Consider the following 56875-nt stretch of genomic DNA (forward strand, 5'->3'; position numbering starts at 1 on the left):
TTAGCAGATACTTGATAAAATGCTATAATCTTGCTTTAAATTTTTTAAAGGTTTTTTTATGGCTGCTGATGATCAAGAGAAAACAGAAGAACCCACATCCAAGAAAATAGAAGATGCGCGACAAGAAGGAAATGTCCCAAAAAGCCAAGATGCATCTGCTGTGGCTGTACTTATTATAGCTGTGGTTGTGGTGTTGTTTATGATGCCTTTTATAGGTGAGAGAATTAGCGGTTTATATCGTTTTTATCAAAGTTTTATAGGCATTGAAATTGATTTAAAGATTTTACAAAAAATCATTATAAAAACTATGATAGAGATGTTTATTATGGTATTGCCCATTACTTTAGTAATTATGGTAGCGGGTGTGCTTGGAAATCTAATGCAGTTTGGTTTTATTTTTACTACTAAGCCCATTACTCCAAATTTTAATAAAATTAATCCTATTAACGGGCTTAAAAATCTTTTTTCTTTAAAAAAGATTATTGAAGCTTTGAAAATTATACTTAAAGTCGGTGTTGTATTTGGTATAGCTTTTGTTTTTTTATTGCAATTTATGAAAGAACTTCCTAGAGTAGAACTTTATACGATTTATCCACAACTTTTATGGCTTAGGGATAAAGCTATTATACTTGCAGCTATTGTTATTATAGCTTTTTTGATTATAGGGCTTTTAGATGTACTTTTGGTAAGGTATCAATACTTTAAAAACTTACGCATGAGTAAGCAAGAGGTTAAAGATGAATTTAAACAAAGCGAGGGAGATCCTTTGGTAAAAGGAAGAATTCGTCGTTTGCAAATGGAAGCAGCAAGGCGTAGAATGGTGCAAGATGTTGCTAGTGCTGATGTTGTGATTACTAACCCTACCCACTATGCGGTTGCTTTGCGTTATGATAGTTCCAAAGAAGCTGCACCAAAAGTTTTAGCTAAAGGAGTGGATTTTTTAGCTTTGCGTATTAAAGATATGGCATATGAATACAATGTTATGATTTACGAAAATCCTCCTTTAGCTAGAGAACTTTATAAAGCTTGCGAGGTAAATGATCTTATTCCACCAGAGCTTTTTAAAGCAGTGGCAGAGGTTTTAAGCTTTGTTTATACTTCCAATAGACAAAAATTTGCCGATAGATTAAAATAAATTTAGCTTTTTAATTAAGCTTATAATGGTCATAGTTATAGAAAGGGTGTAAATACCTAAAAGTGCTATGCGGTGGGATTTAAGATTGATTTTTTCCATGATTTTTATACCAAGATAAACTCCTAGCATAGAGCTAAATCCTACTAAGCTTCCATTTTGTAACACTTCTTTATCAATGATGTCATTATATACAAAAGAACTAATTCCTGAAATTGAAGCAAATATTACAAAAAATAAACTAAGTGGCACTACTTTTTTAGTATCATAGCCTAAAAAATAAGCTAAAATAGGGGTAATTAAAAGCCCACCACCAATTCCTAAAGATATAGCAAAAATTCCTGTAAATACGCCACAAATTAGCAAAATAGAATTTTTTAAGATATTAGAGTGGTTAATGTTTCCAATGGTGCTTTTTTGATTAAAAGCAAATTTTAAGAAGAATACAATACTCACGCATAGAAAAATACTTGTTAAGGTTATATCTGAAAAATACGAGAGTAAAAGCCCGCTAAACATCGCACCTAAAAAGCCTCCAAAGCCTATGATAAGTCCATCTTTTAAGATTAAATTTTTCTTTTTATAGTTTAAATAGGAACCAAAAATAGAAGCAAAAATCATTTGTACAACAGAAATTGCAACAGCATGATGAGAGCTAAGTCCTAAAGTAAGCATGAAAGGAACGATAATCATACCACCACCTATGCCAAAAACCCCTGAAGCCATACCTGAAAAAATTCCTATAATCATATAAGGAAGTAAAGTTAAATCCATAATTTATAAACCTTTAAATAAAAAATATTGTAACAAAATAAAATTTATTTATCTTTAGAAAATATAATCATAGTCGATTTATGATGATTATAAAGATTTTTTGGAGTTAATATGAAATTTTGTAAAAAATGCGTTATGCCAGATACTAAGCCTGATTTGCATTTTAATGATGAGGGAATTTGTGATGCGTGTTGCTCGCAAGAAGCTAAAAATCATGAGATAAATTGGCAAGAGCGTGAAAAAGAATTTCTAGAACTCGTTAAAAAATATAAAAAACATCCTGTGTATGATTGTGTGATAGGAGTAAGTGGTGGTAAGGATTCTACCTTTCAAGTTTTAAAATGTCTTGAACTTGGACTTAATCCTTTGTGTGTTTGTTTTGAACCAAGTATTCCTACTAAAATAGGTAAAAAAAATTTAAAAAATTTAAACAATCTTGGTGTTGATTTAATCCATATCAAAAGAAATCCTTTGGTGTATAAAAAATTGGCCCGCGAAGCTTTTATAAGAACGGGTGATAATGAATGGCAAAACCATTTGGGGATTTTTACATGTGTTCCAAAAGTAGCTGTTGCTTTTGGTATTCCTTTGATTATTTGGGGGGAAAGTCCGCAGATTGAGTATGGTGGGCCAGCTAGCTCTAAAGAAAAAAACACTTTAGGTAGAGAGTGGCTTGAAGAATTTGGCGGACTTTTGGGTAATAGAATTTCTGATATGATTGGTGTTGATGGTATTAGAGAAAAGGATTTATATTTTTATACTTATCCAAGTGATGAAGAGCTTCAAAGAGTAGGAGTTACAGGGTTATTTTTGGGATATTATTTTAAATGGGATTATAAGTATAATTTAAAAATATCTAAAGAAAATGGCTTTAAAGCTAGTACAAAACCAGTTGAAACTACTTATGAGAATTTTGAAAATTTAGATTGTTATTCAAATCATGTGCATGATTATTTAAAATACTGCAAATATGGTTTTGGAAGAGCTACGGATAATGCGTGCTTGGATATAAGACTTGGCTATATTAGCCGTGAAGAGGGCGTGAGACTTGTAAATAAATATGATGGAAAGCCACCTAAAAAGGCTATTAAGAAGTATTTGGAATTTAGTGGTTTTAGTGAAAAAGAATTTGAAAAAATTGTCGATTCTTATACTAATAAAAAGATATTTAAACGCGATGAAAATGGTAAATTCTTAAGAGATAGTGATGGATCATTGATAAAAAAAGATGAGTTTGTTTTGAAATGATTTGTATTGTTGATTATCATCTTGGAAATTTTAAATCTGTTTTGAAAGCTTTTGAAAAACTTAATCAAGAAGTGATTATAAGTTCTAAAAAAGAAGATATAAAAAATGCCTCTAAATTAGTTTTACCAGGCGTTGGATCTTTTAAACAAGGTATGGAAAATTTAAAAAAACTTGCACTAGATGAGCTTTTAAAAGAATGTGTTTTAAAAGATAAAAAGCCTATTTTGGGGATTTGTCTTGGTATGCAACTTTTTGCTAGTAAGGGATATGAGGGCGGAGAGTGCGAAGGGCTTGATTTTATAAAAGCAAAGGTTTTGAAATTTGATTTAAGTAAAGAAAAATTATTGCATAGTGGTTGGGATGATTTACAATTTAGTGATAAAAAAAGCAAGCTATTTGATGGAATTTTAGAAAAAAGTGATTTTTATTTTGTGCATTCTTATTATGTAGAGTGTTTAGAAAGTGTGGAAACTTCTTTTTGTGAGTATGAAAAACCTTTTTGTGCAAGTTTTGAAAAAGATAATATTTTTGCTGTGCAATTTCACCCTGAAAAAAGCCAAAATGTAGGTTTGAAACTTTTGGAAAATTTTGCAAATTTAAAGGCCTAGTATGCTTAAAACAAGAATTATACCTTGCGTGTTATTAAAAGATCATCAGCTTGTAAAAAGTATCAATTTTTCTTCTTTTAGAACTATAGGGCATGTAATAAGCACAGCTAGGATATATAATGCTAGAAATGTTGATGAGCTTATAGTTTTGGATATCAATAAAAATGGTGTTATAGATTTTGAAAGCTTAGAAGATATAGCTAATGAATGCTTTATGCCTTTAACTATTGGAGGTGGGATTAGAACTTTAGAAGATATTAGAAAAGTGTTAGATATAGGTGCTGATAAAATTAGTATTAATTCTATGGCTTTGCAAGATCCAGATTTTGTCAAAAAGGTGGCAAATACTTTTGGAAGCTCTTGTGTAGTATGCTCGATTGATGTAAAAAAAGACAAAAATAAATTTAAAGTTTTTAATAATGAAATTTTAGATATTGATCCGCTAGAACTTGCATTAAAATACGAATCTTTAGGAGCAGGGGAGATACTTTTAACAAGTGTTGATAAAGAAGGAAGTTCTTTGGGGTATGATTGGGAATTACTAGAGTATTTCAAAGGTAAATTAAAAATTCCACTCATTATCAATGGAGGACTTTCTAAGCCTCAAGATGGGGTAAAAGCCATACAACTTGGTGCAAATGCATTGGCTGGTGCTTATATATTTCATTTTAGTCAATATACTCCAAATGATGTTAAAAATGAGCTTTTAAAAAATGATATCCCCGTGAGGATTGTTTAAATTTACAAAATAAAAATTATTATCTTCTTTAATAACTTCAAAACCATGTTTTAAATATAAATTTAAAGCTTTTGTATTTTCTTTGAAAACATATGCGTTTAAAGTTTGAACTTTTAAAACATTGAAAGCATAGTTTTTAACTTCTTGCATTAAAAGCTCACCTACGCCTTTTTTTATACCATAAAGCCCAAATTCACAGGATAATTTTATGATATTATTAAAATATATTACTCCCAGTTTCTCGTTATTTTTTATCAACAAAAAATATTTTTTATTTTTGTTTTTGTTTAGTTCTTTTAAAAATATTAAGTGATTTTTATAATTTATATTTTTTGTTTTCATAAATTTAGAGATATTTGGAGAATTTCTTATATAAAAAATTTCCTTTTTTTCTTCTTTTGTAAGATTAGTAAAATTTTTATAAAAAATCACTTTATAACCTTTACACTTTTAAACACTTCAGCATATTGAAGACCAACTCTCATTCCTTGGTATTGTGCATTTATTTTTATTCCCTCTAAGCTTCTTGGATGGGGATAATTTCTTAGTTCTGATTGATAAAAAGACATAGCTTTTAGCTTCAAATCAAGCGTCTCACTAATATCAAAAAATACATCAGGTTGAAAGCTTAATGGATAGTTCCATTCTGTACTCGAAAGAATTTCAAAACTATAAATTTCTTTAACACTTTCTTCTTGTAGAGATCTTGTAGCAGTAATTGTTGCTTTGTATGTAATTTGATGGTCTATATTGAGATCTTTTTCATAATGTGTGAAAATTATATTTGGTTTAATTTCATTTTTAACTTCTTCTATGCTCTTGACTATTTCTAATAATGGTATTTTATCAAAAGCATTATCAGGAAAAAACTTTCTAAAAACTTTTTTAATGCCTAAAAGATTATTTGCTTTAAATAACTCATCTTCTAAAATTTCTTGTTCATTTTCACTATTTATCTCTCTGCTTGTTTTACCTTCTCCAAGTATTAAAGTATAAGCTTCATATCCTTCTTGAATATATTTTGCTATAGTTCCAAAGCATCCTAAAACTTCATCATCTGGGTGAGCTGCTATAATTAAAATTTTGTTATTTTTCATAAAATATTACCTCTGCTTTTATTTTATTATTGTGTTTTTTTGCGTTTTGAAAAACCATTTTTATATTTTCAAATTCCAAAAAAGCTTTTGGATAATCAATGGCATCAAGCATGCGTATAAAATCATATATTTTTATCAAATTTGGATTTTCGAGTGTATTGATATTGCTTTGTTCTTTTGTTCTTCTTTTGAAAATTACTACTTTCCCTTTTTGTATGCGAGGGTTGATTTTTGTATGTAAAATTCTTGGTATTAGTTTAAAGAATATGATTTTTGAGATTTTTTCATAAATTCGTTGTGCATTTGAAATTTTAAAACTAATATTGTGTTTTAGATATATTTCTCCACCATCTAATGTATCACAAGCTTTTAAAGCACAAATTTTGCTTTTATATACCCCTCTTATGATTAAATTTTGTAAAGGTGAACCTCCTCTTCCAAATGGTAAATTTCCAAGGTGGAAAATAATACATTGATAGTTATTGTAAATTTCTTGAGGTATATAGAAAGACCAATGCGGGAAGAATATATAATCTGGGTTTATTTTTGTTATTTTTTCTAAAGTAAGATCGTCTTTTTTTGTTATGAGGTAAAAAGTATATGTTTTATATAATTCTTTTAGTTTATAAAAATTATTAATATTGTGCTCTCTAAGAGTTGCTATGATTATATTCAAACTGCAACTCCATATATTTGATTAAATATATTTAAGTTGTTACCCCCCCCCATGTATGCAAAAGACAAATTTACAAAATAAAAATTATTATCTTCTTTAATAACTTCAAAACCATGTTTTAAATATAAATTCAAAGCTTTTGTGTTTTCTTTAAAAACACATGCGTTTAAAGTTTGAACTTTTAAAACATTGAAAGTATAGTTTTTAACTTCTTGCATTAAAAGCTCACCTACGCCTTTTTTTATACCATAAAGCCCAAATTCACAAGAAAGTTTAGTAATATTGATAAAATCAATCACGCCTATGATATTTTTATCATCATATACTAAAAAATATTTTTTAGTTGCGTTTGTTTTTAAGCTAGATAAAAAGTTTAAATGTTCTTCTAGGCTAATATTTTGCGTTTTCATAAATTTAGCAATGCTTTTATCGTTACGCCATTTTAAAACAAGTTTGATTTCTTCTTGAGTCAAATGGATAAAATCTTTTAAAATTATCATATAAAATTCTCCACTTCATAGCCTTTTTTAGCAAGCCATGTAGCAAGTTTTTCTTGATTTTTAGTATAAGCTATGGCTTTAAAATTTGCTTTTAAAATTAAAGCTTCATTTACCAATGAGCTTGCGCTAATGATGAGTTTTTTGCTTTCATTCATCAATCTTGCAAGATTAGGTTGGTCAATGAGAATTTGTATATTAGGGTTTTTTTGGCTTAATTTTCGAAGTGAGTTTAGATGAGAATTTGCTTTTGTGGTAGCTATGATGATAGCTTTATTTTTATTTAGTTTATTTGCTATATCAAAGGAAATATTTTTTGGATCACTTCCTCCTATACAGATAAAATAATCATAAATTTTTTCTCTTTTTATCTTGCTTTCTTGGTAAAATTCATCGCGTATTAGAGCATAGGAAAAGCCACATCTTAATTCACAATATTTTGGCACTAAATTCTCATAATCACTTTCTTTAGCATAAGCATTAACATTTAGTAAAATGTCGCAAAAATGTTCTTTTATCTCATCATCAAAACTTAGAATTTTAACCCCTGTTTCTAGCTTGATGAGTTTTTCATCATCTGCAGTAATTTCATAATGATCAATAATCAAAAGATCAAAATTTTCTTTTTTGATGAGATTGATTAGCTCATATACACTAGCACTTGTTAGCTCATATACAGGATAAGGAATTTCATCTATCAAAGAACCTTCTAGAGCTAAACATGCAAAAGATACATCATGATATTGCTTAGCTAACAAAAGATCTCTTTTGATATGTCCGTGTCCTATGGTGCTAGAACTATCACTTCTAAAAAGAACTTTCATTTGATTTTATGTCCATATCCTCTTTGTATAATGGTTTCTTGTAGTGGAAGTATATTTTTATGTAAAATTTGTTCATGAGTATCAATATGGGCTATAATTAATTCAAGCCAATCAATATGTTCTTTTATCCATAGTAGAGATTTATTATATACATCATCTTCATTTGTAGGGTTTAAAACATAAATTTTCGCAAGATTAAGTTCAAACTGCATGAGTAGGGGATATAAAATTTCATATAATTCTTGTATATTACTTTTATTTTCAATGCTTGATTTAATCTCATTGATATATTCTACTATAATATTTAAATCTTCTTTGGTATGAATTTGTTGATAGGATTGTTTTAAACCTACTAGTTGATCTTTAAGATTTTTATTTAAATTTTGGCAGTGTGAAATGCTTTTTTTGACTTTGATATATGCCTTAAGCATTAATTCATTTTGTTTGTTTAAAGTTGGATTTTCTAGTGAGATAAAAGGCTTTTTTAATTCTTTTGTTAATAATTTTTCACATATTTGTTTAAAAGGTTTTTCTATGGTTCCTGCAATTCTAGCACCACCTTCAGTGCAATTATAAACAATAACATTGCATTGATTGAAACGAACAATATCACTTTCGAAATTTTGGCGGAATAAAGTCCAAGCAAAAGAGCTTTGAACTTTACCTTTACCACCATAGGCTTCGCATTCATATTTTCCATAATCTTGTTTATAAATTTTATTGTTTATAGGATAAATATGGCCATTTGAGTGCGAATGTCCAGTATTGCTATAAGCTAGATCTTGTCCAATTAAAATAATATTTTTATGTCCAAGATCAAACGCTAGATTGGATGCCATGTTTGCAACACTCCATCCGGTTGCAAGATAACCATAAGAATGCAATTGTATAAAATAAATAAAATTAGCACCTGTGGAAGAAACTAGTAAGTAATTTCTATTGTTGCTATCAAGATACTTCATTGTATTAGGATGAGCGTATGATTTTATAACAAATGTTACATCTTTATCAAAATTACCAAAATCATTATTAAAAAATTCACTAGTTAAAGCTATTCTTTCTAAAGATAAAACATAATCAGGCTTGATGTTATGTTTAGCTAAGATAGGGTAAGCACTATCTGTGCAAAAAATAGTGGCTTTACTAGTGTATTGTTTTAACAACAGAAGTTGTTTGGAAAGACTTGGTCCGGTTGAAACAATGATTGCTGTATCACTTAGATTTTTTCTTTTTTGTAAAAGCTCTTTATAATTTGGATGGGTTAACATTTTAGGAAGATTATAGGTAAATTGTTCTATACCTTGAAGTGCATCAAAAGGTGAGTTGCCATATGCTAACATAGCTTTTTTAAGGTATTCTGACATATTGTTATTAATTTTTAATATATCATCATGATATCTTTCATAATAATCAGAATGTAGTTCTAAAAAATATGTTCTTGCAAAATTAAGCATAGGTTGTTGTTTGCACATTAGCTCATAATCAATTGTATTTAAAGTATTTGTATCAGCTATTACCAATTTAGCTTCTTGCAATTCTTTGCTAAAATCCATCACGCTAAAAGCACTATGGATAATTTCTAAGTCTTTTTCAAAAACAATAATAATCTTATGATGGGGATTTTGCAAAAGAGCTTTATATAAAATTCCATTTCCAAACCCATAAAAATATAATACAGGGTATAGACGATATTTTTCATTATAAATTTTTAACATAGCATTTAATTCATCTAAAGGGTTTTTATAAATTAGAGTATTATCTTGAGTATTTAAAAAATTTATATCTAAGCTATCATTACCTTGAATAATCTTGTATTTTGATTTTTTAATAGCTGATAAAGTTTCACTTAATTTTGTTTTTATGCTTTTGATGTTTTTTTGTAGCATAATATTTCCTCATTATATAACTAAAATTACTTTATTATACTTTAAATTTAAAAAGAAAAAACTTATATTATATAAAATAGAAATTAAAAATCAAGAAACTATAGAATTTATAGTTTCTATTGTTGAAATCTATATAGTATTTTAGCAAATTCTAAGTCTTCAAAAGTGTCAATATCGCAAATTTTATTTCTTGGAAGTAAAAAAGCTTTAGAATGAGATTTAAACATAAAATCTTCTTCTAGCCACGCTTCTTTTTTGCCAAAATAAAATGCACCACCATCATGGTAAGCTTTAGTAAGATCTTGTGAGCGTTTATCATAATTTGACTCATTAAACATGTAAACTTTATTTTGATCATCAAGGTAAAAACCTCTTTGTATAGGGTATTCAAATTCACAAGCTGAAAATAAAAATTTACATTCTTCTTGACTAAATTGTTCAAAAGCTTCTTTTAAGATAAACTCATCTATAAGTGGAGCAGTTGCGTATAAGCAACACACATTTTCATAGATTTTACCTTGTTTTTCTAGAGTGATGATGGCATCTTGTATTACAGCGGTTGAACTTGCATAATCATCACTTAGTTCTTTTTTACGCACAAAAGGAGCCTTAGCACCATACTTTAAAGCCACTTCTATGATCTCATAATCATCACTTGAAATAATTACATCATCAAAAATACCTGAATTTAAAGCACTTTCTATGCTATAAGCAATCAATGGTTTTCCCAAAAAATCAATAATATTTTTTCTAGGAATACGCTTAGAACCACCGCGTGCAGGGATAATACAAAGATTTTTCATGATTTCTCTTTAAATTTATAAAAAAGTAAGTATAATTGAATTTTTATTTTAAAAGGCTTAATATGCTCATAAATCAAACTTATTTCATAGACTCTTGTGATGATGTAGAATTAAATATAAAAAGAGAAAGTAAATTAGAATTTCAACTTATATATGATGATACAAAAGAAATTCAAGCTATAATGTGTATCATTCAAGGACTTGGTGCTGATATAAGAGATCCTGTTTTAAAATTTAATATGGAGTATTTTGCATCAAAATATAATGTAGCAGTTTTGAGTGTAAATTATCATGGTATAGGTAATCGTCCTCAAACTGGAGCACAATGGTATTTAGATGATATTGATAAACTTATTTTTGATGCAAGCTTAAAAGCTATTGACATAGAAATTCCTTATGATATATCAAAACTTAATACTTTTGAAGAATTTCATCCTGCTATGGAATATCTTAATAAAGAAATTCAAAAAAAGAAAGACGCTTGGGATTTTGATAGAGATTATTATTTAGATTTAAGTGTGAGCTTAAAACTTACAAATGATGAATATCAAAATTATGGTATTATGCAAACAATTGATATGATAAATACTTTGCTTTATGTAAAAGCGAATATTTTTAAAAATAAAGATTTAAAAACCATTGTAGTAGGGGTTTCACATGGTGCTTATATGGGTATATTATCTGCAAAGATAGCTCCGTGGACTATAGATGCAATTATTGATAATTCTTCCCATGTGACGCTTGATGGAGATGCTTGGAGATATATAGGTTTTGGAAAAGAAGTTGATTATACTGAGTATTTTTGCTTTGGAACCTTTCACTATTTTAATAATATTAGACTTTGTGCTTCTGAAAAAACACTATGGACTACAAACAAACAATCCCCTTATTATTTTTCGCCTGCTAGAAAACTTATTAGAGAAACACTAAATAAAGATCATATAAATATACAAGCAAAATATCCAAATCCAAAATATATTGCTTATCATTCTAAATTTGATGAATATATTCCTTTAGAAGAAAAAGAAGAATATGTTAATATCTTAAAAGAACATGGACTTGATGTTGAATTTATAAAAATTATAGATGAAAAACAAATAGATGGTAAGTTTATTAAAAATCTAACTCACGGTATGGGTATACCTATGAAATTACTTATTAAAAAACACTTACCACAAATTTTACAAGAACCTTTAAAAGATAAAACTTGTAAAAAAGAAATCTCATATAAGTGTGATGATTTAATATATACTTTTAAAGAGGAAAATGAGCAGATATTACTTGATGTGCAAAAATTAAACTAAAAGATGCAAGAAAGGAAAGAAATGAAAAATTTTTTTAACTCATTACAAGATAAAGAATTTATTTTTGCGCCACAATGCTATAAAACATGCAATGGTGGATGCTGTCATAATATTCACGCACAATATTTTAAATTTAATAAATCTAGTGCGGTGATATTACCTATGCTTGAAGTTGAATATCTTTCGCTAAAGCAAGCCGGTAATACATATTTAGAAAATGGAAAAGTCAATACCTTTACTTTAAAAAATGGAAAAAAAATCAATGCTTATTTTGCAAAATGTGATTTAAATGGACTTTGTAATCCTCATAGTCTTAGACCTTTGATATGCAAGCTTTATCCTTATTATCCTCAGGTTGATTATGATGGAAATTTTTTAGGGGTTAAACCTTGCGCGTTATTTGATATTTTTTATAAAGATGCCCAAAAGCATTATTGTACTATAACCCATAGAAAAAATGATGAGTTTTTAAAGGAATTTGAGCAAAGCACACAGGTATTAAGAAAGGAACCTATAATGATATTTGTGTTTAAGGTGCTTGAAGTAGTAGAAGAAACTCTTAAGCAGTATACTTATGATCATTATGGAAAAGTAATTTATCTTGAAGAATTAACACATGAAGAAAAATTTGATTTTTTTGCTTTTCAAGAGATTAATTCTATGACTATGCAAGCATATAGAAATGAAAAATTTATTGACAAAATTCAAGATATATATGATAATTTAGAAATGCGATATCAAGAGCATTTTACAAAGTATTTTAATGATTAGAGAAAATTATGCTTAAAAATGAAACTTATTTTATAGACTCTTGTGATGATGTAGAGTTAAATATAAAAAGAGAAAGTAAATTAGAATATAGAATTACTTATGATGATAGTAAGCAAATGAAAGCTATCGTTTTTATCATAGGAGCGTATGGTTCTAATGTTGATTTATCAATCATTGATTTTGACAGGCAATTTATAGCTAAAAAATTTGATGTAGTGGCTGTAAGTGTTTTATATCATTGTTTTAGCTGTAGAATAAATAGCAAGGATAAAAAATACAGTGCTACTTTTTCGTATGATGAAAGAGATGTAGCTTATTTCAAGGAGCAATTAAATAAACATGGTATTGCTTTTTCTGGCGAAATTAATCAAGAAAACATACAAAAACAAATTGTTTCTTTAGAATCTATGCTTGATTTTTATAGATTAAAAAATATGATAGGTGATGATTATGAGTTTCATTTAACTTCAACTTTGCTACCATCAAATAACGAATATCAAAATTATGGAATTATGGCAGCTATCGATCATATCAATGCTTTAAAAGATATAATGAAAAATTATCCTCAATTTAAATCTTTACCTAAAATTTATGGAGGAGGATCATACGGAGGTTATTTAGCGCTAATGTGTGCTAAAATAGCTCCTTGGTATGTTGATGGAGTTATAGATAATTCAGGCGAAGCAACATTAATTTTAGGTTGTATTATAGGAAAAGATTTAAATTTTCACGATATATATTATAACTATAAGAGTTTTCTTATAGGATGTTTTATAAAAACATATTGGAATTCTGATAAAAATTCTCCTTATTGTTTTAAAGATGAGTATTTTCTTGTTAGAACTTTATTGAATAAAGAACATTTAATTTTACAAGTGCAAAAAAATAAAAATATAGTTTATATAAGCTATCATAGCTCTAATGATTTATTAACTTCTTATAAAAATAAAATTTGTTTGATAGAGTTGTTAAAAGCCTTAAATTATGAAGTAGATTTTCATCTAATAGATGAAAAAGATATAGATGGTAAATTTATTAAAAATTTAGATCATGGGGGTGGAATAACAGTCAAAGCTTTATTTGGTAGGGAATTACCAAAAATGCTTGAAAAATTTAAGGATAAAAATTTTACCCTAAGAGAAGATAGTATAAGTTATCCTTGCAAGGATAAGGTTTTTACTTTTAAAGATAAAGGTAATAAATTTGTGCTTGAGATTATATAACTTCCTCAAGCATATTTTTAATCGTAGAAAAATCCTCAAAATTATCCGGAGTGATATATTTAGCATCTAAATTTTTTCCTATAAATTTTTCGATTTCAAGTATTAATTTCATCATATCAATACTATCAATAATATCATCATCCACTAAATTACGACTATTTTCATTTATATCACTTCTGTTGATTGCATTAAACATTTTTTGAATATCTTCAAAGTTAATATTCACATCTAGCTCCTTATTTTTTAGTTATAATAATACTTAAAAAATGCAAATATAAGGCTTAACATGCTCATAAATCAAACTTATTTTATAGACTCTTGTGATGATGTAGAATTAAATATAAAAAGAGAAAGTAAATTAGAATATAGAATTACTTATGATGATAGTAAGCAAATGAAAGCTATTGTTTTTATCATAGGTGGATTTGGGGCAAATGCTAATATATCTTTTTTAGATTTTGATAGAGAATATCTTGCTAAAAAATTTAATATTATTGTTGTAAATGTTTTTTATCATTGCTTTAGTGCTAGGCCTTCTATAGATGAGAAATATAATCCGATTTTTATGCCAAATGAAAAAGATTGGGAAAGTTTTTGTGAAATAGCAAAAATTTGCGATATGGAAATTTATGACCATGAAAAAAGCAATTTTAAAAATTGTATAAGAAAACTTGATGAAAGATCTAAACAAATAAAACATGAAGGAAGACTGAAAAAAGATTTTTTGATAAATCTTTCTTGTGATTTTGTATTGCCAAATAACGAATATCAAAATTATGGAATTATGGCAGCTATTGATCATATCAATGCTTTAAAAGATATAATGAAAAATTATCCTCAATTTAAATCTTTACCTAAAATTTACGGGGGAGGATCATACGGAGGTTATTTAGCGCTAATGTGTGCTAAAATAGCTCCTTGGTATGTAGATGGAGTGATAGATAATTCAGGAGTGACATTGCCTCATTTGTCTCATTTGTTAGGTAGAGAAAGTGAGTGCGGTGAATTTGCTATTAGAGGTGATAATTATATTTTATTATGTTTTGTAAAAAAATACTGGACTAGAGATGAAAGCTCTCCGTATTTTTTAAGTGATGATAATTATATGATAAGGGTTCTTTTGAACTCAAAGCATCTAAGTTTGCAAAATGAAAAAAATCAAAATACAATATTTATCAGTTATCATAGCGCAAAAGATGAGGGAGCTCCAGTGGAACATAAGAGTAATTTTTATGAATTTTGCAAACAACTTGGATTTGATGCAACTTTGCATATTGTTAAAGATGAGAATGATGTAGATGGTAGATATATAAAGAGCTTAGAGCACGGTTTGAGAATGACAGATAGGGCTTTATTTAAAAAAGAATTACCTATATTGCTTGAAAAACTAAAAAATAAAACATTTAATATGAGAGAAAATAGCATATCTTATCCTTGCAAAGATAAGATATTTACTTTTAAAGATTTCAAAGATCGATTTGAGCTTAAAATTACACGACTTTGATAAAACTTTGAAGTTTATCAAAATTTATTTTTAGGCTACATGCATTAAGGGTGATACCTGTTCCAAAGCTTCCAAGGAAAATTTGTTTATCCCCCCCCCAGTATATGAAGCTAATTCTAGAGGTAATTTATTTATAGTAGTGTTTCCATAGTTTTTAAGAATATTATCTTGGATAAAATTTAAATTTAGTCTCTCATATAGTTTTTGTTTTGAAAAATTATCAGAAGAGTGGATAAAAAATTCATCGAAATTAGTTTTTTCTAGATTGAAATGTTCAAAAAATTCTTGAAAAAATGTTGGATAGTTTTGCATAATAAAAGAAAAAGTCAAATTGTTGTTGACTTTCAAAATATTCAGACTATCTAATCTAAGTCCACCATAGGGTAAAGTTTCTTCTACACATTGAGTAGAAAAAACTTTTTGAGAAAAACAGCTTTTTTCTTTAGAATTGGTATTTTTTTCTATTAAAATCGCACTTGCACTATCGCTATTATTTAAAAAGGTAATTTTATCTTTTTGAGCGTCAATCGCTTTACTTTTTACACTGGCGCATATTAAAACAGCTTTTTTTATACTTGGTTGATTTAAAGCCAAAAACACTTGAAGTAAACTCTGTAAAAATCCAGGGCAAAAGCCTAATACATCTAAGCATAAAGTATGGCTACTTAAATTTAAATTTTTGTGGATTAAACTAGTGCAAGCTGGTGCTAAATAATCCGGTGTAAAGCTTGTAAAAACTAGTAGATCAATTTCATCTTTTTTGAGTATATCTTTTGAGAAAAGCTCCTCTAATGCTTGTGTTGCTAAATCACTCGAGTATGTTGACTCATCGCTTACGAAATGATTAAAAATTCCTGAATTTTCTTGTAAAAGTTGATATTTTCTTTCATTTATATTGCAAAGCTTTAATTCATCTTCTTTGTGGAGTGGATTTTTAGGTAGAACAATACTAATAGCTTTAATAGAATGATTAGTAGTTTTTAAATTCATTGCATTGCTTGCTCTATCATTTTTTTGATATTTTCAAAACTTTCAAAATTTTCAGCTATAATAAACTCTGCTTTTAGGGGTTTTTTATAGTGCTTTTCTATTTCAGCTACCAAAGCCATGATGTCAATACTATCTATTATGTCATCGCTAAGCAAATTTTGCATAGTTTCATTTATATCACTTCTGTCTATTTTGTTAAAAAAATTTTGAATTTGTTGCATTTCATTCCTTTGGAATTGTTATTTTTATATTATTGCTTAAAAATAAAATTATTTCAAGATGGTTTATTTCATAAAATGAAATATCATATATCATATTGTTTATTTTTACTTTAGCTTTAGGAGTAAGATTTCCATTATCCATTGCTCTTAAAAATCTTTCCATAGTTAAGATGTTCCAAGATATATCTAAAATACCATTATTAGGTAGTTGACTTATTTTGTGAATATCCCCCCCCCTAACCACAGAAATAATTTTTGGCTGAGGAAAAGAATTTTTTATATTCTTTAAACATTCCTCAAAAGATTTGATGGCTAAATTTTGCTGCATTTGGAGTAGTTTTATAGCTGTTAATGAGTTGTTTATTTTTATCTCTTTTTGCAAGATGATATCTCCTGTATCTATAGTACAATCAACCTTATGCCAAGTGATTCCTGTTATATTTTCTTGGTTCCATATAGCCCATATATGTGCATTTCTTCCTTTGTATTTTGGAAGTAGTGAATTATGATAGTTAATGATGAAATTTGATTCAACACATTTTTTTTGAAAAATATAAAAATTATTCACACTTAAAATAAGAGAGTTAGATATTTTCTCAAAGAAAACATCCAATTCGTTTTTATTTTTTAGTGTGATAAGTAACACTTCTTGTTTGAAAAAATTGTGTGCTATTTTTAAGCACTCCTTAGCTATTCTACCTTCGCCTATCAAATAAATTTTCTTAAAGTTCATGAAAATTCCTATAGAATCTGATTTCTGTTTTATTAAATTTGAAATTAGATTTTTTATAAAACTTTATAGCTTTTGTATTATTAATATCAACATATAGTTTATAAAATTTTGCTTTTGTGTTTTCTAAGAAGAAGTGATTTAACAAGGCAAATGCTACATTTTTGTATTTGAGGTTTGGTTTTACCGCAATATAATCCAAGATAGCATTGTTTAAAATATTGGAATATAACAATACTCCGCATATTTTGCCATTTTCTTTATAGTATAAAATATTATTAATATGTTTTTTGAAATTATTTTTTTGATAAAAAAGATTAAATTCGTATTCAAAGTTATTATTTAAAAAGTCATAACATTCTGCAGTTTCATCAATGGTTGGTTTTTTTATGAAATCAAATTCAATAGGTATTAAATTTTCATTCTTTAGTATCATTTGTTTAAACACCTGAAAACACTTGAAATTATTAAGCTTTAGAAATAATTGATGTTTTTCAAAATATTTTTCTTGATTTCCGATAAGTCTTATAAAAGATGGTTTTAAGTTGTACTGTTTTATTTCATTAATGAAGTAAAACAAAAGTTTTTTATTTAGAAAAAAGAAACTATTATTTTCTTGTTGGAAAAAATAATTATTATTAATTGCATGTTTTAAAAAACTTTCTTTGTATTCATAGCAATTATGTAATAAAAAACCATTATCATGTGTTTGTGAAAAATTCTTAAACAAATTTACTCAAAACCTTCCTGTCAATTTTCCCATTCGCATTTAAAGTAAATTGTTTTATTTTAACAAATTTTTTAGGTATCATGTAAACAGGGAGTTTGTCTTTTAAAAAGTTTTTAAAATCTAACTCTTCCTTACTTTCATAAAAGCAAATAATTTCTTCTTTAAAAATACAAGCGCAATTTCTTACATTCTCATGAGAATTGATAATACTTTCTATCTCTCCAAGTTCTATGCGATGACCCATATATTTGATTTGATGATCTATCCGTCCATAACATAAAAGTTCACCAAATTCATTATAAGCTACCACATCACCTGTTTTATAAAGCAAGTCTAGGTAATTATCATGCAAAGGATTTTGCATAAAAGCTTGCTTTGTTTTTTCTTTATCGTTGTAATAGCCTAAAGAAAGACAAGTTCCTCTTACATAAAGCTCGCCTTTAACTCCCACTTGACTTGAAGTAATTAAATTTAAATTCTCATCAAAGACTAAAAGTTGGGTATTTTTACATGCTTTTCCTATAGGCAAAAGCTCATCATCGCTAAATTGCCTATCAACTATGTAAAAAGAGCATACATCGGTAATTTCAGTAGGTCCGTAAAGATTAGCAAATAAAGCACTAGGAAGGTATTTGCGCCAAATGTTGAGTTGTTTATTTGGCATGATTTCACCACAAAAAAGAATTTTATTTAAATGCCTTAGTGTAAAGGCTTCAAGAGCATTGGTATTAGCAAAATAAATCAACACTGAAGGTACCCAAAAAATTGTTGTTATTTTTTCTTGTTCTAGATACTCCAAAATTTTATTTGGAAAAGCAAAAAGATGATTAGGCAGTATATGAAGCGTAGCTCCCATTTTAACAGAGCTAAATATATCTAATATGCTATTATCAAAGTAAAATGGCGCTTGATTAGCAAGTATATCTTCATGGCTTAGCTTAAAAGTTTCACATACCCAAAAAGTATAATCAATCACACTTTTATGGCTTATGCTTACTCCTTTTGGAGTTCCTGTGCTTCCGCTTGTAAAAAAGACATAAAGTAAATTAGTATCTATGTGATTATCTAAAGCTTTTTCTAAAGCATTTTCATTTATAACAAAGCTTTCAAAATCTTCTGTGAAAATGGTATCAAGATTAAAATCTAAATTTAATTTTTTAGAAGTAATTAAAAGCTTTGGTTTTAAAACTTCTATAACTTTTTCTACACGCTCTTTGGGACTTTTTTCATCTAAAAGTGTATAAAAATTTCCACTTTTTGCTACACCAAAAAAAGAAAGCAGACAATCAATCCCTTTAGGAAGCATGATTAATATAGGATCTTGTGTACTTTTAGTAGGAAGTTTAGAAAGAATTTTACTTGCTATTTTTTTACTTAAATCATCAAATTCTTTATAGCTTATACTTCTACCATTAAACTCAACAAAAGCATTTTTACTTCCAAATTTAGCAACACTTTCTTGTAAAAAATCATTGATATGAATTGTCATTTTATTCCTTTAGCAAACAATAAGGGTTGTCCTTTAAAGCTTTTAATGTTTTTTCTAAATAGTTTTTCATGTTGATATTTATTATATGAGCATTGGAAAAATTTAAAATATTAAAATTATTATCATTTTTTAAAATAGCTACTTGTTTATCAACATCTAAATCTGAATTTTCATTCAATTTTCTAACATAGTATTTAATATTTTTTTGGAGTATTTTACCATCTTCATCAATAATTTTTCCACTAAAATTTTTAAAATATCTATATGGAACATGAGCTTTTTCTTCTATGAAATGACTAAAAGTGTACCCGGCTATTTTAGAGCCAAATAAAACTAATTTTCCATTTTCTTTTATTAAAACATCATACACACAATTTTCACCAAAACAACTTGTAGTGTCCTTTAAAAACAATTCTTCTTTGGCTCCTTTTATAGCAAAGGAAAATATAGGATCATTAGTGCGTTTTACTCCTGCTTGTTTGCGAAAATATTCATTTAAAGCACCCATTTTTGTAGGAGAATTTAATTTATCATAAACTTCATTTTTGCAAAAACTATAAGTAAATGTAGGCATGATTAAAGTACCTTCTTTACCTATAACTTCAAAAAAACAATCTAATATAGTTTGTAAAAATTCATTTCTAGGAAGTAAAGGAATACCAAATTTCATCAATTCACTATGTACACACAAAATATCACCTTTTTTAATACCAAGTTTTTTAAAAGCTTCTATTAAGTCTATATTGGAATATTTTTTATCATTGCATTTAAATATATATTTCATACTTTTTTCTTTGAATGTATTTTAATTAGTTATAATAGCATATAAATTATAATATCAAGAAAGAAAAATATGCTCATAAATCAAACCTATTTCATAGACTCTTGTAATGATGTAGAATTAAATATAAAAAGAGAAAGTAAATTAGAATATAGAATCACTTATGATGATAGTAAGCAAATGAAAGCTATTGTTTTTATCATAGGTGGGTATGGAGCTAATGCAAATATACATTTTCTAGAAAGTTATAGAAATTTTATAGCTAAAAAATTTGATGTAGTAGCTGTAAATGTATTTTATCATTGTTTTTGCCAAAGAGTTTCTGATGTGGACAAATATAGTGCAACTACTACTTTTATGGAAGATGATTTACCTTTTTTGAAAGAAGTTTTAGAAAATTTCAAAATTCAATCAAGTAAATTAGATACCAATAATGCTCATATACATTATGATTATTTGTATCATACCATTACTAATTTAAAAAATAATAAAATTTTAAATCAAGATTATAAAGCACATATTTATGGAAGTTTTATCCCACCTAACAATGAGTATAATAATTTTGCCATTATGCCTGCAATCGATCATATCAATGCTTTAAAAGATATAATGAAAAATTATCCTCAATTTAAATCTTTACCTAAAATTTACGGGGGGGGTCATATGGTGGCTTAGTGGCATTAATGTGTGCTAAAATAGCTCCTTGGTATGTAGATGGAGTAATAGAGAATTCAGGTGCTGCATTGCCTCCGTTAAATTATGTAATCGGAAAAGAAGTAAAAAGTTATGATTGTAAAGTTGGTAATGAAAATATAATAATTTATAGCACTATAAAAACTCATTGGACACGCAAAAACCCAAACTCACCTTATTATTTTGCTGATGAAAATTATTTAATAAGAGCTTTACTTAATAAAGATCATTTGATCTTACAAGCTCAAAAGAATAAAAATATTATTTATACAAGTTATCATAGCGCTAAAGATGACTTAACTTCAGCTGAATATAAAATTTCTATGATAGAAATTTTAAAAGCCTTAAATTATGAAGTAGATTTTCATCTAATAGATGAAAAAGATATAGATGGCAAATTTATTAAAAATTTAACTCATGGGTGTGGAATTCCTGATAAGGCATTATTTAATAAAGAATTACCTATTATGCTTGAAAAATTAAAAGATAAAACATTTAGTATGAAAAAAGATAGTATATCTTATCCTTGTAAAAATAAAGTTTTTACCTTTAAAGATGAAAATGATAAATTTGTTTTAGAGATTGTTTGATAAAATATATCTAAAACTAGCAAAGGCTTTTTAAATGTTAAAAAATGAAACTTATTTCATAGACTCTTGTGATGATGTAGAATTAAATATAAAAAGAGAAAGTAAATTAGAATTTAAATTAACTTATGATGATAGTAAAGAAATAGAGGCTATTGTTTGTGTTATAAATGGTATTGGCAGAGATATAAAAGATGATTTATATATAAGTGATTATTGTGCTAGAAATTATAATGTAGCAGTTTTAAATGTAAATTATCATTGTATAGGAAATCGTCCTCAAACTGGAGCAACATATTATTTAGATGATATCGACAAGCTTATTTTAGACACTAGTTTAAAAGCTATAAGTATTATTCCACCTTTTAATATTAATCATATTGATACTTTTGAAAAAATTAATCATTATTTAGAATATATAGATAATCAAATTTCTATTTTAAAATTAAAATGGATATTAGATGTTTCGTATATTTTAAAATTAAGTATAACTCTTCAACCTACCAAAAATGAATATCAAAATTTTGGCATCATGCAAGCAACAGATATACTAAATGCTCTTTTATATATTAGAAAAAATTCTCCTTTTAAAGCTATGGGGGGGGGTATAAAGCATATTTTAGTCGGATCGTCCCATGGAGGTTATTTAGCAAATTTATGTGCAAAAATAGCTCCTTGGCTTGTTGATATTGTAATAGATAATTCTTCTCATGTTAGTCTTACTAATTTATGGAGAGTTATAGGTTTTGGTAAAGAAGTTGATTTTACTAAATATTATAATTTTTTAACACCAAATACCTTTAATCATATAAAACTTTACGGTTATGAAAAAACACTATGGACTACAAACAAACAATCCCCTTATTATTTTTCACCTGCTAGAAAACTCATTAGAGAAACACTAAATAAAGATCATCTAAATATACAAGCAAAATATCCAAATCCAAAATATATTGCTTATCATTCTAAATTTGATGAATATGTTCCTTTAGAAGAAAAAGAAGAATATGTTAATATTTTAAAAGAACATGGACTTGATGTTGAATTTATAAAAGTTATAGATGAAAAACAAATAGATGGCAAATTTATTAAAGACTTAACTCATGGTATGGGTATACCTATAAAACTACTTATAAAAAAACACTTACCACAAATTTTACAAGAACCTTTAAAAGATAAAACTTGTAAAAAAGAAATCTCATATAAGTGTGATGATTTAATATATACTTTTAAAGAGGAAAATGAGCAGATTGTTTTAAGTGTGGAAAGGGTTTAAACAAATATTTGTTTAAACACCAGCTAAAGCTAAAAGATCGCTTACTTTTTCACATTTTTTAAGATCATCACCGCTAATTTGCTTGCCAAGTGAGTTTTTAAATAATACCATGATAGATACAAAAGCTAAGCTATCCCATTCATCAATATCATCTAAAATCATATTTTCTTTTAGTGTTTCATCCATATGCATAGCTTCGCTAATAGCTTCTAATAATTCTTCTTTAGTCATTTTTTTCTCCTTTATAAATTGAAATTGTATCAGTTTTAAAGTTTTTATCAAAATTTATATAAGCACTCCCCCAGGCATATCCAGCACCAAAAGCACTTAAAATGGCACTAAAATCATTTTTTTGCATTTCACAAAGTAAAGCAGGTAAAGAGCAAGCACTTAAATTAGCGTATTTTGACATCAAAAAATTTGGTGCTTTAGAGCTATCAATACCCAAGTCATTTATAATAGAATCAACTAAAAATTGATTGGATTGATGTAATAAAAAATAATCCACTTCATCTTTACTTTTTTCACAAAAATCAAGCATTTCTTTTATGCTTTGGCTCTCAAGATTAAGTGCTTGGTTAAAAATTTCAGCCCCATCCATGTAAAGATTATCTAAGCTCCTATGCTTATTGGTTTGAAATATTTCTTTATTGGAGATTTTACTCTCATCAAGTTTAGTAAAAGCTCTATTGGGTATGATGAGTTTGTCAAAACCTTCTCCATTAGAATAAAGCTTAAAAAACGATTTTTCATTTGCACTGCTTATGAGTGTTGCACTTACTCCATCGCCAAAGATTGGAGCTAAATTTGCATTTAAAGGGTTTATGGTTTTGCTTAAAGTATCACCACAAATTAATAAAATATTTTTTGTATTTTGATTTTCTAAAAAAGAAAAAGCTATAAATAAGCCGTATAAATACCCCGAACACGCTTGATTTACATCAAAAGCTATGGTTTGAGGTTTTAAATTTAATCGTTTGTGAAGATAGTTTGCGCATGATGGCATAAAAAAATCAGGAGTTTGTGTAACAAAAATCACCATATCAAGCTTATTTTTATCAAAATCAAGCATTTTAAATAAATTTATACTTGCTTCATAGGCTAAATCTGTTGTGCTAATATTTTCATCAGCGATAAATCTTTCTTGTATGCCTGAAATTTTTTTCATTCTTTTTAGCATTTTGACATCATTTTGAAAAACATCTTCTAAGCAATCATCTATATTTATACATTTATTAGGCACGCAAACACTTATGCCTGCTATTTTGGCTTTATTAAAATTAGCTTTCAATTATAAGTCCTTCGTAATTTATCATTTCTTTTTGGATTAGAGTAAAATTTTCTTTTATATTTGCATTTAAACTATATAAAAATTCTAAAAATGGCATATTTCTTTCGCCCTTTTGAAAGTATAAAATACATTCTTTTGTATTAAAATGCACATGTAATAACTCTATAGCCTTATATAACATAATTTTTTCAAGCTTTCTTCCTAAGGCTCTACAGCTTATACAAAGATCTTTTATGATTAAATTTGTTTCATCTTTATAAGCTAAAAAAATTGCTATAATACCACTATCACTTAATTTATCACTCATGCTTATAGTCAAAATAGCATGTTTTTGCATAAATTCTTCACATTCTTTTAAGCTTAATCTTGAGTAATTTGATATAAATTGATTAGTTTTATTAAGTAGTTGTGAAATTCTTTCAAGTTCATCTGCGTGGTTGATATGAAATTTCAAACAAATTTGTAATTTTTCAAAATACTCTTTAGGGCTAAGCTTGCTAAGTTCTTGTCTTTGTAAATTTGCTTTAATATCAGCACTTCTTAACTCATCTTCTTTGCTAAAGATTGTTTTTAAAAGTCTAGGATAGAGCTTTAAACTATAAGCACTATTTTCATCAGCTAGCAAGGTGTTAATATGAAGGTGTGATACATTTTCAATTTCGGCTATATTATCATCAATAAATAGCACACTATCAAAAGCTATATTAAAAAAATTTACAATTTCTTTAATATTTTCGTCTTTACTTTTCCAATTAGCCCTGATCATACTAAAATCATCAAGTTGTAATAAAAAGTCTTTTCTTTGTGAAAAAAGTTTTTTTACATCATCTTCTTCATTTTTTGAAGCGATGGCAAGTAAAAAACCTTGATTTTTTAAATTTAAAAGCTCACTTTGTAAGGCTTTATGATTGCTAGATAAAGTAAGATTTTCAATACCATCTTCGCCTAAAATTCCTTGGTATAAGGTATTATCAAGATCTATGATGATTGCTTTTAAAGCTGGTTGCAAGAAGCTAGGTAGGATTTTTAGTCCTAGAATTTGGGCTAATTTTACACAAGCTTTATTACTAAGTCTGCTTGCATTTATTTCAAAATTACTATCATCTATGATGAGATTTTCATCTAAAAAGGGCTTTAGTATTTTGCAAATACTATATTCTTTTAAGCTTGTATTACCAAGTAAAAGTGTGATGATAGGAGCGTTGCTAATGCTTGATAGCTCTTGTATTTTTTCTTTGATAAAATCATCTACATTTTTTTTATAATTGTTTAAATCTATAAATATGATGTTTAAATCTGCTTTTTGAAAATTATCATAACTTAAACTATCATCATAAGAGCTTATGTTAAATTCAGCCTTTAATTTACTAAAGGCTAAAAATGCATTTAGTATGCTTGAAATCACTTCAAAAGAGTGATTTCTAAAAACATTAATAGCAATTTTTTTATAATGATTTTCCTTGCTAAGTTTTATGAGATCATTTCTTTTTAAATTTGGTGAAAAAAGATTCATTTTAGCTCTACTAATTCTATTAATAAATTATTACTCATCATCACAAAGCAAAGTTTTGCAAAATAACTTGCTTTCATTATGTCAACAACCAACAAACCATCATTTAAAAGCAAAGATAAATCTTGCTCTATATTTTTGCTTTCATAAGCTATATGATACATTTTAGTTTTATTTTTCAAATAGTTATCTAAAACGCCTTTTTCATTTAAATTTGACAAAAGTTCAAAGCGATATTGGGGGAATAAGTTATTTTTTGGAATGATAAATTCTCCCTTTACCCCTTGTTGTTCGTCTATAAATTCAGCTTCTTTAATAAAACCTAGCTTTTCAAATATTTTTCTTTCTTTTTCTAAAGATTTACATGCTACACCTATATGGTGGATTGGTAAATTTAAATTCATTTTTCAAATACCACAGCCATAGTTATAGCATTTTTAAATTTTAAAGCTTTTTCTAAAGAATAGTCATTTGCCATAAAACATTCATATTGTTTTATTTTTAAATCTGCTTTTTTTGCCATTTCAAAAATTTCATTTGGATGTGTAAATAAGTATATATGATCAATTGCAGGTGCGTTGATAGGTATGGTTGCAAAAATTTCACCTTCATCGCTTAATAAGTCTTTTGCTCTTTTTAAAAATTCTAAAGGCTGTTCAACATGTTCTAAAACTTCTCCAATTACTATTAAATCAGCCTTTTTGTGAAATTGAAATTGAAAAAAATCTTTACATAAAAATTCACAATTATTAATTAAATTTTTAACTTGATTTTCCACCATATTTTTTGTCAATTCGCAACTAGTAGGGGATAAATCTAAACCTAAATAATAATCAAATTTCAAACTTTTAACAGCTTTAGTAAAAAATTCTCCATGTCCTGGGCCTATTTCAAAATAATTATCATGTTTGCTTTTTGATTGAAGATAATTTTCAAAATACTTTCTAACTTTTATATGAGCAATCCAAATATAAGATGAAAGCGCAAGCCCTATCATGTATTTTTTCATATAAGTTTCATTAAAATAGACTTTATCTTTTACTTCTTCAAAACTTTTATATCTATATGAGTTATTTTCTATGAAATATTTTGTTTCTTCTAAAGTGTCATTAAGTATAGTTAAATAGCATTCGCACTGCTCTTGTAAAGAAATATTGTTTTGAAGATAATATGAAATGAGATTTTCAAATTCTATTTCATCTTCATTTGTTAGACTGATTTTATTTAAATATTTTGCGTGAATTGGATTTTTTATAGCTATTAACTCAAATAAGTTTTTAATATTTTTCATTTTTTACCTTTGATTTGATAGCTTGCAAAAGTTCATTTTGTGATTTTAGCTGACTTAATTCATCTTTGCTAAATTTGATTTCAAATTCTTCTTCTAAGCTCATGATTATATCAATATGATTTAAAGAAGTCCAATTTTTGCAATTTTGTATGCTTAAATTTGAATTTTCATCAACTTTTACTTCTAATATATTTTCTAAAATTTCATAAAATTTATTTTCCATTTTTTAACTATCCTTTAGAATAAGTACATTTTTATTTATGTTTAAGGCTCTTATTATGGCATTTTCATATTTCTTGAGCAATAAAAATACTTATGTTATCATTGGCAAATTTTATCATATCGCTTTTAAAAGATGATAAAGCTATTTTAATAATATTTTTAATATTAGAAAGGGAGTGTTTGTTTAAATCTCTAACAAAATATAAGATTTCTTTTTTTTGTTTTTCTCCATTTTCATCAAGAATAAAACCCTGGAATTTTTTAAAATATCTATAATCTACTTGATATTTTTCTTCAATATGGTGGGTTATGGTGTGTCCAATACCCCCCCCCCAAAAAAAAAGTAAGAAATTTTCCATTTTCTTTTATTAAAACATCATACACACAATTTTCACCAAAACAACTTGTAGTGTCCTTTAAAAACAATTCTTCTTTGGCTCCTTTTATAGCAAAGGAAAATATAGGATCATTAGTGCGTTTTACTCCTGCTTGTTTGCGAAAATATTCATTTAAAGCACCCATTTTTGTAGGAGAATTTAATTTATCATAAACTTCATTTTTGCAAAAACTATAAGTAAATGTAGGCATGATTAAAGTACCTTCTTTACCTATAACTTCAAAAAAACAATCTAATATAGTTTGTAAAAATTCATTTCTAGGAAGCAAGGGTGTGTCAAAATTAAAAAGTTCAGTATGCACACACAAAATATCGCCTTTTTTGATACTAAGTTTTTTAAAAGCTTCTATTAAATCTACATTAGAGTATTTTTTATCATTGTATTCTAAGAAATATTTCATTTTATCAATCCGTGAAATTTTAATTTTTCTATTAAATCTTTTAATTCATAAGCTTGCATGTTTAGCTTTGAAGCTATATCTAAAACATCATTTTTACCATCACAATATGCTAAAAAATCAGCGGAGATTGGTTTTTTGGTAATTCCTTGATTTAAAGTGTGATATAAGCCTCTTTTACCCAAATTTGGTTCGCAAAAAGTTGTGATTTGATAAATTTTATTAACTTCTAAATTCATAATGATTTCTTGCATAGCTTTTAAGCCACCTTGCAATCCCTCTTCACTGATGAAATTTAAGTCATCTTTGCTAGTGTGGTATTCTTTATAATCACCAAATCTAGTCCTACACACACAAACTACGGGTAAATTTACTAAAGGAGAGCAAAACTGTCTTTCGTTGCCGCCTCTATCTAAAAAGCTAAATTCTTTAAAATTATTTTTTTCTTTTAAGGTATGCAAAGCTACTTTATCTGCTAGGGTATTTTCACTTGGAGTGTGAATGAGTGAGTAAGCATTATCATCACCTATACAAGAGAGTACAAAACCTGCTTTGGTATGTTTTTGTAAGTGCTTTAAATGTTTACTAAGATAAACTATACTCCCTATGGTTTCAGGAGTAAAAATAAAACGATAATTGTATTTTCTCTCTTTAAGTTCTAAAAGCCATTTAGCTAAAAATGCAGCTACCACAGGACCACTTAACTCGTTATTTGCCATAGATGGATGACAGAGGTAAGTGGAAATTAAAATTTCATCTTTTGTTTCTTGCGTGCTAGGTATGAGTAAATCAGCATAGTTTAAAACTCCATTTTCATGGTGCTTTGCGTCTATGAAAACTTTATATTTTCCTTCTTTTAGTTTAACTCTATCTTCATGTTTTATGCAAAAACCCCAACGCCTTTTATAATAGCTTGTCACATAAGGTATGGCATCAGGTATATCCTCTATAGAGTAAAGATGTTCTTGTAAGCTTGCTAGATTAAGCTCTGTGTCTATGCCTGTGCTGTAGTTTAATACATGTAAATTATTTTGCTTAAAATCACAAATTTTTTCTCCATCTGGAGTGATGATATAAGCATCATTTATCTCCCATTCAGCAGGTACTTCCCAGTCAAACACTTTACTTCCACTTGCTATAGAGTGAATTTTTAATATACCCCCCCCCATAGCTTCATCAAGTATTTTTAAGCTTTGTCTAAAGCCAGCCCCTGTAATACTTCTACATATAGGAAAAAGCTCACAAGCTAGCTCATACATACTTTTACTCACAACAAGCCTTTTTAGTTTCTTCTAAGATCTTAAATAAACTATCTTTAATAAATTGCGCTTCTTTTAAGCTCATTTCTTGATGAGCAGGTATGCTAAGCTCGGCTTTGTAAAAATTATCTGCATTTTCTAAAAATAAATTTCCATATAAGTTTTTATAATAACTAAACTCATAAGTAGGCTTATAATGCACTTGCACACCTATGCCTAAATTTAATAATTTTTCAAAAATGATTTCTTTTTGGCAATAAAATTCAGGAAAAAGCAAAATAGGGTATAAATGCCTTGAGCTTTTTTTATAATCTTTGATTTTTATAGTGCTAAAATAAGGATTTTTTTCAAATTCTTTATCATAAAAACTTGTGATGATCTCTCTTTTTTCTAGCATATTATCAAGTTTTTTAAGTTGGTTTATACCTAAAGCACAAGCAACATCACTCAAACGATAATTATAGCCTAGTTCAATCATATCACTATCCCAAAGTCTTTTTTTGACTATGCCATGACTTCTTAAAAGCTTGATTTTTGAGATTAATTCCTCATCATTGCTAACAACCGCACCACCTTCAAAGGTTGTGATAGGTTTAACCGGATGAAAAGAAAATATGCTCAAATCCCCCATAGAACCTACTTTTTGATTTTTATAAGTAGCACCTAGGGCATGACTTGCATCATCTATTAGTGGGATATTATATTGTTTAGCTAAGGCTAAAATTTCATCCATTTCTACGCTATTTCCCCCAAAATCAACCACGCAAATTGCTCCTATATTAGAGCTATCTTGGCTTAATCTTAAAGCAAGTTTTTTCTCATCAATATTTCCATCACTTTTTATATCTATAAACTCAACCCTAGCACCTGCCATTAAAGCTGCATTTGCAGTTGCAGCAAAGGTAATGGGAGTTGTTAAGACAATTTTTTCTTTTACTTTTAAAGATAAATACGCAAGGTGTAAAGCAGAAGTGGCTGAATTTAGCACGCAAGCATATTTTACACCCACATATTCACAAAGGGCTTGTTCAAATTCTTCAACCTTTCTTCCACCGGTTAAAAAATCATCTTTTAAAGCCTCGCAAACTACTTGTATGTCTTGCTCGTCGATATTTTGATGAGAATAAGTTATCATTTTTCAAGCTCTGTATGATTTATTATATTTAAAAGCTCTTCTTGGCTAATCCATGATGGATTATTATCAGAGCTATAAGAAAAGCCATTAGAAACTTTTTTACCCTTTTGCCCTTTTGCATTTATGCTAAAATTAACATTAATATTATTAAATTGAATACTTGGGCTAATGGCATAATAATTTTCAAATTCATAAGTTAAATGACTATCATCACTTGAAATCATAATTTCATGTAGTTTTTCACCTGCTCTTATACCTATGATTTTATGAGCTAAATTAGGAGCCATGGTTTTAGCTAAATCAACGATTTTCATAGAAGGAATTTTTGGCACGAAAATTTCCCCTCCATGCATATAGGCAAAATTATTCAGCACGAAATTAACTCCATCTTCTAAAGATATCCAAAATCTTGTCATTCTCTCATCTGTGATAGGAAGTTCTTTAGCGCCTTCATTGATGAGTTTTTTAAAAAATGGTATGACAGAACCTCTTGAACCCACTACATTACCATATCTTGTAACGCTAAATTTAGTATGAGAATTTCCTGCTATGTTGTTTGCTGCTACAAAAAGCTTATCACTTGCAAGCTTTGTAGCTCCGTATAAATTAATAGGATTACAAGCTTTATCGGTTGAAAGAGCGATACATTTTTCTACATTATTTTCCAAACACGCATCGATTACATTTTGTGCTCCATGGATATTAGTTTTTATACATTCCATTGGATTATATTCTGCAATTGGCACATGTTTCATAGCAGCTGCATGAATGACAAAATCAACATCTTTCATTGCTATGCTCAATCTTTCTTTATCTCTTACATCACCTATAAAATAACGCATACAATCATCATTAAATTCTCTTGCCATTTCAAATTGTTTTAACTCATCTCTTGAATAAATGATGATTTTTTTAGGTTTGTATTTTTGAAGTAAAGTTTTAGTATAAGTTTTTCCAAAACTTCCTGTACCACCGGTGATTAAAATGCTTTTTCCATTAAACATATATATTTTCCTATTACTTGACTAAATTTTTATATCGGTTGAAAATAAAATTATTTTAAAATTCTTGGTAAAGTTATACCTGTTTGAGCTTGGTATTTACCCTTTTTATCAGCATATGTTACATCACAAGGCTCATCTCCTTGTAAAAATAAAACTTGAGCTATACCCTCATTAGCATAAATTTTAGCAGGTAGTGGGGTTGTGTTTGAAATTTCTATAGTGATATGTCCTTCAAAACCTGGCTCAAAAGGAGTTACATTTACTATAATGCCACATCTTGCGTAAGTACTTTTGCCAAGACAAATAGCCAAAACATCATTTGGCATTTTAAAATACTCAACCGTTCTTGCAAGCGCGAAAGAATTTGCAGGTACTATACATACATCGCCTACAAAATCTACTACATTTTCTTCTACAAAATTTTTAGGATCTACAACGGTGGAATTTACATTAGTGAAAATCTTAAATTCTCTTCCAACTCTTATATCATATCCATAGCTTGAAAGCCCATAACTAACTATACCTTTACCTATATTTGCTTCACAAAATGGCTCTATCATATTGTGCTCTAATGCCATTTTTTTGATCCAATTATCTGCTTTTAAGCCCATTTTTGTCCTTTATAATTAAAGTGAATTTTTAAATTATATCTTAAAATAAAAGTAAAAAATAAATAATTGAAGTTATTTTTAGTATTTTTATATATAATTATAAATTAAGTCTTATAAATTAAGGAGAATATATGACAAAAGAAGAAATCAAAGAACTAATGCAACTTTTTGCAGAAGCAAATATAAGCAAGATTAAAATAAAAGAACAAGATGGATTTGAAATAGAACTTGAAAGAGATATGTGTTGTGAATTACCAGCTCCAGCTCCTGTTGCTCCAGCTCCACAGCCAATTAATGTAAATGTAGTTAATGAAACTAAAGCAAGCTCAAACTCTTCTAATAAACCAACTATCAACAGCCCTATGGTAGGTACTTTTTATCAAGCTCCAAGCCCGGGTGCAGCACCTTTTGCTAAAGCAGGACAAACTATTAAAAAAGGAAGTACTATAGCAATTATTGAAGCGATGAAAATTATGAATGAAATCGAAGCCGAATATGATTGTAGGATAGTAGAAGTATTAGTTGCAGATGGTCAGCCTGTAGAATTTGATATGCCTTTATTTGTGGTGGAGAAATTATAAAATGGAAATTAAAAAAGTTTTAATAGCAAATCGTGGAGAAATTGCATTAAGAGCTTTAAGAACTGTAAAAGAAATGGGAAAAAAAGCAATTTGTGTGTATTCTACTGCAGATAAGGATGCTTTGTATTTAAAATATGCTGATGCGAGCATTTGTATAGGAAATGCTAGAAGTTCAGAAAGCTATTTAAATATCCCAGCTATTATTAGTGCAGCTGAAATTAGTGAAGCGGATGCGATTTTTCCAGGATATGGATTTTTAAGTGAAAATCAAAATTTTGTTGAAATTTGTGCAAAACATAATATCAAATTCATAGGCCCTTCAGTAGCTGCTATGGCACTAATGAGTGATAAAAGTAAAGCAAAACAAGTAATGCAAAGAGCAGGTGTGCCTGTAATCCCAGGAAGCGATGGGGCTTTAGGTGGGGTTGAAGCAGCAAAAAAACTTGCTAAAGAAATAGGCTATCCTGTGATTTTAAAGGCAGCAGCAGGTGGTGGCGGCCGTGGTATGCGTGTAGTTGAAGATGAAAAAGATTTAGAAAAAGCTTACTGGTCAGCAGAAAGTGAAGCGATGAGTGCTTTTGGCGATGGAACTATGTATATGGAAAAATACATCCAAAACCCACGCCATATAGAAGTGCAAATCATAGGAGATAGCTTTGGAAATGTGATACATTTGGGTGAGAGAGATTGCTCTATGCAAAGACGCCATCAAAAACTTATAGAAGAATCTCCTGCAATTTTACTAGATGAAAAAACAAGAGCAAGACTTCATGAAACAGCAGTTAAAGCTGCTAAGGCTATTGATTATGAGGGTGCGGGAACTTTTGAGTTTTTAGTGGATAAAAATTTAGATTTTTATTTTATTGAAATGAATACGCGTTTGCAGGTTGAGCATTGTGTGAGTGAGATGGTAAGTGGGGTAGATATTATCGAGCTTATGATTAAAGTAGCAGAAGGGTATCCTTTGCCAAAACAAGAAGAAATTAAACTTAAAGGCCATTCTATAGAATGTAGAATCACTGCTGAAGATTCTAAAACTTTCTTACCTTGCCCAGGTAAAATCACAAAATACGTAGCTCCTGCAGGACGCAATGTAAGAATGGAAAGCCATTGTTATCAAGATTATAGTGTGCCTCCATATTATGATTCTATGATTGGAAAATTAGTCGTTTGGGGAGAAGATAGAAACACAGCTATAGCTAAAATGAAAATAGCCTTGCAAGAGCTTATCGTAGGTGGGATAAAAACAACCAAAGATTTTCATTTAGCAATGATGGATAATGCAGATTTTATCAATAATAATTATGATACAAATTATCTTTCAAGACATTAATTGAAGATAGGTTTTAACCTATCTTAATTCTTCTATATGAGCATTTGCTCTTATTTTATCAAGATGATTTTTTAAGGCTTGTTCTTTTTGAGTTAGGGTATAGACATTGCTAACTTGATCTTTGATTAAATCAAATTCGATAGGATTTTTACCATATTTTTCTTTTACAAAATACACTATATAAGCGTTTTCGCCATTTAACACTGGAGTAAATTCTCCTATTTTTGTATTATTTAACAAAGCAAGTAATCTTGGATCTAAACTAGCTGCGTTTAAACTAATGGCTTTTGATTTAATTTGAGAATTTTTATACATAGGATTTTGTGCAAGCTGTTGTAAAAGTTCAGGATTGGTAGAATTATAAACAACTAAGTCTATATTTGAAAAAGTGCTAAATTTATCAAGATTGCTTTCATAAAAATGTTTTAGTGTTTCATCATCAATATTGATTTTTGCATTTTGCATTATGCTTCTATAAAGTTTTTCTCTTTCAAGATCTTTTCTAACTTTGTTTTTAAAAACTTCAAAACTTAAACCATCTTTTTCTATCTTTGCTTGCAAACCATTAATGTCAGTTTTATTGCCTTTTGCTATTTGGGCTAATTTTTCATTAAGTTCAAAAGTGCTTATATAAATTCCTAGCTTTTTAGCTTCACTTTGTTGAACTTTATCATCTACTAAAAATGCTATAGCTTTTTGTTTGTCATTAGTTTTTAATTCTTTCATAGTTTGTTCTATATCATAAAGAGTAATAGGTTGATTTTCTACTACCATTGCTACACCACCAAGGGTTTGAGCATATAAAATATTTGCAGCAAAACAACAAGATATTAAAAATTTTCTCATATAAAACCTTTATTTAAGTGTAAATATAGCATTATAACAATAAAAATTTAAAAAAGGTAAAAATATGCAAGAAATCACAACGCGTTTTGCTCCTTCTCCAACAGGATATTTGCACATAGGAGGGCTTAGAACAGCTTTATATAATTATCTTTATGCAAGAAAAAATAAGGGTAAATTTTTATTGCGTATTGAAGATACGGATTTAAAAAGAAATTCACAAGAAGCTACGCAAGCTATTATAGAAGCATTTAAATGGTGTGGGCTTGATTATGATGGGACGATTGAGTATCAATCTCAAAGATTTGATATTTATAAAAAATACATTCAAAAATTATTAGATGAGGGCAAGGCTTATTATTGTTATATGAGCAAAGAAGAGCTTGATGAGTTAAGAGCTAAGCAAGAAGCAGCTAAAGAGCGTCCAAAATATGATGGTAGATATAGAGAATTTAAAGGAACTCCCCCAAGTGGTATTGAGCCTGTGGTGCGTATAAAAGCACCACAAAGTGGAGAGATTAAATTTATAGATGGCATTAAAGGCGAGGTTAGTTTTAAGGCTGAAGATATCTTAGATGATTTTGTAATTGCAAGAAGCGATGGTAGCCCAATTTATAATTTAACCGTTGTAATTGATGATGCACTAATGGGTGTGAGTGATGTTATAAGAGGAGATGATCATTTATCAAATACCCCAAAACAAATTGTCCTTTATGAAGCACTAGGCTTTAAAATACCTAAATTTTATCATGTAGCTATGATACATGGTGAAGATGGTAAAAAACTTTCTAAGCGTCATGGAGCAACTGATGTGATGGAATATAAAAATATGGGGATTTTACCTCAAGCCTTGCTTAATTTCTTAGTGCGTCTTGGTTGGAGTCATGGCGATGATGAAATTTTTTCTTTAGAAAGTATGCAAGAGCTTTTTGATCCAAATCATATTAACAAAAGTGCTTCTTGCTATAATTTTAAAAAATTAGAATGGCTTAATGCTCATTATATTAAAACTTTACCTTTTGAAGAAATCAATAGACAATTAAAAGATTTAGGATTTGATTTAAGTCAGTATGAAAAAGCGGGATTTTTACTGGATATGTTAAGAGAGAGAGCTAAAACCTTACATGATATTATTAGTGGGGCTAAAGTGTTACTAAATAACCCAAAAGAATATGATCAAAAGGCTGTAGATAAATTTCTCAATGTTACAAATTTAACTTATTTGGAAAAATACGCTATGGTTTTAAATGAGCAAAAAAATGCTTGTGAATTTGAAGAATTAACTAATCAATTCTTAGAAGAAAATAATCTTAAGTTAAAAGACCTAGCTCAAGCTATACGCATCGCACTCACAGGAAACTCGGTTAGTCCTAGTATATTTGAAGTATTGGAATTTTTAGGAGTGCAAAAGGCTAAACTTAGGATAAAAAATTTACTAAATTATATGAAGGAAAAATAATGAATTTAAAAGAAGAGGCTTTAGAATATCACTTAGGTGGTAAAGTAGATATTGTTGCTAGAAAGCCTATGGATAGTGCACATGATTTATCTTTGGCGTATTCTCCTGGGGTTGCTGAACCTTGTATTGAGATAGCAAAAGATGAAACTTTAGCTTATAAATACACTAATAAAGCTAATTTAGTTGCTATAGTAAGCGATGGTAGTGCAGTTTTAGGGCTTGGCAATATAGGAGCGAGTGCAAGCAAACCTGTTATGGAAGGAAAAGCTTGTTTGTTTAAAAAATTTGCTAATGTTAATGCTTATGATTTAGAAATTAATGCTCATAGTATAGATGAAATTGTTACTTTTTGTAAAGCTATAGCGCCTACTTTTGGAGGGATTAATTTAGAAGATATTTCAGCACCAAAATGTTTTGAAATAGAAGCTGCCTTGCAAGATCTTGGAATTCCTGTAATGCATGATGATCAACATGGAACTGCGATCATTTCTACAGCAGGATTAATGAATGCTATGGAAATTAGTGGTAAAAAATTTGAAGATATTAAAGTAGTGGTAAGTGGTGCAGGTGCAGCAGGTATTGCAAGTGCTAGAATGTATAGAAATTTAGGTGTAAAAAATATTATTTTAGTAGATAGCAAGGGAGTGATTAATACTCAAAGAGATGATTTAAATAAATACAAACTAGAATTTGTAAGCGATACCAAAGATAGCACTTTAAGAGAAGCTTTAAAAGGTGCTGATGTATTTTTGGGTTTGAGTGCACCTAAGATTTTAGATGATGAGATGATTTTAAGTATGGCTAAAGATCCTGTGATTTTTGCACTAGCTAATCCTGTACCTGAAGTAATGCCAGAAGATGTTAAAAGAGTTAGAAACGATGCTATAGTTGGAACAGGTAGAAGTGATTATCCAAATCAAATTAATAATGTTTTAGGTTTTCCTTTTATCTTTAGAGGAGCTTTAGATGTAAAGGCAACTAAAATTACTGAAAATATGAAAATAGCAGCCGCAAAAGCTTTGGCTGATTTAGCTAAGCTTGAAGTAACTGATGAGGTAAAACAAGCTTATGGAGTAGAAGAGCTTAGTTTTGGTAGAGATTATGTGATACCAAAACCATTTGATAGCAGGGTAAAAGCTGTAGTTAGTGTTGCGGTAGCAAAAGCTGCGGTTGAAGATGGAGTAGCTTTGATAAATAATTTTGATTATCAGAGATATTTTGATAGTTTAAAATAATTTTTTATAAATTAAGTTTTATTTAAAATAATTTTTTATTATAAAACTTAATTTTATCTATTTTTTATTGTTTATATGAGTTATAAAAACATATTTTTTAAAAATCATTTAAAAAATATGTTTTAAATGTTACTTTTTTTCTTTTTAAATTATATAAATTTGATATTACTAGTGTTTTTAATAAAATTAATTTATATTTAAGATATTTTTTAATAGGATATTTTTACTTAATCATAGAAAGGTCGAGATGATTTTTGGTAAGATAGATTATCTTAATTTACTCCCTTTACATATCTATCTTAAAAAATCAGCTTTTCCTAGCTATGTTAAGCAAACTACAGAATACAAAAAAGGGGTTCCTAGTAAGCTAAATCGCCATTTGTATTTTAGACGCATTGATGCAGCGATTATCTCAAGTGTTGAAAGTCGTAGAAAAAAATACAAAACCTTAAATGTGGGGATTTGCGCAAGCAAAAAGGTAAAAAGCGTTTTAGTGAAAAAACAATCTGAAAGCAAAGAAGATGCAAGCTCTGCAACTTCTAATGCTCTTGCAAAAGTTTTAAAGCAAAAAGGGGAGGTTATCATCGGTGATAAGGCTTTAAAACTTTATTTGCAAAATCCAAAAGATTATATTGATTTATGTGAATTATGGTATGAAAAGACAAAACTACCTTTTGTTTTTGCTCGATTTTCTTGTATTAAAAATTTTTCTATTTATAAAAAAATGATGAAAAATTTCACAAAAAGTAAAATTTTCATTCCGCAATATATTTTGCTAGATTATTCTAAGTCAAGAAATCTTTCTCAAAAAGAAATTAGTGCATATTTAAAGCTAATTTACTACAAAATAGGAACAAAGGAGCAAAAGGCGCTAAAAAAATTTTTAGCCAATGTAAACAGCAAGATACTATAAAAAGGACAATTTATGAGTATAGCTAAACAATATATCAATGAAACCTTAGAAAAAATTCAAGCAACTTCCCCAAGACAACCTATCTTTTTTCAAGCGGCAACTGAGGTGTTAAATTCTTTAGAACCTTTACTTGAATCTAACAAAACTTATCAGGATCATGCTATATTAGAGCGTATTGTTATGCCTGAAAAAACGACTATTTTTAGAGTAGTATATATTGATGATGCAGGTAAAGCTCAAACGCATTTTGGTTATAGAGTACAGTTTAATTCTAGTTTAGGACCTTATAAAGGTGGGATCAGATTTCATCCTAGTGTAGATTTAGATGTTTTGAAATTTTTAGGTTTTGAACAAATTTTCAAAAACTCTCTAACAGGTTTAATGATAGGGGGAGCTAAAGGAGGAGCAAATTTTGACCCTAAAGGTAAAAGCGAAGCAGAAATTATGCGTTTTTGTCAAGCTTTTATGGCCGAGCTTTCAAAAATCATAGGTGCAAGCACTGATGTGCCAGCAGGCGATATAGGGGTTGGTGCTAGAGAAATTGGATATATGTTTGGAGCTTATAAGAAAATTAGCTCTAATTTTGATGGAACTTTAACGGGAAAGAAAATTCCATGGGGTGGAAGCTTAGCAAGAACAGAAGCAACAGGATATGGCTGTGTGTATTTTACTCAAGAAATGCTAGCAAAATACAATAATGCATTAGAAGGAAAAGAGTGTGCAGTTTCAGGTAGTGGAAATGTGGCAATTTATACCATAGAAAAATTACATCAACTTGGCGCAAAAGCAATCACAATAAGCGATAGCGATGGATTTGTTTATGATAAAGATGGGATAGATTTAGATTTATTAAAAGAAATTAAGGAAGTAAAAAGAGCTAGAGTGAGTGATTATGCAATGCTTAAAAAAGGTGCTATTTTTACTCCAAAAAGTGCGTATAAACAAGGTTGTAATGGAGTATGGAGTATACCTTGTGATATAGCTTTTCCAAGTGCTACGCAAAATGAATTAAATTTAGAAGATATTAAAACCTTATATCACAATGGTTGTCGTATGGTAGCAGAGGGAGCTAATATGCCAAGCACACTTGAAGCGATCGATTTTATGTTAAATCAAAAAGACTTTTTATTTGCGCCAGCTAAGGCTGCTAATGCAGGTGGTGTAGCGACTTCTCAACTTGAAATGCAACAAAATGCAAGTATGTGTCAATGGAGCTTTGAGGAAGTTGATGCAAAATTACATAAGATTATGAAAAATATTTTTGAAAATTCATACGAGTGTGCAAAAGCTTATAATCATGAAGGAAATTTAGTAGTAGGTTCAAACATAGCAGGCTTTAAAAAAGTAGCTGATGCGATGATTGATCATGGTTATATTTAAAAAGATGGCTTAAATGCCATCTTTAGTGTATATAAAAAAAGCTTGTTATTTGATTAGCGATTTTTTCTTCTAAAGACTCTTTGGCTCTGTCTATATTACCAAGATAGGCAGTTCTTGCTAAAAGCGAGGTGCTTTGAGTAGAGTTTTTGGAGCTAATTTGTAAATTAACTTGCAAAAGATAGTAATTTTCTACTTCCATTTCAAAAACATCATCTATTTTATCAAAGTCATTATAAAAAAATCTCGCATTAGAAGCGCGTAATCTTTGTGCGTAAGAAAATTTCTTAAAATCTACTATATTGATATAAATTTTATAATCACTTTGAACATTATTTAAAACTAAGCCTAAATTTTGTAATTTTTGAGCGAGCTTGGCTTCTAAATTTGTGTTTAATTTTGAAGGATTATTGATGTGTAAAGAAAAACTTTGATTTTTATTAGCATGCAGGAAAATACCTTCATTATTTGTTTGGATAAAAGTTTGCATAGGGCCTGTGCAAGCACTTAAAAATAGTGCAAACACAAGCAAGAAAAAATTATTTTTGAGCATCGATTATAGTTGGTACAGCACGAAGACCAAGTTTAGAGTATTTTGCGAAAGTTTCTCTTACTGCTTTAACCTCAGCTTCACTAGGTTTTTTATAATCTTTTAAATTTTTATCATAATATTTTTTCATGATAGCGATTTTTTGTGCATCATCTTTAGCATTTTTACTTTCTTTGTAAATTAATGCAGATTTTTCAAAAGCACTAGTATCATGGATAGGGGTTAAGATAAATTTCACTTGATGGGTTTTTAGTGTTTCTTCTATTTTATCTAAATGCATTCTACAATATGGACATTCAGGATCGCTAAAAACATAAAGTAAAGGTTTGTTTTTATCGCCTAAAGAAATAAACATTTTTTCTTTTTTAAGTTCAACTAGAGCTTTTTTTGAAAATTCAGCTTGTTGTTTTTCCATGAGTTTTGCTTGATAAACTTGAGAGTAAAATTCACCTTTTTTTACATCAATTACTTCAGTTGTGATGATATTATCTTGAGTGAAAACGATTTCTTGGAAATTTTTACCACTAATTTCAAAATTAACTATCACAGCTTCAAAGTTAGTATCAGGAATTTTTTCTCTACTAGAAACACTAATGTTTGCATTTGATAAATTTGGATTTTTCTTAAAAAAATTAATAATTTCTTCATTACTTGCAGCAAATAAAGAGCTAGCAAGGGTTAAGAGAGCTAAAGATTTTTTCATCATTTTCCTTTGTTTTAAAATTTTTGCACATTATAAAATGTAATCTTTAACACTTAGATTTTTAATATTCTTTTTTCCTCTATTTTTTTAACTTGAGGATAGTTTTTATCAAGATATTCTAAATAAGCTATGGCATATTTTCTTGAAATTTGAAAATGATTTTTAACAAAAGCTACATCTAAATGATGATTTTGCAAAAGTTTTAAAAACTCTTGCATGAGATTTTCAAGAGTATTTTTTTCTATAAAAAGATTATGTGCTAATCTTTTGACTTTGTTTTCTTTAGTGAGTTTTTTTAAGATAAGATCTCCATTTTTCCTATCAAGCTCTAAATATTCATAAAGATTGTAAGGTGCGGTAGGTTTTATACCTTCTTTTTTTAAAATTTCATAAAGCTCACAATGAGCCTTTTCTTGTAATTTTTCAAAATCTTGTCCTTTTAAAAACCATATGCCATCTTTAAAATCTAATTTTTCTTGCATTTGCTTGAGTGTATAAGCGCAAAAGCTCTCACTTGCCCAGCTAAGCCTTAAGGCGATAGAATGAGGCGAGATTAAAGCATAAGGATTTTTAGAGAAAATAAAATCAATAAATTCTTTCAAAGTTTGCATAGCATTTAAATCATATACATTTAAAGCTTGCTCATCGACAAAAACATGATTTAAGCTTTTTGCTAGGTTTAGGGCTTGCTCATGAGTGAGTTTAAAGCGTTGATAGCTTGAAAGTAATCCAAAGCCAAGTTTGTGAGTTTGTTTTAAAAACTCAAATACCTTTTTTAAATCTTTTTGTTCTAAAAGTGCTAAATACTTAGCTTTTATATCTTTTTTTAAAGGCTCACTTACCGCATTAAGAACCACACCACCGCTTTTAATACGCCCATTTTCAAGCAAGATGAATTTATCATCAAAACACAAAGGTAAGCTTTTATCAAATTCTAAGTTAATATAAGTTTTATCTTCAAATTCTTTGATTACACTAATTTTTGTATTAAGCTTTTTTGAGCCACTGCAAAATTCTAAAATACTTCCGTGTTTAATCTCTGTATTAAAAACAACTCCATCGATACTTTTAAAACTTTTAAAAACACCTTTTTTACTTAATATATAGCCTTTTTTTAACTCATGATAATCACAATTTAAACTCAAAGCAACTCTATTATAAGCTTTTGCTTCTAAAACATTTTCTTCATGAATTTGTATATTTTTTACAATGATATCTTTTTGATTTTCAATGCAAAATATTTTTTCATTTTTGCTTATTTTTCCTTCATTTAAACTCCCTGTTACTACCGTTCCTATACCTTTTAGAGAAAAAACCCTATCAATGTAGTATCTAAAAATCAAATTTTCATCATTTTCTTTAGGCTTTAAACTAAGTAGATAGTTTTTTAAATTTAATATACTTTGCTCATCATAAATGCTAGTTGGAAAAACTTTTAAGATATTGATTTTAAAGGCTTTTAATTCTTTTAAAAGCTCTGCTTGCTTTTGTACTAAATCCTTGCATAAATCAACCTTACTCAAAATAAGCACTACATCTTTTACGCCTAAAAATTCCAAAACCCTTAAATGCTCTATACTTTGAGCCTTTAAACCCTCGTTTATATCTATGACAAACATACATACTCTAAAGCCAAAAGCACCACTTATCATAGTTTTAATTAAACTTTCATGCCCAGGCACATCGATAAAAGCAATATTTAAATTTTCACTTTTTAAATTTGAAAAGCTAAGATTAATCGTAATGCCTTTTTCTTGCTCTTCTTTTAAATCATCACCTTCAAAACCATTTAAAGCTTTAATAAGTGAAGTTTTACCATGGTCAATATGCCCAGCAGTGCCTATGATGATACTATGCATGAAATACCTCTTTAATAATGCTTATTATTTTGTTTAAATCTTTTTCTAAAATACTTCTAAAATCTAGCACAAAATGCCCATTTTCAACACGGCCGATTACGCCTTTTTTTCTAAATTTTTCTTGTAAAAGCAAAGCTTTCTCATCAAAACTTAACACAAAAGTATCTAAGCTTTTATCAGGCATAGAGCCACCACCTACTAAACTTTTAGAAGCTTTTAACTCACATTTTATAGGAATTTTTTCTTTGACAAAGAGTGCTTTTTTTTCTATGGTTTTTAAATCATCATTTAAAAGTTTTAGTGTGGGGATTTTTTCATATTCTTTTTCTAAGTAAGCTTTGGCAGTTTCATTTAAAAAAGCTAGAGTGATTTTATCAACCCTTAGCATTCTTAGAAGTTGATTTTTCTTTAATTGTTGAATGTATTTTTTCTTTCCAAGTATAATGCCTGCTTGAGTAGAACCAAAAAGTTTATCACCGCTAAAACTTAAAATATCACAATGTTTTAAAAGCTCTTTCACACTCGGCTCGTTTTTACTAAGTTGTTTATTAATCTTTTCACACCAGCCAGCACCCAAATCATAATAAGATATGAGTTTTTTCTTTTTTGTTAAAGCATGAATTTCACTTAAGCTTACTTCTTCAAAAAATCCTTTAAAAGCAAAATTAGAACGATGGGTTTTTAAAATCATCTTAGTATTTTCATTGATAGCTTTTTCATAATCATATAAATGAGTTTTATTAGTCGTGCCTATTTCTTTTAGTTTAACTCCAGCTGCTAGCATAACTTCAGGAATTCTAAAATTTCCCCCAATCTCAACTAGCTCACTTCTTGAAGTAATAACTTCTTCATTTTTTGCTAAGGTGTTTAAGATCAAAAATACAGCAGAAGCGTTGTTATTAACAACCAAACAATCTTCACAATTAAATAATATTTTTAAATTTGCACTAAGTGCGTCATACCTTGAGCCTCTTTTACCACTTTGCATGTTAAACTCTAAATTAGAATAAGAGCAGATGATTTCTTTAGTTCTTTCAAAAATACTCTCATCAATAATGCTACGACCAAGATTAGTGTGTATGATAACTCCACTAGCATTGATCAAACTTTGATTTTGCATATTTAAAAACTCATCAATACTTTGAGCAATTTTACTTAGTAAATCTTGCAAGCTAAAATTTAAATTTTCATTTTTACTTAGTTCTTTTTTACAATTTGAAACAACTATTTTTGCAAAATGAGATCTTAAATACAAAGGGTAGCTAGCCAAGTTTTCATCGTTTATAAGTGTGTTTATGGGTGGAAAATTTCTAAATTTGTTCATCTTAAACCTTAAGAATAAATTAGTAAAATTATAACTTTTTTATAATGAAATTTATATAATTAAGATTAAAAAATTTAAAAGAGAGTGTTATGAAAGATTTTGTATTTTTAGAAAATGAAGATTTAATTCCTTTAAGTGATGATATTAGCATAGTTCAAAAAGCCTGTAATGAAGAAGTTTTTATAGGAAATTCAAAGCTTTTAAATCCTGAAGTTTATGCACCTGAGATTAATTTTTACCTTAAAAACTCACAAGATGATGTGCTTAAAAAAGCCAAAACTATTGAGTCCTTATATAAGATTAGATCTAAAGTTTATGATTTAGGACTTGATTTAGAATACACCAAAGAAGTGGGTAAAAATGTAATTATTGTAAGTAATGAGGATCAAGATGAGCTTATTGAAAGCTTAAAAAAACAAGAATACAAGGTTTTAAAACTAAGTAATGAGCAATGTTTGGGTGTTTTGGGTTGCGTGGGCGAGCTTTGCGTGATAGCTTTAAAAGATAATGAGCAAGTAGAGATTGATTGTGATTTTTTCTTATATGATGTAAAAAAAGAAAGTTTTGATCAACAAAGTGGTTGCTATGATTTAACTACTTTAAGTCAAGAAGAGCTTATAAAACTTTTAAATTCTAATTCTCCAAAATATAAATTTAGAAATTATATTAGTTATGATGATAGCATTTGTCAATACCATGAAAGAAGAAGTATTCATTGTGGAAAATGTGCTGAAATTTGTCCTAGTGTGGCTATTTTAAAAGATGATGAGCAAAGAAAATTAGAATTTTCTCATGTGGATTGTTTAAGCTGTGGTGATTGTGTAGGAATTTGTCCTAGTGGAGCGCTTGATTATGCACCTATGCCACGCAATAGCTTTTATGAAATTTTAAAATTTTATGAAGATAAAATCATTTTAATAATCCCTGAGAAAATGTCTATAGAAAATTTAAATATCACTTTAAAAGAAGATGTAATGCCTTTTATGATTAAAGGTGAAAACTATCTTGATCAAGCACATTTTTTAGCTATGCTTCAAACAAGTGGTGCGAGTGCGATTTTTTATAGCGATGGCTTATCACAAGGTGCTTTAGAAGTGATAGCTTTGATGAATGAAATTTTTCAAAGAAAATTTAAACAAAACGCAATTTTTCTAGCTAAAGATGAAAAAGAACTTTTAGAGGCTATAAATCAAGCACATTTTATAGAAAATCTCAAATTTATTTCTTATAATCCTGCACTTTTAAAAAGAGAAGATTTTGCTATAAGATTAAGAGAGCTTATAAAGGAAGAAAATTTAGGCAATATCCCAAGTAAAGAATGGATACGCTATGGAAAAATCACCATCAATGCAGACACCTGTACTTTATGTCTTTCTTGTGTGGGAGCTTGTAATGTAGGAGCTTTAGTGGCTGATACTAAGGATAATTCTTTGAAATTTAATGCAAGCTTATGTACTACCTGTGGGTATTGTGAGGCAAGTTGTGCTGAAAAAGATACTTTAATGCTTCAAAGAAGTGGGATAGATTTGGAAAAAGAGTATTTTTCTTTTATGGTTTTAGCTCAAGATGAACTTTTTACTTGTGTAGAGTGTGGGAAAGAATTTGCTACTAAAAAGGCCATTGAAAAAATTGCTAGCATTATGAAACCAAGATTTATAGGTGATGAAGCTAAGATAAAAACACTATATTGCTGTGCTGAATGTAAAGCAAAAGTAATGATACAAAGTATGAATGTGCTTTAAGCCAAAAGGCTTAAGCACTAAGTTTTAATCCCACCACTCCAGTGATGATTAAAATAATAAAAATGATTTTATTAAGAGTAATTGCTTCTTTAAAGATTAAAAATCCCACCACACTAACTAATGCCAAACCACATCTAGCCCAAGTTGCATAAGCTATGTTTAAATCAATTTTTTTCAAAGCATAAAATAAACCTGCTAAAGAAAATGAAAAAAACACCGCAAAAACGATTAAATAAAGATTATTTTTACTTATGCTTGCATACTTCATCGAGCTTGTTGCAATCACTTCAAAAATTATACTAATTGCTAATACTAACCAATGCATTTTATATCCTTTTAAATTAATTTAAAAATGAAATTAAAAAAGGATAAAAGGTGGGGCTATAGCGTAGAAAAAATAACCATATGCAGTTTTTATCTTCCATTTTGTCCATAAGCTAGTATAAAATTTTAAGATAAAAAATCCATAAGTCATTTATAACCTTGTAATAATTTATCTTATTTTGGCATTGTTTTTTTATATCTTAGTTAAATTTAGTGCAAAAGCTTTTTGACTTAAAAGTACCTCATCATTTTCTTTAAAATCTTTAGCTTCTAAAGGGCTTAGTACTACTTGGCTGATTTGATTACCTATGGCAAGTATGGCTATAAATATGCTATCTTGCTTTTGTAGTTTTAAAACGCGTGCTTTTATAGCAAATTTTTGAGAGCCTTGTGTCTTTAAAAAAACTTCATTAGGTGAGCCTTCTTTGATAATGGCTCCATTTTCTAAAACAATGACTTTATTAGCTAGTTTATAAACTTCACTTACATCATGGCTGATTAAAATAGTAGTGATTTTATAAGTTTTATGTATATTTAAAAGATAATCATGCAAGTGTAGTTTTATCTCATTATCTAAGGCGCTAAATGGCTCATCTAAAAGTAAAAGTTTGGGTTTTTGCATAATAGCTCTTGCTAAAGCTACGCGTTGTTTTTGTCCACCGCTTAGTTCTAAAATATGACTTTTTTTGTGTTTGCTTAAATCTAAAAGTTCTAAAAGTTCATTAGCAAATTTTAGATCTTTTTTGGCAAAAAGTAAGTTTTGCTCTACATTCATATTTTCAAATAAAGCATAATCTTGAAAAACAAAGCCAAGTTTTCTTTTTTGTGGACTTAGAAAGTTTTTATCATCAAAAAATACAGTATTATTAAAAGTGCAAATTCCTTGTGCTTTTTCAAAACCTGCTAAAATTCTCAAAAGCGTAGTTTTACCACTACCACTTTTTCCAAAAATAGCACAAAATTCTCCTTCTTTAACTTCAAATTTAACCTTAAGTTTAAATTCTTTTTCTTTATTTTTAAAGATTTTTTCAAAGTCAAGTTTTAGCATAGATACTCTTTGATAAATAAAGCACTAGGATGTACATAAGCAAATACAAAATCATTTTTTTGGTAATTTTGTTCTAAAAACTCATGAGTGCTAATTTGAGCTTCGAAAGTGCAAATTTCATTTTCTAATCTTATGATAGTGATGATTTGTCCTTGGAAAATATCAATGATTTTTGCATAAAAGGTATTTAAAAATGAGTTTTCTAAATTTTTTTTACTAAGCAAGCACTCGCTACTTTTAAAAGCAAGTAAAACTTCTTTATTAATGCTTGCTTTTTCATCAAGTTCTAAAGCAAGCATATATAATTTATGTTTGTTTGTAAGAAATTCTACCCAGTTTATATTTTCATGATTTTTTATAGTATTTATTTTAGCTTTAATCATGGGATATTATAGCCATAAGCTTTGAAAATTTCCTTAGCTTTTTTGCTTAAAATAAAATCATAAAATTTCTTAGCTTTGGTATTATCTTTACCATAAGAAGTGATGATAATGCCTTGATTGATTGGTTCATAAAGCTTTGGATTGATTAAAATATAATTTTTTCCTTCTTGGAGTTTATAAGATTTTAGCGTATCTTCATATAAAGCACTTGCTGCTATAAAACCCACATCGGCTGCTTTTAATGTTTGAGTAAGTGCTTCTCCTATGGATTTTGCCTCGATGACTTTAGTTTTTGTTTGCTCATAAATTTTAGCATTTTGTAAAGTTTCTATACTAGCTTGACCATAGGGAGCAGCTTTGGGATTAGCTATGGTGATGATTTTTACTTTTTCTTCTTTAAGCGTGTCTAATCCTTTGCTTAAATCCATTCTAACACTTAGTAAAGCTAAAGCTCCTTGAGCATAAATAACAGGTTTTGTACTAGCAAAATTATCTTCATACAAACTTTGTGCAAATTTCATATTTGCAGCCATAAATATATCAAATGGCGCTCCATTTTTGATTTGCGAAACTAAATTTCCACTAGCACCTAAGCTTACATTGATACTAATATCAGGGTTTTCTTTTTGAAATTCTTTTTGTAAGGCTTTAAAAGCGTAAGCTACATTTGCAGCTGCAGCGATATTTACATCAGCACTATAGCCAAAAATACACAAAAAAAGTAGGGTAAAAATTTTTTTCATTTTTTATCCTTTTATATAGTAAATTTTAAAAAAATTATAGCTTATTTTTAAAAGCAAAAATAAATTTATATTTTTTGCATATTTTCTAAGACTTATTTCATAAGCAAATAAAAATTACTAATTTTTTTTAAAGAATATTTTTAATGTAAAAATTTATTTTAATTTTTGTATAATATAAGATTTCAATTTATGAAATTTTAAAAGGAAAAAGCTTGTTAAAATACATACTAACTTTGTGTTTATTTTTTAACACTTTGATTTTAGCAAATGACTTTGAAGATTTTGAACAAGAATATCAAAAAAAAGAAGTCAAAGATAGCTTTTATACTTACAATAAAGCTATGAGTAAATTTAATTATGATCTTTATACTTATTTTTTAAGACCGGTTGTGCTTTCTTATAAAAGTATTACTCCAAGCTTTATAAGAACAGGTGTAAAAAATGCTTTTGATACCACAAGATCACCTTTTAGATTTATTAATCATCTTTTAAGTTTAGAATTTAGAAAAGCTGGTGAGGAATTTGGAAGATTTTGTGTGAATGTGATTTTTGGATTTGGTTTGTTAGATAGTGCGAGTAAAACTCCTTTAAAAAGTTATGAAGCTGATTTTGGAACGACTTTGGGCAAATGGGGAGTAGGTAGTGGAGCGCATTTAGTACTCCCGTTTTTAGGCCCTTATAATGTAAGAGATGCTCTAGCTTTGCCTGTAAATTGGTTTATGGTGCCTGAGGGGTATATTGAGAATTTTTGGGTTGGTGTGGGTGTAAATGCTGCATTAAAACTCAATGAATTAAGTTTTGAGTATGAAAAAATAGATGATATTTACCAAAATAGTGTAGATTATTACATTTTTATACGCGATGCGTATGAACAAAGACGCCAAGAACTCATCAAATAAGGAGATAAAATGAAAAAAATCATAGCTTTGTTTTTTAGTGTAGTATTTGCTTTTGCTTTAAATTTGCAAGATATTTCTAAAACCATGCAAGAAAAAATTGATGAGAGCTTAAAAATTTTAGATCAAAATAAAAACGATAAAGCTAAAGCAGCGGAAAAAATCTTTGCTTTATTTGATGGTGTTTTTGATTATGAACTTATGGCTAAACTTAGTCTTTCTACAAGATATGAAAAATTAAGTGAAAATGAAAAAAATGAATTTAACAAAGCCTTTGAAAAAAACCTTAAAAAAAGTTTCACAGATAAGCTTGCTTTGTATGATTCTCAAAAATTAAAAGTGATTAATTTAGAAGAAAAAAATAAAAGAGCCTTTTTAAAAACTTCTATGATAGTAGATGGTAAAGAAAATTTTGTAATCTTTAAATTTTATGATAAAAATAATGATTGGCAAATTTATGATGTGGATATTTTTGGTATAAGTATTATACAAACTTATCGCTCACAATTTAAAGATGTCTTACAAAATGGTGATTTTAAAACCTTGCTTGAAAAGCTTTCTAGTGTTGATTTTTCTAAATAATGCTAAGTAAAATTTTAAAAATCTTTCTTAATTTCCCAAAGCTAACTTTGGGGATTACTTTAATCTTTTGTATATTTTTTAGTTTTTTTGCTAAAAATTTAAGTGTTGATGCAAGTGCTGAAAGCTTGCTTTTAGAGCATGATGAGGGTTTGAAACTATATAGAGAAGTTTCAGCACGTTATGGCAATGATAATTTTTTAATGCTTGCTTTTGCTCCTAAAAATAAAGATATTTTTGCTAAAGAAAATTTAGAAACTATCAAAAACTTAACCCTTGATTTAGAAAAAATCAATGGTGTGCAAAAGGTATTTTCTGTCGCTAATGCACCTTTGCTTGCAAGTTCTAAAGGTAAAGAGTTAAAAGAGCTTATCCAAAATATACCTAATATTTTTAGTCAAGATGTGGATATTAATCTAGCTAAAAAAGAAATTTTAAATCAACCATTTTATAAAAATAATATCATCTCAAAAGATGGAAAAACAACGGGAATTTTGATTTATCTAGCACCTGATTTTGTTTATAATGACTTGATTAATTCAAGGGATAATGCGCAAAATGAAAATGAAAAAGAGCATTTTAGAGCCTTGATTAAAAAACACCAAGAAAACTCAAGAGAATTTAGTGCAAAAAGATTAGAAGAAATTACTAAAATAGTATCTAAATATAGTCAAAATGGAGACTTTTTACACCTTGGTGGTGTTGAAATGATCGCTAATGATATGATTAATTATGTAAAAAGTGATTTAAAAATTTATGGACTTAGTTTAATAGGGCTTTTATTTATAGCACTTTGGTGGTTTTTTGGCTCTTTGCGTTTAGTGTTTTTGGCTTTGGGAATTTGTGTGGTTTCGCTTTTTACTTCAAGCGGGATTTTCGCGCTTTTGGGTTTTGATATTACTGTGGTGTCTTCAAACTATGTAGCTTTGGTACTCATTATCACTGTTTCTGTTGTGATACACTTAATCGTGCATTTTATAGAAAATTTACACAAACACCCAAAAGCTAGCGTTTATAAGCTTTTGCTCTCAACCTTACTTGATAAAGCAAGTCCTAGTTTTTTTGCTATTTTAACCACGGTTGTTGGGTTTTTAAGTTTTGTTTTTTCAGATATTGAGCCTATTATCAAACTCGGTATTATGATGAGCCTTGGCATCAGTGTGAGTTTGATTTTAGCTTATATTTATTTTGCAAGTATTTTAGTATTAATGCCGCGTTTAAATTTTAAAGAGCTTAATCAAAATTCGTTGAAATTTTTAAGTTTTTGTGCAAATGTAAGTTTAAAACATAGAAAATTTATCTATGGTATAAGTTTATTTTGTGTGGCTTTTGCTTTGTATGGAATTTTGCAAATTAAAGTAGAAAATAGTTTTGTGAGTTATTTTAAAGATAGTTCTAGGATTAAACAAGGTTTGTTGATTATAGATAAAGAGCTAGGTGGAACTATGCCTTTAGATGTGATTGTCAAATTTAAGCAAAATCCAAAACAAAATGAAAGCTTAGATGAGTTTGAACAAGAATTTGATGATTTATCCAAAGATGATAGATATTTTTTTAGTAGTGAAAAAACAAGAATAGCTGCTAAGGTTCATGAGTTTTTAAGTAAGCAAAAATATGTAGGTTCTGTGCTTAGCTTGCAAAGTTTGCTAGAGCTTGGAAAAAGCATTAATGATGGTAAGACTTTAGATGATTTTGCCTTAGCGTTTTTATATGAAAATTTAGATGAGAATTTTAAAAAGCAAGTTTTAACCCCTTTTGTAAGTGTAGAAAATAATGAGTTGCGATTTAGCGTGCGTATGCTAGATAGTGATCCAAATTTAAGACGCGATGCTTTTTTAAAACAGCTTGAAAAAGACTTAAATGAGCTTTTGCAAAATGATAATGTAGAGGTTAAAATCAGTGGTATTATGCCTTTGTATAATAATATGCTTCAAAGTCTTTTTTCATCACAATTTGACACTTTAGCCTTTGTGGTGCTTGTGATTTTTGCTTTGTTTGTGGTGATTTTTAGAAGTTTTGTTTATGCTTTTGTGGCAATTTTGGCCAATCTCATACCTTTAGCTTTGGTGTTTGGCTTAATGGGTGTTTTAAATATACCACTTGATATTATGAGTATTACCATAGCTGCTATTTGTATAGGAATAGGGGTTGATGATATGATTCATTATATTCATCGTTTTAAAGAAGAATTAAAACATAAAAGCTTAGAAGAGGCCATAAAAGCTTCGCATATAGGTATAGGAAGTGCGATTTATTATACTAGTGTTACGATTATTCTAGGTTTTTTAGTAATGATTAGCAGTAATTTTATCCCGACGATTTATTTTGGCTTGCTTACGGTTTTGGCTATGAGTTTGCTTTTGTTTGGTTCGCTTTTTTTATTACCAAGTTTTATTTTAACTTATCATTATTTTAAAACAAAATTAAAATAAAGTAAAATCCAAATCACATAAACACCAAAAGCAATAAGCATATATTTTATAAATTGTTTCATTAATACTCCATTTTTTCTAATACCCTTAAGATATAAGTAGCAAACATTAGCGCTTGTGAGCGGTGTGAAATTTTTAATTTTACTTGCTCATCTAATTCACCTAAAGTTTTATCAAAACCTTTTGGGATAAATAAAGGATCATATCCAAAGCCATTATTGCCCCTTGGAGTATCAATAGCAAGGCCATGCATATATCCATGCGTGCTAAAATGTCCATATTTTGAGCTTATGGCTATGGCTGCAGTGTAAAAAGCTTTGCTTTGATGTAAGTTTTTTTTATGTAGGGCTTGGATGAGTTTGTTTCTATTGGCCTCATCAGTGCCTTCTTGAGAGTATCTTGCAGAAAAAATCCCTGGTGCATTGTCTAAAGCCTCTACGCTTATACCACTGTCATCACTTAAGGTGATAAATTCATTTTGTTTTTTGTCTAAAGCATTAAAAATGGCTTTAGATTTTATTAAAGCATTTTCTTTAAAACTTGTGCCATCTTCGATAATTTCAAAAGGAGTGATGATTTCATTTAAGGCATAAATTTCATAAGTAGTTAAAAATTTTTTGATTTCTTCTACTTTGTGTGCATTAGAAGTTGCTAGAATGATTTTTAATTTTTTCTTCATAAATTACTCTTTTTGTTTTGACTTTAAAAAAAGTTTATCAAAATCATAGTAAAATTATCCTTTATAAGGAGAAAAGATGTTAAAAACTGTTTTACCTTTGTCTTTTATTGTAGGAACTAGATTTTTTGGATTGTTTATAGTTTTGCCGGTTTTAAGTTTATATGCTTTAAATTTAAAAGGAGCTAATGAGTTTTTAGTAGGGCTTTTAGTAGGTGTGTATGCTCTAACTCAAATGGCATTGCAAGTTCCTTTTGGTATTATTTCAGATAAAATAGGGCGTAAAAAAACTATGCTAATAGGACTTGTGGTGTTTATCATAGGTTCTTTGGTGTGTTCATATGCTGATGATATTTATACGATGATGTTTGGAAGGCTTTTACAAGGAGCAGGAGCCATAGGAGCAGTAGCTACTGCTATGATAAGTGATTTTATCAATGAAGAAAATCGTGGTAAGGCCATGGCTATCATGGGTTCATTTATAGGACTTTCTTTTGCAGCTTCTTTAGTGCTTTCTCCTTTAATGAGTGCTAAATTTGGACTTTCAAGTTTGTTTGATTTAAGTGCTATTTTGAGTTTAATTTGTATCGTGCTTTTATTTAGCGTTGTGCCAAAAGAGCATACAATAGTACATGAAAATACTAAAACCCCATTAAAAAAACTTTTAAAAGAAAAAAACTTAGCTTTGATGAATCTTACTAATTGTATGCAAAAAATGCTTATGAGTATTGCGTTTTTAAGTATTCCTTTGGTTTTAGTACATGAGTTTAATTACCCGAGTGAGAATTTATGGCATGTTTATGTTAGCTCTATGGTGCTTGGGTTTTTAGCTATGGGTTTATCAGGATCTTTGGGAGAAAAAAGAGGCTTAAGTAAAGAGATATTGCTTTTAGGTGTGGCGTTTTTTATCATTGCTTATATTATATTTGCTTTTTCGCATAATGCTTTAGTGTTTATGGTGGGTGTTGTAGTGTTTTTTATAGGATTTAATTTACATGAGCCTATTATGCAAAGCTGTGCAAGTAAATTTGCTAAGGTAAATGAAAAAGGCGCAGCTTTGGGTGTGTTTAATGCTTTTGGCTATTTTGGAAGCTTTTTAGGTGGTGTCGTTGGAGGGTATTTTTTACACCATTTTAGTTTAGTTGCTCTTGCTTTTATTTTGATAGCTTTGTCTATAATTTGGTTTGTATTGCTTTTGTTTTTACAAAGTCCGGCAGATTTTAAAAATGTCTATTTATCTTTAGAAACAAAACATGATTTAAATATGATTAAAGGCATAAATGGAGTTTTAGATGTGTATAAAAACTCTAAATTTTTAGTGATTAAATACAACAAAAAACTTACAAGCGAAGAAGAAATTTTAGCGATTATTGAAAAATAATCGCTTTTATACAAAATGCTTTTCTTTTAAAATCACATATAATTTTAAAGTAGAAATAAAGAAAGTTAAAATAGCAGGTCCAAGGATAATACCCCAAAAGCCAAAACTTGAAATTCCTGCTATCATCGCAAAGAAAATTAAAAGTTCGTTAATTTGTGTTGGAATTTGAACAAGTTTTTCATTGATCCATTTAATGATATAGGGTTTTACTAAAGTATCTGCGATAAAAGATATCATTACCACGCTATAAATGAAAATCACTAAAGCACCGCTTAGATTGTTATTTGCAAATTCATATAAAGAGACAGGCACATAAACTAAAGCTCCACCTACCACAGGGATTAAAGAGCTAAAGCAAAATAATATTCCCATTAAAATCGCATCATAACCATAAAATTTAGTAATGATAGCAAAAAGCACCCCTTGTAAAATGGCATTTAGCACCATAGAATAAAACACCACAGACATTACATTACTCACTTCACTTAAAATGCCTTGAGTTTCTTCTTTTTTCATAGGCACTATGCTTTTTATATAGCCAATGAGTTGGGCTCCATAAAGATTAGCAAAGAAATAAAATACGCAAATTAATACCATGTCAGTTAGAAATTTAGTGCCAAATTTAGTTGCGCTTGAAAGATAGGTTAAAACATTTTTAGAGATAGAATTTAAGTCAATACTTGCTAATGCTTCTTTGATTTTGGGTTCTATAAAGCTTAAAGATTCGGGTAGGTGTAGGGAATAATTTTTAAAATATTCTATGGTATTGTGAAAATAGCTTATATCAAAACCTTTTGCAGCCTTTGCTAGCTCTATAATAGCATATACAAAAGGGATAAAAAATAAAGCCAGCATAAAAGCAGTAGTAGCTGCTGCAGCAACGACTTTTTTACCTTTGAAAATACTTAAAAATTTAACATTAACATTAGAAGTAGAAACAGCCATTAAACTTGCTATGGCTATATTCATCAAAAAAGGTTTAAATAAAAAAAGTACCCAAAATAAAATGATCAAAATAAAACTAATCAAGAAAAAATTACTACTTTTCATCAAATAAACCTTTGTTATATTTTAATTTTAAAACATCAAAGCTTTTTAAGCTTGCAATGCGACCTTTGGCTGTTCTTTCTATATAGCCATTTGCTAGTAAATATGGCTCTATCACATCTTCTATGGTATTTTCATCCTCACTTAATGCTGCAGCTATACTAGAAAGTCCTATAGGTTTTCTTTTAGCTTCAGTTAAAAGCTCTAAATACCGCAAATCCATCGCGTCAAAACCAAGCTCATTTACCCCTAAGGAATCAAGTGCTTGTTTAGCTCTTTTTTCGCTAATGATTTCTTCATCATTTACATCAGCAAAGTCTCTTACACGCTTAAGCAATCTTAATGCTATTCTTGGGGTTGAGCGACTGCGTTTGGCTATTTCTAAAGAAGCTTTTTTTTCACAAGTTTTATTAAGCTTTAGAGCTGCTTTTTCTAAAATGATAGCAAGCTCTTCATTTTTATAAAATTCCAAGCGAAATTGCATACCAAAGCGATCGCGTAAAGGATTACTTAGCATACCTGCTCTTGTAGTAGCACCTATTAAAGTAAATTTGGGTAAATCGATTTTTATCGTTTGTGCAGCAGGGCCACTACCGATGATAATATCAAGACGAAAATCCTCCATAGCAGGGTAAAGTACTTCTTCTATGGCGGGACTTAAGCGATGAATTTCATCGATAAATAAAATATCTCCCTCGCTAAGATTAGTTAAAATCGCAGCTAAGTCCCCGCTTTTTTCTATCATGGGTGCAGCGGTAGTTTTGATATTTGCATTCATTTCATATGAGATAATGTTTGCTAAAGTTGTCTTACCAAGTCCTGCAGGCCCGCTAAAAAGGATATGATCTAGACATTCATTTCTTTTTTTAGCAGCTTTGATAAAAATTTCTAAATTTTTTTTAATGTTTTCTTGTCCTATGTAGCCGTCAAAATTTGAAGGTCTAAGGCTTGTTTCATAAGTTTCATCAGGGGAGAATTTTTCAATCTCTACGATTCTATCCATATTTTTTCCATTTTATTTTGTAAGAAATTTTAATTTTATCTAAAATTTGCTAAAATAAACATTTAAACTTAGATTATAGAAGTTTTTATGGGAATTTTAGAGCAATTAGAGTTAGATTACGAGCTTGAAGAAATCGAGCGTTTTTTGTATTTTTTTAGAAGTCTTTGTGATGTTTTAGAGCCTTTGATAGTAAAGCTAAGCAGTGATAGCTCAAAATACAAAGAAGCTTTAAAAGACTTAGAGCAAAATATCCACAATGTAGTTTGGGCTGCTAAAAGATTAAATTTAGATGAGATTGCAAATTTTTGCACATTTTGTGAGGAAATTATGCAAGAAGCAGCTAAATTTGATGGGCCTGCTAGCGATGAATTTGTGGATTGGATGTTTTTAGTGGGTGAGCAGCTTGATAGATATTGCAGTGATTATGAAAAAAATGCTTCTTTTTTAAGTGTATTTAACCCTCAAATTGCAAATGTTCCTGATAAAATTTCTAAATAACGGGGACGACTTGGCTTCGACAGGAGTAGAGTGGCCTTGGTGGCATGTCGCTTTGAGCAAAGCGTATAAAGCTCAAATTAAAATTAAACGCAAACAACGTTAAATTTGCTCCTGCTTACGCTAAAGCTGCGTAAGTTCAGTTGAGCCTGAATTTTAAGTGATACTATCTAGCTTAGGATTTGGTCATTTTCGATAGTGTAGATTGAAATTTGACAAGTTTTGATTGAAGTTAAAGTCTTAGTCTA

General features: G+C 28.6%; 58 protein-coding genes, 1 other RNA gene and 2 pseudogenes (1 of these 61 cut by a window edge). 23 read left to right on the plus strand and 38 right to left on the minus strand.

The genetic code is table 11. The features are described from left to right. Nucleotides 1-58: 58 nt before the first annotated feature. Nucleotides 59-1135: a flagellar biosynthesis protein FlhB gene (flhB, locus tag L8V85_RS01150; protein WP_133319972.1), complete on the plus strand. Its 1077-nt coding sequence runs from the start codon at nt 59-61 to the stop codon at nt 1133-1135. Here flhB and L8V85_RS01155 read toward each other — a convergent pair. Next, nucleotides 1127-1906, minus strand: coding sequence for a sulfite exporter TauE/SafE family protein (locus L8V85_RS01155; RefSeq protein ID WP_133319971.1), 780 nt, complete (start codon nt 1904-1906; stop codon nt 1127-1129). The genes flhB and L8V85_RS01155 overlap by 9 nt on opposite strands. Before the next feature lie 111 nt (nt 1907-2017). On the opposite strand from L8V85_RS01155, the gene L8V85_RS01160 reads away from it, so the two are divergent. From L8V85_RS01160 to L8V85_RS01170, 3 genes are read left to right on the plus strand one after another with little or no spacing between them, the layout of a single operon-like run. Then, nucleotides 2018-3154, plus strand: coding sequence for an N-acetyl sugar amidotransferase (locus tag L8V85_RS01160; RefSeq protein ID WP_263737295.1), 1137 nt, complete (start codon nt 2018-2020; stop codon nt 3152-3154). Beyond that, nucleotides 3151-3762 (plus strand): imidazole glycerol phosphate synthase subunit HisH, encoded by a 612-nt coding sequence (gene hisH / locus L8V85_RS01165; protein WP_133319969.1) that lies wholly within the window; start codon nt 3151-3153, stop codon nt 3760-3762. Before L8V85_RS01160 ends, hisH begins: the two co-directional genes overlap by 4 nt. 1 nt (nt 3763) lies before the next feature. Next, complete coding sequence (locus L8V85_RS01170) at nt 3764-4501, plus strand: HisA/HisF-related TIM barrel protein (RefSeq protein WP_263661742.1); 738 nt, start codon at nt 3764-3766, stop codon at nt 4499-4501. Here the strand turns inward: L8V85_RS01170 and pseH (L8V85_RS01175) are convergent. The 7 genes from pseH (L8V85_RS01175) to pseF all read right to left on the minus strand — a co-directional run bounded on the left by pseH (L8V85_RS01175) (nt 4469) and on the right by pseF (nt 10284). Further along, nucleotides 4469-4933, minus strand: a complete 465-nt coding sequence (gene pseH / locus L8V85_RS01175; RefSeq protein ID WP_263737296.1) for a UDP-4-amino-4,6-dideoxy-N-acetyl-beta-L-altrosamine N-acetyltransferase — start codon at nt 4931-4933, stop codon at nt 4469-4471. The genes L8V85_RS01170 and pseH (L8V85_RS01175) overlap by 33 nt on opposite strands. Next, the gene (locus L8V85_RS01180) at nt 4930-5598 is read right to left on the minus strand and encodes a PIG-L deacetylase family protein (RefSeq protein WP_263737297.1); all 669 of its coding nucleotides are present in this window, start codon (nt 5596-5598) and stop codon (nt 4930-4932) included. Before L8V85_RS01180 ends, pseH (L8V85_RS01175) begins: the two co-directional genes overlap by 4 nt. Continuing rightward, on the minus strand, nt 5588-6274 hold the full coding sequence (locus tag L8V85_RS01185; protein ID WP_258108356.1) for a methionyl-tRNA formyltransferase: 687 nt from the start codon (nt 6272-6274) through the stop codon (nt 5588-5590). The genes L8V85_RS01180 and L8V85_RS01185 overlap by 11 nt, the downstream gene beginning before the upstream one ends. Beyond that, complete coding sequence (gene pseH / locus L8V85_RS01190) at nt 6271-6774, minus strand: UDP-4-amino-4,6-dideoxy-N-acetyl-beta-L-altrosamine N-acetyltransferase (protein WP_263737298.1); 504 nt, start codon at nt 6772-6774, stop codon at nt 6271-6273. The genes L8V85_RS01185 and pseH (L8V85_RS01190) overlap by 4 nt, the downstream gene beginning before the upstream one ends. Next, the gene (gene pseG / locus L8V85_RS01195; RefSeq protein WP_263737299.1) at nt 6771-7595 is read right to left on the minus strand and encodes a UDP-2,4-diacetamido-2,4,6-trideoxy-beta-L-altropyranose hydrolase; all 825 of its coding nucleotides are present in this window, start codon (nt 7593-7595) and stop codon (nt 6771-6773) included. The genes pseH (L8V85_RS01190) and pseG overlap by 4 nt, the downstream gene beginning before the upstream one ends. Next, entirely contained in the window at nt 7592-9481 is a 1890-nt protein-coding gene (locus L8V85_RS01200) for a motility associated factor glycosyltransferase family protein (RefSeq protein WP_263737300.1), read from the minus strand. The genes pseG and L8V85_RS01200 overlap by 4 nt, the downstream gene beginning before the upstream one ends. Nucleotides 9482-9597: 116 nt before the next feature. Then, complete coding sequence (pseF, locus tag L8V85_RS01205) at nt 9598-10284, minus strand: pseudaminic acid cytidylyltransferase (RefSeq protein WP_263737301.1); 687 nt, start codon at nt 10282-10284, stop codon at nt 9598-9600. Between the two features lie 62 nt (nt 10285-10346). Between pseF and L8V85_RS01210 the strand changes: the two genes are divergently transcribed. From L8V85_RS01210 to L8V85_RS01220, 3 genes are read left to right on the plus strand one after another with little or no spacing between them, the layout of a single operon-like run. Beyond that, nucleotides 10347-11588 carry a DUF2920 family protein gene (locus tag L8V85_RS01210; RefSeq protein ID WP_263737302.1) on the plus strand — a complete coding sequence of 414 codons (1242 nt, stop codon included), beginning with the start codon at nt 10347-10349 and terminating at the stop codon, nt 11586-11588. 21 nt (nt 11589-11609) lie between these two features. Next, nucleotides 11610-12359: a hypothetical protein gene (locus L8V85_RS01215; protein ID WP_133319961.1), complete on the plus strand. Its 750-nt coding sequence runs from the start codon at nt 11610-11612 to the stop codon at nt 12357-12359. Between the two features lie 8 nt (nt 12360-12367). Further along, entirely contained in the window at nt 12368-13582 is a 1215-nt protein-coding gene (locus tag L8V85_RS01220) for a DUF2920 family protein (RefSeq protein WP_263737303.1), read from the plus strand. Here L8V85_RS01220 and L8V85_RS01225 read toward each other — a convergent pair. Beyond that, complete coding sequence (locus L8V85_RS01225; protein ID WP_133319959.1) at nt 13575-13808, minus strand: acyl carrier protein; 234 nt, start codon at nt 13806-13808, stop codon at nt 13575-13577. The two genes, L8V85_RS01220 and L8V85_RS01225, sit on opposite strands and share 8 nt — an antisense overlap. Before the next feature lie 60 nt (nt 13809-13868). Here L8V85_RS01225 and L8V85_RS01230 point away from each other — a divergent pair, with 60 nt between their 5' ends. Further along, the gene (locus L8V85_RS01230) at nt 13869-15086 is read left to right on the plus strand and encodes a DUF2920 family protein (RefSeq protein WP_263737304.1); all 1218 of its coding nucleotides are present in this window, start codon (nt 13869-13871) and stop codon (nt 15084-15086) included. 30 nt (nt 15087-15116) lie between these two features. On the opposite strand, the gene L8V85_RS01235 is transcribed toward L8V85_RS01230, so the two are convergent. From L8V85_RS01235 to L8V85_RS01260, 6 genes are read right to left on the minus strand one after another with little or no spacing between them, the layout of a single operon-like run. Continuing rightward, a complete protein-coding gene (locus L8V85_RS01235; RefSeq protein WP_263737305.1) occupies nt 15117-16076 on the minus strand; it encodes a 3-oxoacyl-ACP synthase in 960 nt (319 codons plus the stop codon). Continuing rightward, nucleotides 16073-16297: an acyl carrier protein gene (locus tag L8V85_RS01240; protein WP_263737306.1), complete on the minus strand. Its 225-nt coding sequence runs from the start codon at nt 16295-16297 to the stop codon at nt 16073-16075. The genes L8V85_RS01235 and L8V85_RS01240 overlap by 4 nt, the downstream gene beginning before the upstream one ends. Before the next feature lies 1 nt (nt 16298). Beyond that, complete coding sequence (locus L8V85_RS01245; RefSeq protein WP_263737307.1) at nt 16299-17030, minus strand: formyltransferase family protein; 732 nt, start codon at nt 17028-17030, stop codon at nt 16299-16301. Continuing rightward, on the minus strand, nt 17020-17757 hold the full coding sequence (locus L8V85_RS01250; RefSeq protein WP_263702369.1) for a GNAT family N-acetyltransferase: 738 nt from the start codon (nt 17755-17757) through the stop codon (nt 17020-17022). The genes L8V85_RS01245 and L8V85_RS01250 overlap by 11 nt, the downstream gene beginning before the upstream one ends. Beyond that, the gene (locus tag L8V85_RS01255) at nt 17750-19246 is read right to left on the minus strand and encodes an amino acid adenylation domain-containing protein (RefSeq protein WP_263737308.1); all 1497 of its coding nucleotides are present in this window, start codon (nt 19244-19246) and stop codon (nt 17750-17752) included. The genes L8V85_RS01250 and L8V85_RS01255 overlap by 8 nt, the downstream gene beginning before the upstream one ends. Before the next feature lies 1 nt (nt 19247). After that, nucleotides 19248-20030, minus strand: coding sequence for an AAC(3) family N-acetyltransferase (locus L8V85_RS01260; protein ID WP_263737309.1), 783 nt, complete (start codon nt 20028-20030; stop codon nt 19248-19250). Between the two features lie 69 nt (nt 20031-20099). Here L8V85_RS01260 and L8V85_RS01265 point away from each other — a divergent pair. Both L8V85_RS01265 and L8V85_RS01270 read left to right on the plus strand, forming a co-directional pair. Further along, nucleotides 20100-21310: pseudogene (locus L8V85_RS01265) on the plus strand (DUF2920 family protein). A 34-nt stretch (nt 21311-21344) separates the two neighbouring features. Next, on the plus strand, nt 21345-22583 hold the full coding sequence (locus L8V85_RS01270; RefSeq protein ID WP_263737310.1) for a DUF2920 family protein: 1239 nt from the start codon (nt 21345-21347) through the stop codon (nt 22581-22583). A gap of 12 nt (nt 22584-22595) precedes the next feature. On the opposite strand, the gene L8V85_RS01275 is transcribed toward L8V85_RS01270, so the two are convergent. The 11 genes and pseudogenes from L8V85_RS01275 to dcd all read right to left on the minus strand — a co-directional run bounded on the left by L8V85_RS01275 (nt 22596) and on the right by dcd (nt 31701). Beyond that, a complete protein-coding gene (locus L8V85_RS01275; protein WP_263664915.1) occupies nt 22596-22814 on the minus strand; it encodes an acyl carrier protein in 219 nt (72 codons plus the stop codon). Further along, nucleotides 22807-23874: a beta-ketoacyl-ACP synthase III gene (locus L8V85_RS01280; RefSeq protein WP_263737311.1), complete on the minus strand. Its 1068-nt coding sequence runs from the start codon at nt 23872-23874 to the stop codon at nt 22807-22809. Before L8V85_RS01280 ends, L8V85_RS01275 begins: the two co-directional genes overlap by 8 nt. Continuing rightward, entirely contained in the window at nt 23864-25387 is a 1524-nt protein-coding gene (locus L8V85_RS01285) for an HAD-IIIC family phosphatase (RefSeq protein WP_263737312.1), read from the minus strand. The genes L8V85_RS01280 and L8V85_RS01285 overlap by 11 nt, the downstream gene beginning before the upstream one ends. Further along, entirely contained in the window at nt 25384-25788 is a 405-nt protein-coding gene (locus L8V85_RS01290; RefSeq protein WP_263659255.1) for a VOC family protein, read from the minus strand. The genes L8V85_RS01285 and L8V85_RS01290 overlap by 4 nt, the downstream gene beginning before the upstream one ends. After that, nucleotides 25785-26675, minus strand: a complete 891-nt coding sequence (locus L8V85_RS01295) for a class I SAM-dependent methyltransferase (RefSeq protein WP_261530475.1) — start codon at nt 26673-26675, stop codon at nt 25785-25787. The genes L8V85_RS01290 and L8V85_RS01295 overlap by 4 nt, the downstream gene beginning before the upstream one ends. Next, nucleotides 26662-26898, minus strand: coding sequence for an acyl carrier protein (locus L8V85_RS01300; RefSeq protein WP_263737313.1), 237 nt, complete (start codon nt 26896-26898; stop codon nt 26662-26664). Before L8V85_RS01300 ends, L8V85_RS01295 begins: the two co-directional genes overlap by 14 nt. Before the next feature lie 3 nt (nt 26899-26901). Beyond that, nucleotides 26902-27695, minus strand: a pseudogene (locus tag L8V85_RS01305) (AAC(3) family N-acetyltransferase). Further along, on the minus strand, nt 27692-28951 hold the full coding sequence (locus tag L8V85_RS01310) for a DUF4910 domain-containing protein (protein ID WP_263737379.1): 1260 nt from the start codon (nt 28949-28951) through the stop codon (nt 27692-27694). The pseudogene L8V85_RS01305 and the gene L8V85_RS01310 overlap by 4 nt, the downstream one beginning before the upstream one ends. A 4-nt stretch (nt 28952-28955) precedes the next feature. Then, complete coding sequence (gene pseC, locus L8V85_RS01315; protein ID WP_263737314.1) at nt 28956-30086, minus strand: UDP-4-amino-4,6-dideoxy-N-acetyl-beta-L-altrosamine transaminase; 1131 nt, start codon at nt 30084-30086, stop codon at nt 28956-28958. Continuing rightward, nucleotides 30083-31090: a UDP-N-acetylglucosamine 4,6-dehydratase (inverting) gene (gene pseB / locus L8V85_RS01320; RefSeq protein ID WP_263737315.1), complete on the minus strand. Its 1008-nt coding sequence runs from the start codon at nt 31088-31090 to the stop codon at nt 30083-30085. Before pseB ends, pseC begins: the two co-directional genes overlap by 4 nt. 50 nt (nt 31091-31140) lie before the next feature. Further along, complete coding sequence (gene dcd, locus L8V85_RS01325; protein ID WP_012661997.1) at nt 31141-31701, minus strand: dCTP deaminase; 561 nt, start codon at nt 31699-31701, stop codon at nt 31141-31143. 131 nt (nt 31702-31832) lie between these two features. On the opposite strand from dcd, the gene accB reads away from it, so the two are divergent. Beyond that, nucleotides 31833-32282, plus strand: a complete 450-nt coding sequence (accB, locus tag L8V85_RS01330) for an acetyl-CoA carboxylase biotin carboxyl carrier protein (protein ID WP_263737316.1) — start codon at nt 31833-31835, stop codon at nt 32280-32282. 1 nt (nt 32283) lies between these two features. Further along, nucleotides 32284-33615 (plus strand): acetyl-CoA carboxylase biotin carboxylase subunit, encoded by a 1332-nt coding sequence (locus L8V85_RS01335; protein ID WP_039619123.1) that lies wholly within the window; start codon nt 32284-32286, stop codon nt 33613-33615. Nucleotides 33616-33633: 18 nt separating this feature from the next. On the opposite strand, the gene L8V85_RS01340 is transcribed toward L8V85_RS01335, so the two are convergent. Beyond that, nucleotides 33634-34461 (minus strand): peptidylprolyl isomerase, encoded by an 828-nt coding sequence (locus L8V85_RS01340; protein ID WP_263664921.1) that lies wholly within the window; start codon nt 34459-34461, stop codon nt 33634-33636. A 64-nt stretch (nt 34462-34525) separates the two neighbouring features. Here L8V85_RS01340 and gltX point away from each other — a divergent pair, with 64 nt between their 5' ends. From gltX to gdhA, 4 genes are all read left to right on the plus strand, one after another. Then, nucleotides 34526-35917, plus strand: a complete 1392-nt coding sequence (gene gltX / locus L8V85_RS01345; protein ID WP_263737317.1) for a glutamate--tRNA ligase — start codon at nt 34526-34528, stop codon at nt 35915-35917. Further along, nucleotides 35917-37152 (plus strand): malic enzyme-like NAD(P)-binding protein, encoded by a 1236-nt coding sequence (locus L8V85_RS01350; RefSeq protein ID WP_263737318.1) that lies wholly within the window; start codon nt 35917-35919, stop codon nt 37150-37152. The genes gltX and L8V85_RS01350 overlap by 1 nt, the downstream gene beginning before the upstream one ends. Before the next feature lie 247 nt (nt 37153-37399). Further along, nucleotides 37400-38065 carry an MqnA/MqnD/SBP family protein gene (locus L8V85_RS01355; RefSeq protein WP_263737319.1) on the plus strand — a complete coding sequence of 222 codons (666 nt, stop codon included), beginning with the start codon at nt 37400-37402 and terminating at the stop codon, nt 38063-38065. Between the two features lie 12 nt (nt 38066-38077). Then, nucleotides 38078-39445 carry an NADP-specific glutamate dehydrogenase gene (gene gdhA / locus L8V85_RS01360; protein ID WP_263737320.1) on the plus strand — a complete coding sequence of 456 codons (1368 nt, stop codon included), beginning with the start codon at nt 38078-38080 and terminating at the stop codon, nt 39443-39445. 22 nt (nt 39446-39467) lie between these two features. Here gdhA and L8V85_RS01365 read toward each other — a convergent pair whose 3' ends face one another. From L8V85_RS01365 to selA, 4 genes are read right to left on the minus strand one after another with little or no spacing between them, the layout of a single operon-like run. Next, nucleotides 39468-39995: a hypothetical protein gene (locus L8V85_RS01365; RefSeq protein ID WP_133319770.1), complete on the minus strand. Its 528-nt coding sequence runs from the start codon at nt 39993-39995 to the stop codon at nt 39468-39470. After that, nucleotides 39982-40695 carry a thioredoxin fold domain-containing protein gene (locus tag L8V85_RS01370; protein ID WP_220566922.1) on the minus strand — a complete coding sequence of 238 codons (714 nt, stop codon included), beginning with the start codon at nt 40693-40695 and terminating at the stop codon, nt 39982-39984. Before L8V85_RS01370 ends, L8V85_RS01365 begins: the two co-directional genes overlap by 14 nt. A gap of 53 nt (nt 40696-40748) precedes the next feature. Further along, nucleotides 40749-42554, minus strand: coding sequence for a selenocysteine-specific translation elongation factor (selB, locus tag L8V85_RS01375; protein ID WP_263737321.1), 1806 nt, complete (start codon nt 42552-42554; stop codon nt 40749-40751). Beyond that, nucleotides 42547-43878, minus strand: coding sequence for an L-seryl-tRNA(Sec) selenium transferase (gene selA, locus L8V85_RS01380; RefSeq protein ID WP_263737322.1), 1332 nt, complete (start codon nt 43876-43878; stop codon nt 42547-42549). The genes selB and selA overlap by 8 nt, the downstream gene beginning before the upstream one ends. 89 nt (nt 43879-43967) lie before the next feature. Here selA and L8V85_RS01385 point away from each other — a divergent pair, with 89 nt between their 5' ends. Further along, on the plus strand, nt 43968-45620 hold the full coding sequence (locus L8V85_RS01385; RefSeq protein WP_263737323.1) for a 4Fe-4S dicluster domain-containing protein: 1653 nt from the start codon (nt 43968-43970) through the stop codon (nt 45618-45620). Between the two features lie 10 nt (nt 45621-45630). Here L8V85_RS01385 and L8V85_RS01390 read toward each other — a convergent pair whose 3' ends face one another. The 4 genes from L8V85_RS01390 to modA form a co-directional block, all read right to left on the minus strand. Then, a complete protein-coding gene (locus L8V85_RS01390; RefSeq protein ID WP_263737324.1) occupies nt 45631-45945 on the minus strand; it encodes a DMT family transporter in 315 nt (104 codons plus the stop codon). 192 nt (nt 45946-46137) lie between these two features. Further along, the gene (locus L8V85_RS01395) at nt 46138-46992 is read right to left on the minus strand and encodes a sulfate/molybdate ABC transporter ATP-binding protein (protein ID WP_263737325.1); all 855 of its coding nucleotides are present in this window, start codon (nt 46990-46992) and stop codon (nt 46138-46140) included. Beyond that, nucleotides 46986-47375: a hypothetical protein gene (locus tag L8V85_RS01400; RefSeq protein WP_214118335.1), complete on the minus strand. Its 390-nt coding sequence runs from the start codon at nt 47373-47375 to the stop codon at nt 46986-46988. Before L8V85_RS01400 ends, L8V85_RS01395 begins: the two co-directional genes overlap by 7 nt. Continuing rightward, on the minus strand, nt 47372-48118 hold the full coding sequence (gene modA, locus L8V85_RS01405; protein ID WP_263737326.1) for a molybdate ABC transporter substrate-binding protein: 747 nt from the start codon (nt 48116-48118) through the stop codon (nt 47372-47374). The genes L8V85_RS01400 and modA overlap by 4 nt, the downstream gene beginning before the upstream one ends. Nucleotides 48119-48330: 212 nt before the next feature. Here modA and L8V85_RS01410 point away from each other — a divergent pair, with 212 nt between their 5' ends. From L8V85_RS01410 to L8V85_RS01420, 3 genes are read left to right on the plus strand one after another with little or no spacing between them, the layout of a single operon-like run. Then, nucleotides 48331-49017 carry a VacJ family lipoprotein gene (locus L8V85_RS01410; RefSeq protein WP_263664929.1) on the plus strand — a complete coding sequence of 229 codons (687 nt, stop codon included), beginning with the start codon at nt 48331-48333 and terminating at the stop codon, nt 49015-49017. Nucleotides 49018-49026: 9 nt separating this feature from the next. Next, on the plus strand, nt 49027-49596 hold the full coding sequence (locus tag L8V85_RS01415) for an ABC transporter substrate-binding protein (RefSeq protein WP_258108135.1): 570 nt from the start codon (nt 49027-49029) through the stop codon (nt 49594-49596). Next, complete coding sequence (locus L8V85_RS01420; RefSeq protein ID WP_263737327.1) at nt 49596-52025, plus strand: efflux RND transporter permease subunit; 2430 nt, start codon at nt 49596-49598, stop codon at nt 52023-52025. Before L8V85_RS01415 ends, L8V85_RS01420 begins: the two co-directional genes overlap by 1 nt. Nucleotides 52026-52086: 61 nt before the next feature. Here the strand turns inward: L8V85_RS01420 and rdgB are convergent, their stop codons facing one another. Continuing rightward, the gene (gene rdgB / locus L8V85_RS01425; RefSeq protein WP_257928796.1) at nt 52087-52704 is read right to left on the minus strand and encodes an RdgB/HAM1 family non-canonical purine NTP pyrophosphatase; all 618 of its coding nucleotides are present in this window, start codon (nt 52702-52704) and stop codon (nt 52087-52089) included. A gap of 76 nt (nt 52705-52780) precedes the next feature. On the opposite strand from rdgB, the gene L8V85_RS01430 reads away from it, so the two are divergent. Beyond that, nucleotides 52781-54082, plus strand: a complete 1302-nt coding sequence (locus tag L8V85_RS01430; protein WP_263680109.1) for an MFS transporter — start codon at nt 52781-52783, stop codon at nt 54080-54082. A gap of 6 nt (nt 54083-54088) precedes the next feature. Here L8V85_RS01430 and L8V85_RS01435 read toward each other — a convergent pair whose 3' ends face one another. Together L8V85_RS01435 and ruvB are read right to left on the minus strand one after the other, a co-directional pair. Then, nucleotides 54089-55132: an AI-2E family transporter gene (locus L8V85_RS01435; RefSeq protein WP_133319757.1), complete on the minus strand. Its 1044-nt coding sequence runs from the start codon at nt 55130-55132 to the stop codon at nt 54089-54091. Next, complete coding sequence (ruvB, locus tag L8V85_RS01440) at nt 55122-56132, minus strand: Holliday junction branch migration DNA helicase RuvB (RefSeq protein WP_220566281.1); 1011 nt, start codon at nt 56130-56132, stop codon at nt 55122-55124. The genes L8V85_RS01435 and ruvB overlap by 11 nt, the downstream gene beginning before the upstream one ends. Before the next feature lie 87 nt (nt 56133-56219). On the opposite strand from ruvB, the gene L8V85_RS01445 reads away from it, so the two are divergent. Both L8V85_RS01445 and ssrA read left to right on the plus strand, forming a co-directional pair. Continuing rightward, complete coding sequence (locus L8V85_RS01445; RefSeq protein ID WP_039619086.1) at nt 56220-56630, plus strand: hypothetical protein; 411 nt, start codon at nt 56220-56222, stop codon at nt 56628-56630. 1 nt (nt 56631) lies between these two features. Then, nucleotides 56632-56875: a transfer-messenger RNA gene (gene ssrA / locus L8V85_RS01450) on the plus strand; it runs 115 nt beyond the window's last position.

Source organism: Campylobacter sp. IFREMER_LSEM_CL2090, assembly GCF_025771865.1.
Taxonomy (GTDB): Bacteria; Campylobacterota; Campylobacteria; order Campylobacterales; family Campylobacteraceae; genus Campylobacter_D; species Campylobacter_D lari_D.

Coding starts and splice junctions, on each gene's coding strand:
- L8V85_RS01355 (WP_263737319.1), top strand. CDS start 37,400: ATGATTTTTGGTAAGATAGATTATCTTAATTTACTCCCTTTACATATC.
- L8V85_RS01365 (WP_133319770.1), bottom strand. CDS start 39,995: ATGCTCAAAAATAATTTTTTCTTGCTTGTGTTTGCACTATTTTTAAGT.
- ruvB (WP_220566281.1), bottom strand. CDS start 56,132: ATGGATAGAATCGTAGAGATTGAAAAATTCTCCCCTGATGAAACTTAT.
- L8V85_RS01160 (WP_263737295.1), top strand. CDS start 2,018: ATGAAATTTTGTAAAAAATGCGTTATGCCAGATACTAAGCCTGATTTG.
- L8V85_RS01370 (WP_220566922.1), bottom strand. CDS start 40,695: ATGAAAAAATCTTTAGCTCTCTTAACCCTTGCTAGCTCTTTATTTGCT.
- L8V85_RS01290 (WP_263659255.1), bottom strand. CDS start 25,788: ATGAATTTAAATTTACCAATCCACCATATAGGTGTAGCATGTAAATCT.
- accB (WP_263737316.1), top strand. CDS start 31,833: ATGACAAAAGAAGAAATCAAAGAACTAATGCAACTTTTTGCAGAAGCA.
- L8V85_RS01220 (WP_263737303.1), top strand. CDS start 12,368: ATGCTTAAAAATGAAACTTATTTTATAGACTCTTGTGATGATGTAGAG.
- L8V85_RS01270 (WP_263737310.1), top strand. CDS start 21,345: ATGTTAAAAAATGAAACTTATTTCATAGACTCTTGTGATGATGTAGAA.
- pseF (WP_263737301.1), bottom strand. CDS start 10,284: ATGAAAAATCTTTGTATTATCCCTGCACGCGGTGGTTCTAAGCGTATT.
- L8V85_RS01420 (WP_263737327.1), top strand. CDS start 49,596: ATGCTAAGTAAAATTTTAAAAATCTTTCTTAATTTCCCAAAGCTAACT.
- flhB (WP_133319972.1), top strand. CDS start 59: ATGGCTGCTGATGATCAAGAGAAAACAGAAGAACCCACATCCAAGAAA.
- pseG (WP_263737299.1), bottom strand. CDS start 7,595: ATGAAAGTTCTTTTTAGAAGTGATAGTTCTAGCACCATAGGACACGGA.
- L8V85_RS01340 (WP_263664921.1), bottom strand. CDS start 34,461: ATGAGAAAATTTTTAATATCTTGTTGTTTTGCTGCAAATATTTTATAT.
- pseB (WP_263737315.1), bottom strand. CDS start 31,090: ATGTTTAATGGAAAAAGCATTTTAATCACCGGTGGTACAGGAAGTTTT.
- L8V85_RS01415 (WP_258108135.1), top strand. CDS start 49,027: ATGAAAAAAATCATAGCTTTGTTTTTTAGTGTAGTATTTGCTTTTGCT.
- L8V85_RS01285 (WP_263737312.1), bottom strand. CDS start 25,387: ATGAATCTTTTTTCACCAAATTTAAAAAGAAATGATCTCATAAAACTT.
- L8V85_RS01275 (WP_263664915.1), bottom strand. CDS start 22,814: ATGACTAAAGAAGAATTATTAGAAGCTATTAGCGAAGCTATGCATATG.
- L8V85_RS01335 (WP_039619123.1), top strand. CDS start 32,284: ATGGAAATTAAAAAAGTTTTAATAGCAAATCGTGGAGAAATTGCATTA.
- modA (WP_263737326.1), bottom strand. CDS start 48,118: ATGAAAAAAATTTTTACCCTACTTTTTTTGTGTATTTTTGGCTATAGT.
- gdhA (WP_263737320.1), top strand. CDS start 38,078: ATGAGTATAGCTAAACAATATATCAATGAAACCTTAGAAAAAATTCAA.
- L8V85_RS01255 (WP_263737308.1), bottom strand. CDS start 19,246: ATGACAATTCATATCAATGATTTTTTACAAGAAAGTGTTGCTAAATTT.
- L8V85_RS01210 (WP_263737302.1), top strand. CDS start 10,347: ATGCTCATAAATCAAACTTATTTCATAGACTCTTGTGATGATGTAGAA.
- L8V85_RS01445 (WP_039619086.1), top strand. CDS start 56,220: ATGGGAATTTTAGAGCAATTAGAGTTAGATTACGAGCTTGAAGAAATC.
- L8V85_RS01260 (WP_263737309.1), bottom strand. CDS start 20,030: ATGAAATATATATTTAAATGCAATGATAAAAAATATTCCAATATAGAC.
- L8V85_RS01240 (WP_263737306.1), bottom strand. CDS start 16,297: ATGCAACAAATTCAAAATTTTTTTAACAAAATAGACAGAAGTGATATA.
- L8V85_RS01245 (WP_263737307.1), bottom strand. CDS start 17,030: ATGAACTTTAAGAAAATTTATTTGATAGGCGAAGGTAGAATAGCTAAG.
- L8V85_RS01390 (WP_263737324.1), bottom strand. CDS start 45,945: ATGCATTGGTTAGTATTAGCAATTAGTATAATTTTTGAAGTGATTGCA.
- L8V85_RS01235 (WP_263737305.1), bottom strand. CDS start 16,076: ATGAATTTAAAAACTACTAATCATTCTATTAAAGCTATTAGTATTGTT.
- L8V85_RS01155 (WP_133319971.1), bottom strand. CDS start 1,906: ATGGATTTAACTTTACTTCCTTATATGATTATAGGAATTTTTTCAGGT.
- gltX (WP_263737317.1), top strand. CDS start 34,526: ATGCAAGAAATCACAACGCGTTTTGCTCCTTCTCCAACAGGATATTTG.
- L8V85_RS01395 (WP_263737325.1), bottom strand. CDS start 46,992: ATGCTAAAACTTGACTTTGAAAAAATCTTTAAAAATAAAGAAAAAGAA.
- L8V85_RS01400 (WP_214118335.1), bottom strand. CDS start 47,375: ATGATTAAAGCTAAAATAAATACTATAAAAAATCATGAAAATATAAAC.
- pseH (WP_263737298.1), bottom strand. CDS start 6,774: ATGATAATTTTAAAAGATTTTATCCATTTGACTCAAGAAGAAATCAAA.
- L8V85_RS01170 (WP_263661742.1), top strand. CDS start 3,764: ATGCTTAAAACAAGAATTATACCTTGCGTGTTATTAAAAGATCATCAG.
- L8V85_RS01300 (WP_263737313.1), bottom strand. CDS start 26,898: ATGGAAAATAAATTTTATGAAATTTTAGAAAATATATTAGAAGTAAAA.
- L8V85_RS01200 (WP_263737300.1), bottom strand. CDS start 9,481: ATGCTACAAAAAAACATCAAAAGCATAAAAACAAAATTAAGTGAAACT.
- selA (WP_263737322.1), bottom strand. CDS start 43,878: ATGAACAAATTTAGAAATTTTCCACCCATAAACACACTTATAAACGAT.
- L8V85_RS01430 (WP_263680109.1), top strand. CDS start 52,781: ATGTTAAAAACTGTTTTACCTTTGTCTTTTATTGTAGGAACTAGATTT.
- L8V85_RS01295 (WP_261530475.1), bottom strand. CDS start 26,675: ATGAAAAATATTAAAAACTTATTTGAGTTAATAGCTATAAAAAATCCA.
- L8V85_RS01215 (WP_133319961.1), top strand. CDS start 11,610: ATGAAAAATTTTTTTAACTCATTACAAGATAAAGAATTTATTTTTGCG.
- selB (WP_263737321.1), bottom strand. CDS start 42,554: ATGCATAGTATCATCATAGGCACTGCTGGGCATATTGACCATGGTAAA.
- L8V85_RS01310 (WP_263737379.1), bottom strand. CDS start 28,951: ATGTATGAGCTAGCTTGTGAGCTTTTTCCTATATGTAGAAGTATTACA.
- pseC (WP_263737314.1), bottom strand. CDS start 30,086: ATGATAACTTATTCTCATCAAAATATCGACGAGCAAGACATACAAGTA.
- rdgB (WP_257928796.1), bottom strand. CDS start 52,704: ATGAAGAAAAAATTAAAAATCATTCTAGCAACTTCTAATGCACACAAA.
- L8V85_RS01180 (WP_263737297.1), bottom strand. CDS start 5,598: ATGAAAAATAACAAAATTTTAATTATAGCAGCTCACCCAGATGATGAA.
- dcd (WP_012661997.1), bottom strand. CDS start 31,701: ATGGGCTTAAAAGCAGATAATTGGATCAAAAAAATGGCATTAGAGCAC.
- L8V85_RS01385 (WP_263737323.1), top strand. CDS start 43,968: ATGAAAGATTTTGTATTTTTAGAAAATGAAGATTTAATTCCTTTAAGT.
- L8V85_RS01350 (WP_263737318.1), top strand. CDS start 35,917: ATGAATTTAAAAGAAGAGGCTTTAGAATATCACTTAGGTGGTAAAGTA.
- hisH (WP_133319969.1), top strand. CDS start 3,151: ATGATTTGTATTGTTGATTATCATCTTGGAAATTTTAAATCTGTTTTG.
- L8V85_RS01435 (WP_133319757.1), bottom strand. CDS start 55,132: ATGAAAAGTAGTAATTTTTTCTTGATTAGTTTTATTTTGATCATTTTA.
- L8V85_RS01230 (WP_263737304.1), top strand. CDS start 13,869: ATGCTCATAAATCAAACTTATTTTATAGACTCTTGTGATGATGTAGAA.